The sequence below is a fragment of the Sphingomonas sp. genome (genome assembly GCF_039594485.1).
Classification (GTDB): domain Bacteria; phylum Pseudomonadota; class Alphaproteobacteria; order Sphingomonadales; family Sphingomonadaceae; genus Sphingomonas.
This window is the reverse complement of record NZ_JBCNNI010000002.1, coordinates 115,344-170,769: the sequence shown is the minus strand read 5'-3', so window position 1 is coordinate 170,769 and position 55,426 is coordinate 115,344. Positions and strand designations below refer to the sequence as shown.

The window sequence follows — 55,426 nt, the reverse complement described above, 5'->3', positions numbered from 1 at the left end:
GCCTTCGCTGGCAATTTCACGTTGGAGGATCTGGGCTTCATCTTCGTTCCTTCGTCACTGCGACGAAGCCCAGATCCTCCTCAACTCACAACCTCAAATCTGTGCCAGTGGTGCTGACGGGGGACAGGCGGCGTGACCTGTCGCCGTGGAGCATCAGGACGCGCGGACGATCCTCTGACGCAGTTCGCCGAAGATCGTGCGCCCTTGGCGCCCGGTAACGTTGAGAGACACCTCGTCGCCGAACGAGAGGAAGGGTGTCCTCGGCGATCCGATGGCGACCATCTCGATCGCCCGCCTTTCCGAGAGGCAGGCGGATCCGACGACGTCGGCGTTGCTGTTCGACACGGTTCCCGAGCCGATGATCGTGCCGGCGGGAAGGCTGCGCGTGCGAGCCGCATGGGCGATCAGTTCGTCGAAGCCGAAGGCCATCTCGCGGCCGTTCGGGTTGCCGAACCACGCACCGTTCACTTCGACCCGCAGATCCAGATGGACGCGCGCATCAGACCATGCATCGCCCAGCGAGTCAGGCGTGACGGCGAAGGGCGCGACGCTGCAGGCCGGTTTCGCTTGCACCCAGCCAAAGCCGGTCTTCATTTCGATGGGAGCGAGCGTGCGCAGCGACCAGTCGTTGATCAGGACCACGAGCTTCACATGGGCCAGGGCATCCGCGACCGAGCAGCCCATCGGCACGTCGTCGACGATGACCCCGAATTCCCCCTCGAAGTCGATGCCATCATCTTCCGAGGGCAGGGGGACGTCCTCGCACGGTCCGAGAAACTGGTGCGACAGGCCTTGATACATCAGGGGCCGCGCGGGATCGCTCGGCGGCGAGCCGAACGCGCGCTGCATCAGAACACCGTGATGGGCGAAGGCCGAACCGTCCAGCCACTGCCACGCTCTGGGCAACGGCGCTGCGAAGTCCTTCGCGGTCACCGCCGCGCCGTCTCCCCTCGCGAGGCGGTCGGCCGCCGCCAGGAGGGCGGGGTGGGCCGCGGGCCAGTCCTCCAGCGCCGTCTGCAGCGTCGGCCAATCCTCGACCGCGAGCACGCGTTGGCCATCGTCGGCGACGACCACCAGCGTTCCGTCACGCCCCCCGGCGCGCGTCGTTGCAAGTCGCATGATCAGTCCTCCAGGATCGCGACGGCGCGCGTCCAGCCCGCCGAGGCGCGCTTCATCTTGTAGGGGAAGCAACTGACGATGAAGCCGGTCGGCGGCAGCAGATCGAGGTTCGTCAGCTTTTCCATGTGGCAATAGCCGATCTCGCGTCCGGCCTTGTGCCCCTCCCAGATGAGGGAAAGGTCGCCGGTTTCGGAGACACGCTTCGCGGTGTACGTGAACGGTGCGTCCCAGCTCCAGGCGTCGGTCCCCGTGACGCGCACGCCGCGGGAGGTGAGATACAGGGTCGCCTCATACCCCATGCCGCAACCCGAGCCGAGAAAGGCGGGGGTGCCATAGGCCGCGCCCGCGCGCGTGTTGACGAGCACGATGTCGAGCGGGCGGAGATCGTGGCCGATACGCGCGAGTTCGGTTTCGACATCGGCCGCCGTCGCGACATAGCCATCGTCAAAGTGGCGAAAGTCCAGCCGGACGCCGGGGCGGAAGCACCAGTCCAGCGGCACCTCGTCGATCGTCATCGCAGGCTGCCCGCCGTCCTGCGTCGGGTGGTAGTGCCAGGGGGCATCGAGATGCGTGCCGTTGTGCGTGGTCAGCCAGACATTCTCCGCCGCGGCGAAGCCCGCGCCATCGGGCAGGTCGGCGGCGGTCACGCCGGGGAAGAAGGTCTGTATCTCGGGGACGGTTTCGAGATGCGTCTGGTACTCGATCCTGGGCCGCATGAACGGCGGATCGGCGACCGTCTCGTTGTCCAGCGTGACCGACAGGTCGATGAAGCGTCGGGGCATTAGCGGGCAACCTCCGGCAGGCGGTGGAGCATCGCGGGCGTGACCACCAGCGACAGCGCCACGGAATAGACGATCTTGATGGCCAGCCCCGGCATGAACCCGATCCATGCCGCACCGCTGGCCCAAAGCACGAGCAGCCAGGCCCCGCTGCCCAGCACCAGTGCCGCCACGGCGAATGCCAGCACACGGGCGAGGACGGCGACGACCAAGGGCCTGGCGAGCGCGCCGGCGCGACGCCGGCTCCAGATCATGCCGGGAATGGCCGTCCCCATCAGCGTGACCATGAAGCTCTGCGGCAGGAAATCATAGGCGAAGCCGCCGATCCCCCACACCGGCACGGCGGCAAGTCCGTGGAACATCCCGAAATAGAAGCCGAGCGTGATGACCGCGTTGATCGTGGCGCTGATCGCGGCCTCCTTCGCGAGCTCGCCACGGGTCAGCGCCCGGACGGTCATGCGGTGTGCCCGCCCAGCGTATCGGCGAACCAGTCGGCGATATAGTCGCGACCATAGGACATGTTGTCCGCGCCGACATGCTCCACCCCGCCTTCGCGCGGCGTGAAGATCTTGAGCTCGCGACGCGGACTATTGGTCAGTTGGTCATAGGCCTGGTGGGCATAGTCCAGACTGATCTGGCGATCCTTCTCGCCGTGCGTGACGAGGAAGGGCACCCTGATGCGCTCCATCAGACCGTCCATCGTCATGTCGGCGGACCGGCGATGGAAATCCTCCATGTCGTCGGCGCCGAAAGCCCACATGACATGCGCCCAATAGTGCGGCACCGGGTTCTCGCCCTCGCGCTTGAGCCGCTTCTGCTGGACCTCCGCCCAGTTGTGATTGGCGCCCCACACCGCGCCGCTCGCGAAACGCGGCTCGAAGGCCACCGCGCGCGGCGAGAAATGCCCACCCAGCGAGATACCGGCCATCCCGATGCGCGCGGCGTCGACGTCGTCGCGACCTTCCAGCCAGTCGACCGCGGCGGACGCCCAGTTCTCGCTGTGCGGATCGACGGGCAGCTTCTGAAGCCGCAGCGCCTCGCCGCTGCCAGGCTGGTCGACGCAGAGCGTGGAGATGCCGCGACGGGCCAGCGCCTCGGGGAGGCGGGACCAGAAGAGCAGTTCCTTGCAGCTGTCCAGCCCGTTGCAATAGACGACCGTCGGCTTCGGTCCGTCACCGGGCGCACGCACCCACAGCGCCGGCATCGTCCCCTTGGCCAGTGGCACTTCGACCCGCTCGCGGTTGAGGCGACCCAGCGCCGTCGAGCGGTCGAACACCGCGCGCGCCTTCGCATAGGTTTCCTGGCGCCCCGGATGGCCATGGCCCTGCATCCGCTCGGCGGTGAAGAGGTAGAGCGAGGCGCGTTCCATCTTGTCGGAGGCGGAGAAGGCGCGACCCGCCGCGATGTCCTCCTCTGCCAGGCCGATCAGCCGGTCGGCGACCTCCACCCACCGCTCCATGAACTGCCGGGTGTTGGCGTCCGCGCCGTTCGCCGCCGCATCGCGGATCGGCTGGCACATGTCGATCAGCTCACCGATCCGGCCGCCGCTCTCCATCGCCATCGCGACGGAGAGGTTCCAGATATAATTGGGGAAATACTCGAACAACGCCATGTCAAATCACCGCTGGCTGGAAGAGGCCCGCATCGGGCTTGGGGTGGGGCATCGTCTGCGGGCCGCCGACGCCGATGCCCCACTGGTCCATCGTGGTGGGTGTCGGCTGATGCACCTGTGCCTCGTGCGTCTCGAAGTCGACATGCTCGAGTTCCGAGGTGTACTCGACCGCGAAGCCGTTGGGCGTCGTGAAGTAGCTGAACGTGTTGTTGCCCGCGGTGTGCCGGCCCGGACCCCAGCGGATGTCGGTCCCCGCCTTCTTCAGCCGGGCGATGCCCGCCATCATGTCGTCGATCGTCGGCACGTCATAGGCGACGTGGTTGAGGCACGGCGGTCCGGGCAGGAAGGCGATCCGGTGATGCGCGGTGTTGCAGCGCAGAAAGGCCATGAAGTCGCCAAGCCAGTCCGACAGGCGGAAGCCCAGCACGTCGATGAAGAACTGCACCGCCGCCTTGTGGTCGGGCGAATGAAGGACGATGTGGCTGATCTTCTGCGGCACGCCTTCGAGCCGGCCGAGCTGTCGCGGCTCGCGCGGGGCGACGTCGCTCGACACCTCGATCGGCAGCCCGTCGGGGGAGAAGAAGCGGAAGCCATAGCCCCCGCCCAGCGTCTCGAGCGCGCGCGGGGCGTGGATGACCTTGCAGCCGGCCTGAACCACCTTGTCGTGCAGCGCGTCCACGTCGGCGGCCGTGTCGGCGGCCAGCGCGATCACGTCGATGCGGTTCGACGCGTCCTCGCGCAGCCGCACGACGAAGCGTTCCTCATCGCCCGCCGCCGCGAAGTAGATCAGGCCGTCCTGCTCGCCCGCCTCGACGAGTTTCCAGTCGTCCCGGTAGAAGTCCCGTTCGGCCGCCACGTCGGCGACCCCGTAACCCACATATCGAATGTCGGTGACCCGTGCCATGATCCGTTTCTCCTCGCCGCCGATCAGATCGGCTCTGCAACCCTGATGGACATTTCCCGCGTGGCCGCGGCGTTATCGACCGCCGGACCCAGGCCCAACTGACCGAGGCAGATCGCGCGCGACGCCTCGACGATGTAGCGGCATCGGTCGTAGCGGCGGTCATGGAAGGCGCGCAGCGCCGCCTCGAGGTCGTCATGTGCCGAGAGTTCCTCGGCCAGTACGATCGCGTCCTCGATCGCCATGCCGGCTCCCTGACCCAGATGCGGCGTCGTCGTGTGCACGGCGTCGCCGATCAGGACGGTCCGTCCTCGGTGCCACGCGCCCTCGACGAACAGAGTCTCGAGCGGGCGATAGACGACGGCCGCGTCGTCGGTGATCTGCTCCGCCAGCGCGCGGATGCGGGGTGCCGGCACCCCGGCGAGCCGTTCGCGCATCTGCGCGGCGAGCATTTCGCGGGGAAAGCGTGGGTTGCCCGGCTCGGGCGTCGTGACGAACATGTACATCTGCTCGTTCGACAGCGGCACGAGCCCCAGTCCCGTCGGCCCCTGGAAGGCGCACAGTCCGGTCACATCCTCGTCGCGCGGCAGGTTGTAGCGCCATACGGATTGCCCGGTGAACTCGGGCTCCGGCGCGTCGGGAAGCACCATGCGCCGTGTCGCGGAATACAGACCATCCGCTCCCACGACCAAATCATAGGAACCCTCCGACCCGTCGCTGAAGCGGACGCGGACCCTGTCGCCCTCGTCCTCCATCGCCTGCACGGTGATGCCGAGCCGAACCTCGACGCCCGCGCTGATCGCCTTCTCCCCGAGCACCTTGTGCAATGCCGGACGCCCGATGCCGATATTGGCCGGATAGCCATCGACCAGGCTCATATTGGGAATGCGCGCAACCTGCGTGCCGTCTGGCAGGAAGACCGAGACGTGATCGAAGCCATAGCCTGCGCAGATGTAATCATCGATGATGTCGAGCGCCTTCATCGCGCGCAGGACGTTCGACTGCTGAATGATGCCGACGCCATAGACGGACCAGGACGGGTCCTTTTCGATCATATCGACCGCAAAGCCTGCCCGCCGCAACGCGATGGCGGCCGTGCAGCCGCCGATGCCGGCTCCGATGACGAGGATGTGCAGATCACGCATGGGGGGTGACGGCGAAATGGGTCGCCGCTTCTCCAACGGGGGACAAGAAACACCGCAGCATGCTCCACCACCTCTCCTCATGGCGGACGATTGTTCGTCAGCCTTGCGGAATGTTTGCCATTGGGAATGTATAAATAAAAATACATATTAATGATGAAGATGCATAGGCTTTGGTTATTCGAGGGGTCAGTCAACAGGGGCTATCTGCACCTCAAGAGCGACGGGGCCTTGGGGAACGACCAGCTGACAGGCGAGGCGGGAGCGCAACGTGCGATGCGGCATGTCCTCCAGCATGGAGCGTTCGTCGGCCTCGGCCGGCGGCAAGAGCGGCGCCGAACCGTCCGAAACATAGAGATGGCAGGTGCCGCAAAGCCCTATACCCCCGCAAATGCCGAGGAGGTCGCCGCATCCCGCAAGACGCACGGCTTCGAGCAGCGTCATCCCCGGCGTGACGCACGCTTCATGTCGAACGCCATCGCGGGCGGTGACGCGGACGCGTGGTTGAGCCTCTTCGGTCATGTGCTGACGATTCCTTCATATCCATGATGGATTACGGATACGTGAAACGATAGGATGGTGCGAGAACGAAGTCGGGAGAAAGATCGATGATAGCCACCACCCATGTCGGCAGCCTCCCGCGAGGGGACGAGTTGACGCCTCTTCTACTGGCGCGCGACCGGGGAGAGGCCTATCCGGCCGATACCTTCGACACCCTGGTACGCCGCGCGATCGACGATGCGGTTTCGCGCCAGCGTGCGGCGGGGGTGACGATCATCAGCGACGGGGAACTCGGCAAGGTCGGCTATTCGACCTATATGATCGAACGGCTCGAGGGCTTTGGCGGCCATGTCGAGCGGCGGCCGGCGGCCGATCTCGCCGAGCATCCCGGACTCGCGCGCAAGCTGTCGGCGATGATGGGCAGCCAGGAGTTCACGCGCGCCTCGTGCATCGGCCCGGTCCGTCTGCGCACGCTCGACCCGCTCCACGACGACATCCGCCGGTTCCGTGCCGCGCTCGACGGGGTGGGCGGCGAGGTCCGCGCATTCATGAACGCCGCCTCACCGGGGCTGATCACGGCGTTCCAGGTCAATCGCCACTACCCCTCGCACGACGCGTATCTTGCCGATCTGGTCGACGCCATGCGGCCGGAATATGAGGCGATCGTCGCCGCGGGCTTCGACCTCCAGCTCGACTGCCCGGACCTCGCCATGTCGCGTCATACCGGCTATCAGGATCAGAGCGAGGCCGAGTTCCTGCGCACCGCCGCCGCCAATGTCGAGGCGCTCAACGCGGCGACCGCGGGAATCGCGCCCGAGCGGATGCGGATGCACGTCTGCTGGGGCAATTACGAAGGACCGCACGATCACGACATCGCGCTGGAGAAGGTCATCGACCTCATCATCGCGGCGCGCCCTTCGACCATTTTGTTCGAGGGGGCCAATCCGCGCCACGAGCATGAATGGACGGTGTGGCGCGACGCGACGCTCCCCGAGGACAAGATCCTGGCGCCGGGGTTGATCGATAGCTGTTCGAACTATGTCGAGCATCCCGAGCTGATTGCGCAGCGTATCGAGCGGTTCGCCCGCTTCGTCGGCAAGGACCGGGTGATCGCGAGCACCGACTGCGGCTTCGGGACCTTCGCCGGCTATGGAAAAATCGATCCCGACGTGACATGGAAGAAGCTGAAAGCCCTGCGGGAGGGTGCCGACCTTGCGGACGCGCGACTGTGACCAACGACGAACGCCGGAACATCGAGCATGACTGCGCGCGGCTGGTCGCTGCCTATGCCAATCGCAACGACGCGGCGGATTGGGAGGGGGTGGCCGCCCTGTTCGATGAAGCGGGGCGGTTCGCACGGCCTGCCGCTCCCGACGTCTGGATCGAAGGGCGTGAAGCCATATTGGCCGCCTATCGCTCGCGGCCCGCTCGCGCGACGCGCCACCTGTGCACCAATATCGTGATCGATGTGCTGTCGGCTGACGAGGCGACGGGTGAAAGCGCGATGGCCCTGTATCTCTCCCCTGCCGACGTCAAGCTCGGCACCTTCCACGATCGCTTCGTCCGCACGGTCGAAGGCTGGCGCTTCGCGGAGCGGCGGGGATCGCTGATCTTCTGAGTATTGCCATGTCCACCGCACCGTCCTCCTCCACCGTCAAGTCCGCGATGCGGACTCTCGACCTGCTGGAATATGTCGTGGCCCGACCGGGCGGGGTGGTGGCCCAGGAAATCTCGGCGGCGCTGGCGATCCCGGTCAGCAGCCTGTCCTACCTGCTCGCCACCATGGTCGAGCGCGAGTATCTGCGGCGCGAGGGGCGGAAATACCTGGCCGGCGTCCGGCTTGACCGGCTGCGCGGCCCGCGCCCCGACGAGACGCTGGTCGAGCGTGCGCATCCCTTCGTGACCGCCCTGCGTAACCGGCTGAACGAGACCGCGTCGCTCTTCGAACGCCGGGAGTGGAAGATGGTCGCCATGGTCACCGAGACGGGGGACCAGACGCTGCGCTACTCGATCGAGGTCGGGACGTTCATCCCGCTGCATTGCGTGGCGGCGGGCAAGGCGCTGCTCGCGGAGATGCCGCCGGAGGAGTTCGACCGCTACCTCGCCGAGACCGAGCGGGAGCGCTTCACCCCCCACACGATCACCGATCGCGCGGCGCTGAGCGACGAGATCGCGTCTATCCGGGAAACCGGCATCGCGACGACGCGGGACGAGATGACCCTCGGCATTTCGGGCATCGGCGTCGCCATCGGCGGCTTTGGCGGGACATCGGCGACCATTGGCGTCGCCATCCCCACCCCAAGGCTGTCCGACGCGGTGCTGCAGGACGCCATGGAGCAGGTGATGCGTACGGCGCAGTCGCTTCGCCGCGCGCTCGCGCAGGACTGACCGGACACCGTCGGCGGGCGTGCCGCCGACGGTGCGCCTTGCCGATTACACGCTCTTGGAGCGCCAGCCCTCCGCATAGGAGTCGCGGGCGACCTCCGAATAGGGAACGGGTGCGATCGTCGCCTTGATCTCGGTCTGGACGTGGCGCTCGACGGTCGGCTTGCTGGTGCCGCCATCCGGCTCGCCCCACAGCAGGGACACTTGCGTACCGGGTTCGGCAACATCCTCGTCGACCATCGCGAGCGCCAGGAACCGGCCAGCGTTGACGGTGTAGCCGATCCAGGTGGAGAGGCCGACGGTCTTGCCGTCCTTCAGCACCGCGTCATAGGGGTGCATGGCATAGACCGAACTCGGGAAATCCATGAACTTCGCCCGGTCGCCGGACTGGAGCAGCGAGCTCATCACGCGCAGCACGTCCTCATTGTCGAGCGCCAGCGTCACCTTGCGACGATGCGGCTGGTCCTTCATCCGCTCCAGCGCCTCGCGTCCCACGAAGTCATGATCGAACTTGACCATGATGCCGTAGCCAAGCTCCCAGGGAGTCAGATAGTAATCCTCGATATTGTCGGACACGAAGCTGCCGCCCACCGAAGCCATGCCCGGATAGGCAGTGTCGGGCAGCCACTCGCGGAACGCCTTGGTGCCCTCGCCGGTATAGACGGCGGGGAGCGGGGAGGGGATCCAGCCCGATTCGAGCGTGTTGGAGCTGTAGGTGCGTCCGCCCGACAGCTTGAGGTCGAAGTCCTTGCCAGCCTCGATCAGGGCGTTGCGTACCGTGTCATAATCCTTCCACGGGCCGAACAGTTCATAGCCCGGCTGGCCGGCCATGCCGTGGCGCAGCGCGCGCACGTCGACCCCGGCGATGGCCACCGTCGCCATGTGGAAGAATTTGAGGTCGGGCGGAGTCGCGCCCATCGCCCGCTCGAGCACCTTCATCGCGTTCGGGCCCTGGAGCTGGAAGCGATAATTGCGGCGCGTGTTCTTCTCCGCCTCGGGCCTTGCGGCGGTACGCTCGTCGCGCTCGACCTTGACGTCCCAGCGGCCGGTCGAGGCCCAATACTCGACCCATTCGATCGTCGGCGCGCGGCCGACGAGTTCGAACGTCTCCTCGCCCAGGTAGAAGAGGATCACGTCGCCGATCACATAGCCCTCCGGCGTGACCGGTGCGAACTGCTTGGCGCGATCGGGCACGAAGCCCTTGAAGCTGTTCGGCGCCAGATAGGCGAGCATGTCGAACGCCCCGGGCCCGGTCACCAGCAGGTCGACCATGTGGAAGCTCTGGTTGAACAGGATGGCGGTTTCTGCCCAGGCGCGCTGCTCGTCGCGCCAGTTGGTGTATTCGGCCGGAACGCCCGGATAGACGTTGGGCCCGACCTGCTGGTTGCGGAGGAAGGTGACGACGTCGCCCTGGGCGTCGAGCTTCTGCTGTAGAGAACTCATTATTTCCTCATCCTTTCTGTGCTTCTGCTTCTGTTTCACCGGAGCGCGCCGGCCAGGACAGCCAGTCGCGAACGATCTCGTTGAAGGCTTCGGGCCGTTCGGCCGGCGCCATATGGCCCGCGCCGGCGATGACCCGCAGGTGCCCGTCGGGCAGTAACCGCGTGATCGCCTCATGCTGTTCGGGAGGCGACCACATATCCTCGCTGCCGACCGCAACCAGCGTGGGACCGGCGATCGTCGGCAGCAACTGCTCCACCGCGGGCCGGTGCAGCAGCGCCTCGATCTGCCGGGCGAAGACGGTCGGGCCAGCCGCGATCACCATCTCGCGCAGCGTGTCCATGAGCGCGCCGTCGCGGCGCGAATCCTCGGCCAGCATCGGCGGCAGCCAGGCGTCGGCCAGTGCTGCGGCACCTTGGGCAAAGCCCAGGTCTCGCAGTCGGTAGCGACCGATCTCTTCTCCCGCCCGCACGGGATGGATCCCAGTATCGACCAGCGCGAGCCGCGTCAGGCGATGCGGTGCGCGCCGCACGATCTCCAGCGCCACGCGGGCCCCCATGGAGTGGCCGAGAATGGCGGCGGTGGGCGGCATCCTCGCAAGTGCATAGTCGGCCATGGATTCCAGCCGATCGGCCTTGCCGTAGAAGCCGTCGATCACCGACGCGCCCAGGCGAACCTGTGCGGCGAACATGCGCGAGTCGCACATCAGGCCGGGCAGGATGACCAGCGGGGTCCCGAACGGCTCTGTCACGTACCAGCACCATTTATGTTCACACTCATGATTTATTCGTCTATATGATATTCATAAGAAGCGCTAGGGGGCGCGATAAACATTGGAGAGGTGGCATGAAGAGCGTTCTGCACCCGAACTGGAGTCGGCCGCCGCTTCACATGGTGGACGGCTTTTCCCTGGAGATCACCGCCAAGGATGCCGACGCACTGCGCGCGGCGGCGCCGTTGCTGCCCCCTGACACGCCGGTCGCGGTGACGTTCCTTCCGGGGGAAACGGTGGACCAGCGCCTTGCCGCGACCCGGCTGGTGCGGGACCTCGGCTTCGAGCCGATGCCGCACTTCTCGGCACGGCGAATCGAGTCCCGCTCGGCGTTCCAGGATTATCTGGACCAGGCCGTCGAACAGGCGCGGGTGCGGCGCTGCTTCGTGATCGCGGGCGATCCCGCCGAGGCGGAGGGACCGTTCGCCGACAGTGCGGCCCTGATCGGGACAGGAGCATTCGAACGCGCCGGTATCATGGCGATCGGAGTCGGGGGGCACCCCGAAGGGCATCCCGCGATGTCGCGCGAGGACACATGGCGCGTGCTGGCCGCGAAGTGCGACGACATCGTGGCGCGCGGGATGGCCCCGTTGATCGTGACGCAGTTCGCGTTCGACGCCGACCCGCTGCTCGCCTGGGTGAAGGAGGCGCGTAGGCGGGGCATCGACGCGCCGGTGCGGCTCGGCGTTCCCGGGCCCGCCGGCATCAAGACGCTGGTCCGCTTCGCGGCACGTTGCGGCGTCGGTGCCTCGAGTGCGGTGCTGAGCAAATACGGCATCTCCATCGGCAAGCTGCTGGGCCAGGCCGGACCGGACCGGCTGGTGGAGAATCTCGGGCGTGGCCTGACGCCGGAACACGGCGCGGTGCGCCTCCACTTCTATCCCTTCGGCGGCCTCGAAAAGACGGCCGCATGGATCAACCAATATGCAGCGACGCGGAACTGACGCGCGCCAAGGGGAGACTATTGTGACGGACACTTGCACGCTTCGCCTGCATTGCACCGACAGGCCCGGACTTGTCGCGGCGGTCGCCTCTTTCCTGGCCAAACGCGGCGCCAACATTGTCGAGGCGCAGCAGTTCGACGATGGCGCATCCGGCGAATTCTTCATGCGCGTCGTCTTCCGCCCGTCGCCCGATGACGACCCCGCCGCCCTTCGTGCGGAGTTCGCGCCGGTTGCCGACGCCATCGCCATGACCTGGTCGCTGCGCGAGGCGCGCGTGCCGCAGCGCGTCCTGCTGATGGTTTCCAAATGGGACCATTGCCTCGGCGATCTCCTGTACCGGCATCGGCTGGGGGAACTGCCGATGAAGATCGTGGGGATCGCGTCCAATCACCCGCGCGAGGTGCTTCATACGTCCCTGATCGGCGACATCCCCTATCATTATCTGCCCGTCACGCGGGAGACGAAGGCGACCCAGGAGGCGCAGATCAAGCAGCTGGTAACGGAGACGGGCGCCGATCTCGTCGTGCTCGCGCGCTACATGCAAATCCTGTCGGACGATCTTGCCGGCTTCCTGTCGGGGCGTTGCATCAACATCCACCACAGCTTCCTGCCCGGGTTCAAGGGCGCCAAGCCCTATCATCAGGCGCATGCGCGCGGGGTGAAGATGATCGGCGCCACCGGACACTATGTCACCGCCGACCTCGACGAAGGGCCGATCATCCATCAGGACGTCGAAGCGGTGACACATGCGGACACACCCGATGATCTGGTCCGCAAGGGGCGGGACATCGAGCGGCGCGTGCTGGCGGAGGCGGTGCGGCTGCATCTTGAGGACCGCGTTTTCCAGCATGGCGCCCGAACCGTCGTCTTCAGGAGTTGAACGGCCATGGCACGGATCATCTCTGGCGACGCGATCGCCGCGGATCTGGGACGGCGCACGGCCGAGCGCCGCGCGGCCCGCTGCAAAACACCGTCAAGGCCGCGGAGAACGCCGATGCGAGCATGTGAATCGACGCTGACGATCGGGATAACGGCGCTCGAGGTTCTCGCCGATATCGGTATCGAGCCTGACGAGATCGGCCGACGACAGCCGCTGCGTCTGGACGTTTCGCTGGGCCTGGCGTCGGAGGCGGGGGCGACCCTTGCCAACACCATCGACTATCGCCGCATCGCGGCCCTGGCGGACGAACTTGCGGAGGAACGCGTCGAGCTGATCGAGACGTTCGCCCGCCGTCTGGCGGAAGGCTGCCTCGCCTGGCCGTTCGTCGTCACCGCCACCGTCATGGTGGAAAAGCCTCGCGCCCTGCATCGCGGGATCGCCCGCGCCGAGGTGTCGCTCGTCGCGCGCTGACCGCGCGTCAGCCGGAAAGCATCGTCTCGATCTCGGCGAGCGTCCGGTAGCAGGGCATCACCTCGGCGACCGACGCGATCGGCTGTCGCCCATCCCGGATCGCGTTCAGGAACTCGCGGTCCTGCGCCTCCACCCCGTCCATCGCCCCGTCGACCGGGGCCAGTGCGACCGGGTCGCCCGCGCCGGTCACCAGTTCGTCGTAGCGGGCTATCCATGTCCCCGTGTCGCAGATGTACCGGAAGAAGCTGCCAAGCGGGCCGTCATTGTTGAAGGACAGGCTCAGCGTGCACAGCGCGCCGCTCTCCGCCTTGAGCTGGATCGACATGTCCATCGCGATGCCGAGGTGCGGATCGACGGGGCCGGACATTGCGTGGGCGGTGACGATCGGGCCCGCCTGCCACGCGAACAGGTCCACCGTGTGCGCCGCGTGATGCCATAGGAGATGGTCGGTCCATGACCGGGGCTCACCCTTGGCGTTCGTGTTGGTGCGGCGCAGGAAATGGGTCTGCACGTCGAGCTGCTGGATCCGCGCCGCGCCACTGGCGAACAAGCGGTGCAGGTGGCGGTGGCTGGGATTGAACCGTCGCGTGTGACCGACCATCGCCACGCGCCCCGTCTCGCGCTGGCGACGCAGCACCGCCTCGGCCTGCGCCAGTCCGTCCGCGAGCGGGATTTCCACCATCACGTGCTTGCCCGCGTCGAGACAGGCGAGCGCCTGTTCGGCATGAAGCGGCGTCGGCGTGGCGAGGATCACCGCGTCGACGTCCTGGCGCTCGAGCGTGCGGGCCAGATCATGGTCGGCATGGATCGCCCCATGGCGCTGCGCCAGCGCGTCGACCTGTTTCGCCTCCGGCCCCACGATCGCCGCGAGGGTCGCCCCCCGGATACGGTCGATCGCGGCCAGATGCTTCTCCGCGAACGCTCCCGTGCCCGCGATCGCGACGTTCACCATCAGGTGGTGGCCAGCGCGCGATCGTCGTCGGTCCCCGGCTGCTCGCCATTGTCGGGCAGCAGCACGAGATGGCCGATCGCGGTGTTGGAGCAGGGCACGTGATAATGGCGGTGTAGCGCCCGCGTGCGCGCGCCGAGCGCCCCCCGCATCACCAGCCACATGACCATCTCGATGCCCTCCGTGCCGGTCTCGCGCAGATACTCGATATGCGAGATTTGGCGCGCCTCCTGCCCTTCGCCGATCAGGCTGTCGATGAAGCGGTTGTCCCATTCGCGGTTGATCAGTCCGGCGCGCGGGCTCTGGAGCTGGTGGCTCATGCCGCCGGTTCCCCAGATCTGCACGTTGAGGTCCTCTGGAAAGCTGGCGACGGCGCGCGCGATCGCCTCGCCCAACGCCCAGCAGCGATTGCCCGAGGGCGGCGGATAGGTGACCACGTTGACCGCAAGCGGGATCACCTTCGCCGGCCACGCCTCCGGTTTGCCGAACATCATCGTCAACGGAACGGTCAGACCGTGATCGACCTCCATCTCGTTGATGATGGTCATGTCGAACTCGTCGAGGATCAGGCTCTGCGCAATGTGCCAGGCGAGGTCGGGATGCCCGAGCACCGGCGGCACCGCGCGCGGCCCCCAACCCTCGTCCGCGGGCATGTAGCGCTCGCCGCAGCCAATCGCGAACGTGGGAATGATCTTCATGTCGAACGCGCTGGCATGGTCGTTATAGACCAGGATGACGACGTCCGGCTTCTCTTCGCGCTCCCACGCGCGGGTCCATTCATAGCCCTCGAAGATGGGCCCGAAATAGCTGTCCGCATCCTTGCCCGTGTCCGCGGCGACGCCGAGCAGCGGGACATGACTGGACCCCACGCCGGCAGTGATCCTGGCCATCAACGCTTCTCCCTGATCGAACGCAGGCCGTCGGGGGAACGTCCGCCGGCAATCATCATCGCTGCATAGTCGTCAAAGCCCATGTCGGTCATCGTCGACACCGCCTTGGCGAACGGCACGCCGTCGGTCGAGATGAGCTTGGCGAGGAAATAGATGTTCGCGCCAAGGTCGAGGCAGCGGTTGTAATCGCGTGCGAGCAGCGCCTCCCTCTGCTCGTCGGTGAGCGGCCATTCCGCCATATAGGCACGCTCATCGGCCTTGAACCGTTCGCGATTCTCCGCCTTCATCAGGCTCATGGCGAACTGGTTCATGTGATAGCCTTCCCGCGCGCGCCGCGCGGTGAATACGCGGGTGCCGGGGATATCGTCCAACTCCGCCAGATAGGCGTGGATGTCGCGCGGCGCGCCGGCAGGCGACGGATCGCTCATAAGCCTCTCTCCTTGAGCTTGGTGTCGAGGCGCGGGAAAACCCGGCGCGCATTGCCCTCATAGATCGCATGCCGTTCCGCCTCGGAGATCGGCAGCGCATCGACATAACGCTTCGTGTCGTCGAAATGATGACCCGTTTCCGGGTCGATCCCGCGCACCGCCCCGACCATCTCGCTGCCGAACAGGATGTTCTTGGTCTCGATGACGTCGGCGAGCAGGTCTATCCCCGGCTGATGATAGACGCAGGTGTCGAAGAACACATTTTCCATCAGGTGGGTGGCGAGCGCCGGCTTCTTCAGCATGTCGGCGAGGCCGCGATAGCGTCCCCAGTGATAGGGCACGGCCCCGCCGCCATGCGGGATGATGAAGCGGAGCGTCGGGAAGTCCGCGAACAGGTCGCCTTCCAGTAACTGCATGAAGGCGATGGTGTCGGCGGCGATATAATAGGCGCCGGTGGCATGCATCGCCGGGTTGCAGCAGCCCGACACATGGATCATCGCCGGCACGTCGAGCGCGACCATGGCCTCGTAGAACGGATACCAGTAGCGGTCGGTCAGCGGTGGATGGGCGAAATGGCCGCCGCCGGGATCCGGGTTGAGGTTGCAACCGATAAAGCCGAGCTGCTCGACGCAACGATGCAGCTCCGCGATCGAGCCCGACAGGTCGGCGGCGGGCGATTGCGGTAACATGCAGACCCCGGCGAACGTCTCGGGATACAGGGCGACGCAACGCGCGATCAGGTCGTTGTTGGCGCGCGCCCAGGCGGTCGCGACCGCCTCGTCACCGACATGCGGCGCCATGGCGGAGGCGCGAGGGGAGAAGAGCGTCATGTCGGCATCGCGCTCGCGCAGCAGACGGAGCTGGTTCGCCTCCAGCGTGTCGCGAATCTCGTCGTCGCTGATCGACGGATAGGCGGGAGCGGGCCTTCCCGCCTTCCACGCCGCCACCTGCTCCTCGCGCCAGGCAGTGTGCGCGGCGGGCGCTGTCGTATAGTGTCCGTGGCAATCGATCACCAGGGTCACGCCGCCATCTCCTTCGTGACCGGCGTGAGCTGCGCCAGCTTGGCCACCAGCCCTTCCGCCGGCGCGATCGACAGTTCGCCGACGAGCCGCTGCCGCAACGCCGCCGCCCGGGTGAGGCCATCATGCAGGCCGAGTTCGTTCAGCATGGTCGTCACCTCGTCGAGTTCGGCGGCGCGTCGGCGGCCATGGACCATCATGCGATCCAGATTGTAGTCGAACAGCGTCTCCCAGCCACTGTCCCGGCGGGATGCGTCGAGCGACGCGATCACCTCTTCGCGCACCCCGGCGGCCTCTGCGGCCAGGATGCATTCGGCGGAGAGCGCCTCGATGCCCTTGATCATGATCGAGCGAACCATCTTGACCGCCGCCGCCGCACCGATGGGGCCGTCGATCACCCGCACATTGCCGAAACCTGCATCGACCAGCGTTGCGAGACCCGCCCCGGCGTGCGGCCCCGACAGGAGAAGCGGCACGTCGCGCGCCGCCGGGAGGACCGGCGCCATCACCGCCACGTCGACATATCTGGCGCCGCAGCGCTCGACCGCGGTGGCGGCGGCCCGCTTCGTGCCAGGCGAAACGGAATTGAAATCGAGCCAGAGCGCGCCCGCGCGGAGGAGATCGGCATAGCCGCGCGCCGCCGGAAGCGCCTGGTCGGCGGTGACGACGCTGACGACCGCCTCGGCGTCGCGCAACGCGGCCTCGGCGGTGGCGAACGCCTCCACGTCGAGCGCGGCGGTGCGGCGAAGCGGCGCGGCGGCCGGATCATCGAACAGGCGATCCCAGCACGCGTCCCCCGGCTTCGCCAGCGCGCTACCGGCCTCCCCAAAGCCGACAAAGGTCAAGTATGTCTCCATCCCGTTCCCAGTAGGCTGCCGCGCGGCCGTCGCCCAATCCGAAGCGTGCCGCCATTATTGACTGCTGCTAAGTGTCTGGTCCCGACGCGGCCTCCAGCATGTCGAGCAGGACGCGCTGTTGACGGGTGATGCGCCATCCGCCGCGTGTCGAGACGCCGATGCGGCGGACAGTCCCGTCGAGCAGCGGCCCGACCATCGCGAGCCGTCCGTTTTCCAGATCCTGTTCGACCTGCGCTGGCGACAGGAGCGTCAGGTGATCCGTTTCCAGGAGAACGCCTCGCGCCACCAGCGCCGAACCACATGCGATCGACGCATGAGGTCGCGTCGGTGCCGCAGCGAACAGCGTATGCCACGCCGCGGTGAGGGGGCTGTCCGGTGGCCCGACGATCCATGGATGATCGCACAGCTCTGCGACGGTCGGGAGGTCCGGCCCGGCGAGCGGATGCCCGGCGCGGGCGATGATCGCGAGCCGGTCGGTGAAGAGGTCCCGCTGATCGATGTCGACCGGCGGCGGATCGCGTAACGCGCCGACCATGAGGTCGAGGACGCCGTCCCGAAGCAGCGGCAGCAGTTCGCGCCACGATCCCTCGATGACCTCGACACGCACCCCCGGTATGGCGCGGGTAAAGGCCGCCAGCGCCTTCGGCAGCACCCTGACTCGGCACAGCGGCATCGCGCCGACCAGGATGGGACCGATCGTGCCGGGATCGGTCGAGAGTTCGGCCAGCGCGGCCGCGATCTCGCGTTCGGCAAGCCGGATCGCGCGGGCGATCCGCGTGCCCCGCCGGGTCAGGCCGACCAGTCGTCCGCGTCGTTCGAGGACAGGTGCGCCGACCAGGCGCTCGAACTCTCGCAGGGCGCGGTGCACGGACGGCGACGACATGCCTGCGGAGGCGGCCGCACCCGCGATGCTTCCCGCATTGGCGACGTTCAGCACCGCGCGAAGCTGCGAGGTGGTGACGCGCAGTTCGACCCGCGCGCCGGACGGCGAGCCCTGCGCCGCTCCGAAGGCGGACGCCAGGTGCGCCAGTGCCGCCTCGGTCCGGCGCGCCAGCTCGGCCCCGGCCGTCGTGGCGACCAGCCCCGTGGCGCGCCTTTCGAACAAGCGGGTGGACAGCGCCTGTTCGATCTTGGCGATGCCCTGCGTCAGCGCCGGCTGCGACAGCGCCACGCGCGCCGCCGCCGCGCTGAGGGTGCCTTCCCGCACGATGGCGGCCACGCCGCGCAGGTGGCGAAGGTTGAGATCGAAGGGCAGCATCCAATGCGAGGCTTAGCCAAATCCTATGCAGGTGTCAGCATATCGATTGGGATCGTCGCGCTTCGCGTGGCACCTTTCCTGTCGAGAGGAGTGCCGGATGGTCGCAAGGGTCGTGCAGCATGTGGAGCGTGCTCCAGCCGCTGTGGTGGAGGGGCTCGGTGCACTCGGCGTTGCCACCGTGCACGAGGCGCAGGGGCGCACCGGGTTGCTGGGGAGCCGCCTGCGCCCGATCTATCGTGGGGCCCGGATTGCCGGCTCCGCCGTCACGATCTCCGCGCCGCCGGGCGACAATTGGATGGTGCACGTCGCGATCGAGCAATTGCGTCCCGGTGACATCCTGGTGCTCGCGCCGACCAGCCCGTGCGAGGACGGCTATTTCGGGGATTTGCTGGCGACCAGCGCGATGGCGCGGGGATGTCGCGGGCTTGTCATCGATGCCGGGGTGCGCGACGTGCACGACCTGACGCAGATGGGCTTCCCGGTCTGGTCCAGGGCCATCTTCGCGCAGGGGACCGTGAAGGCGACCCTGGGCAGCGTCAACGTGCCGGTCGTCTGCGCCGGTGCAGTGGTCAATCCCGGTGACGTCATCGTCGCGGATGACGACGGCGTGTGCGTCGTCGCGCGCGATCGTGCTGCGGCGGTGCTGGAGCAGGGGCAGGCGCGCGAGGCCAATGAGGAGGCGAAGCGCCGGCGCCTCGCGGCGGGGGAACTCGGCCTCGACCTTTACGACATGCGCGGGAAGCTCGCCGCGATGGGGCTGCGCTATGAGTGAGGGCGTCCGCTGCATGTGGATGCGCGGCGGCACCTCGAAGGGCGCCTTCTTCCTGGCGGACGACCTGCCGCAACAGGCGGCCGAGCGCGATGCGTTGCTGCTCAGGATCATGGGATCGCCGGACCCCCGACAGATCGACGGCATCGGTGGCGCGGACCCGCTGACCAGCAAGGTCGCGGTCGTTCGCCGCTCCAGTCGGCCCGATGTGGATGTCGACTATCTGTTCCTGCAGGTGTTCGTTGACGAGGCGATCGTCACCGATGGGCAGAATTGCGGTAACATCCTGGCGGGCGTGGGGCCGTTCGCGTTGGAGCGCGGACTGGTCGCGGCGGACGATGGAGAGACGCGCGTCGCCATATTCATGGAGAATACCGGCCAGGTCGCCGTCGCCACGGTGCGCACGCCGGGGCGGATCGTCGACTATGCGGGTGCCGCCTCGATCAGCGGGGTGCCCGGTGCCGCCGCGCCCATCCCCCTGGCCTTCCGCGACACGGCGGGGTCCACCTGCGGATCCCTGCTCCCCACCGGCAACGGCGTCGATGAGATCGACGGGGTCAGGGTCACCCTGATCGACAACGGCATGCCATGCGTGGTGCTCGCGGCCGAGGATGTCGGAATTTCGGGCTATGAGGATCGCGACACGCTCGACGCGGACGCCGCGCTGAAGGCGAGGGTGGAGGCGATCCGGTTGCGTGCGGGGCCGCTCATGAACCTGGGAAATGTCGCGGCGAAGAGTGTCCCCAAGATGATGCTGGTCGCCCCGCCCCGCGCCGGGGGGGCGGTGTCGGTGCGCTCGCTCATCCCGCACCGGGTCCATGCCTCGATCGGAGTGCTGGGCGCGGTGAGCGTCGCCACCGCATGCCTGATCGAAGGATCCCCCGCCAGCCGCGTCGCCGGCGTTCCGGTCGGCCGCCGCAAGTCGCTTGGGATCGAACATCCCTCCGGCGTGACCGAGTGCGTGGTCGATGTGGACGATGCGGGTTCGCCGACAGAGGCGGCGATGCTGCGGACCGCGCGCAAGCTGATGGATGGGACGGTGTTCGCATGAACCGGCACCCGCATCCCGGCGACGAATATGATTGCCCGATGACCGTGTGGCTGGTGGCCATCGCCTTCAGCCTGTTGCTGCTCGCTCTGGGCTTCTGGGGCATCTAGGTGCGCACCACCCCGAGGCACATCGACATTCATTGTCATCTCGGCATCCCCGAGGCCGACGCCATCGTGCAGCAGGTCCATCCCGGTCCTCCGCCCGGCATCAACGATTTCGCCTGTCCGCTGACGCTCGAGGTAAGCCGACGGTCGCTTGGCGGCATCGCGTCGCGACTCAACGGGCTGGAAGAGCGGCTGGCCGACATGGAGCGGCTCGGCATCGACGTGCAGGTTGTTTCCCCGAGTCCGGGCCAGTTCTACTATCATGTCGAGCCCGATCTCGGCCGGGAGGCGGCGCGAACCGTCAATGACGGTATCGCGGCCGCCATTGCCGAGCATCCCGACCGCTTCGCCGGCATGGGAACGGTGCCCCTGCAGGACACGCAGATGGCGGTGGCGGAGATGCGGCGCTGCCGACACGAACTCGGCCTGCGCGGTATCGAAATCTCCTCCAACGTGCGCGGCCGCGATCTTCACGCCGAGGAATTGCGCCCGTTCTTCGCGGCGGCAGAGGAGATGGACATGCCGCTGTTCCTGCATCCGCTCGGATTCACCCATGGGGAGCGGATGAGGGACTATTACTTCAACAATCTCATCGGCAACCCGCTCGAGTCCGCTCTGGCGGTCGGCCATCTGATCTTTGGCGGCGTGCTGCACCAGCACCCGCATTTGCGGATTTGCGTCGCGCATGGCGGTGGCTTCCTCGCCAGCTATTGGGGCCGCCTTGACCATGGCTGGCACGCGCGCGAGGATTGCCGCGTCGATTGTCCCCGGCCTCCTTCGAGCTATCTCAGGCAGCTCTGGTTCGACACGCTGGTATTCGACCCGCAGGAACTCGACGCGCTGATCCGCTCTCATGGTATCGACCGTCTCTGTCTCGGGACCGATTATCCGTTCGACATGGCCGAACCCGATCCGGTCGGCTTCCTGGCGCATCTGCCGGAGCCGGCACGCTCGCGCCTGGCGGGTGGTAATGCCGCCGACCTTTTCGGAATCCCGCAGGCATGACCGACGCCGATCCAGGTCGAGCGGCGCGTATGGCCGTCCAACCCCATGACCCGAAGGGTGGCGAGTTCGCCCGGGGGTGGCCGGTCGTTCTTGTCGCCGCGACCGGGACCGGCCTTGGGATCGCGGGTCTTCTGACCTACACCGCCGGGATCTTCGCCAAGGATCTCGGGCCGGCGATCGGGCTGACGCGGACGGCGCTCGGCCTTGCCTTCTTCCTGTCCACCGTGATGCTGGCGGTCGCGATGCCGGTCGTCGGGCGACTCGTGGATCGGCGCGGCCCGCGCGGCGTCGCGGTCGTCGGCTCGCTCGCACTGTCGGTCGGCTTCCTCGCGCTCGGCACCGTCGTCCGATCGAGCGGCGGGTTCATCGCGACCATGGCGCTCATCGGCCTGTTCGCCGCCGGATCGGCACCGGTCGGTTATACGCGGGCGGTGAATGCCTGGTTCGATCGCTCGCGCGGGCTGGCGCTGGGCCTCACCCAGCTCGGGATCGGACTGGCGGGCACGATCATGCCGCCGGTCGTGGCCCTGGTGGTCACGGCCTCGGGTTGGCGCACGGGCTATCTGGTACTGAGCGTCGTTGCCCTGGTCGGCGTCGTCCCCGCGCTTGCGCTCCCCGCCGCGGGGACGGACCGCTCGGCGGTGACCTCGGCCGTGGACGGCCCGCCGACCGATGGTCGCCTGTTCGTGGCGCTGCTCCTCGCCTTCGGCGCCATGGCGCTGTCTTTCGCAGGACTGCTGCCGCACTTCGTGCCGATGCTGCGCGATGCGGGCATGAGCGGGCCCGATGCGGGATTCGTCGCCGCCCTGGTCGGCGTGTCGGTGATCGTCAGCCGCGTGGTCGTCGGGTGGCTGGCCGACCGGATCAGCGCGCCGCGCATAGCGGCCGCATGCTGTCTGTTGTGCGCGGTGGGCTGTGCGGCGCTGGCGTGGCAAGGGGTGGCGCTGGCATGGGCGGGTGCGGTCGCGCTCGGCAGTGCAATGGGCGCGGAAGCGGACCTGATCGGGTATCTGACGGTCCGCTATTTCGGAATCGCGCGCTATGGCCGGCTGTACGCCTTGCAATATGCCAGCTTCATGCTGATGGCGGGCCTCAGCCCGTTGTGGATCGGTGTGGTTGCGGACCGTAGCGGAAGCTACGCCCCACCGCTCGTCATCGCAGCCTGCGGCCTTGTGGTCGCGGCGATCCTGTTCATGCGATTGCCGTCCCCGCCCCCGTCACCTCGCGCATCCGCCTGACCAGCCATTCGATCCCGGGATCGCTGCCTCTCGTCGGATGATACTGGACCAGTTCGTTCAACAGCGGGATGTCGAAGGGCAGGGGCTGGCTGACCAAGGGTAGCGATGCGGAGAAGACGGCGACCAGCCGCTCCTGCAGGACCGCGATGCGGTGCGTGCCGACCAGCATATGTGGCACCGAAGAGAAGTTGGTCGTCGTGACCTCTACGCGTCGCCGCTCGGCATAAGCCTCCAGGTGGCGCTCGGCGAACGAATATTGGCGGTCCATTCCGATACGGACCGCGACGTGACCGGCCGCCAGGAAGTCATCGAGCGTCATGGTTCTCGCGAAGAGCGGGTTGTGGCGCCAGCCCAAGAGCACGTGCCGTTCGACGAACAGCGCCCGCCTCGGCAGACCCGGTGCGAGGAAGACCTCCGGTCCGACGATGAGGTCCAGTTCTCCCCTGTTCAGTCGCTCATGGACTTCCGGGCCGGTGGGGAAGACGTCGATCTTAACGCCGGGCGCCTCTTGCTCCAGGCGGGCGAGCAGGGGAGCGATGACGACCACCATGATATAGTCGGACGTCGCTATCCTGAACCGACGCTCGGATATTGCCGGTTCGAAACCCGTCGTTGATCCGACGAAGCGGTCCGCCTCGCGCACCAGCGCCTCCATGCGGGATCGCAGTTCCTCGGCAAATGGGGTGGGGATCATGCGCCGTCCCACCAGGACGACCAGATCATCGCCGAAATAGACGCGAAGCCGGGCCAGTGCGGCGCTCATCGCCGGCTGCGTGATGTGCAGCCGCTCCGCCGCCGCCGACACGCTGCGCAACTCCAGCAGGGCGTGAAGTGCCACGACGAGGTTCAGGTCCAGTCCCTTGAAACGCATCCGCCACTCCAAGACTTCGTGCCATCAATACTGGTTATCTAAAAAGATAAGATCAATCTATTTTTGTTTATACACGGCGCGGCCTACCTTGTATCCAATAAACAAAAAGGGAGAGGATAGCATGAGAAGGGGCCTTCTGTGCGGCGTGGCGACATTCGCCTTCGTCGGAGCGCCGGGAACCGCGCTCGCGCAGTCTCAGGACGGCCATCCGGCGGCTTCCAAGGCCGCCATCGCCGAGGCGGATGCCGCCACGCCGGGGCAGGATGGGGTAGGGATCCAGGACATCATCGTCACGGCGCAGCGTCGGGCAGAGACGCTGCAGCGCGCCGCGATCGCGGCCACCGCGGTCGGTGGAGAGGCGCTGATCAATGCGGGCGTCAGCGAACCGGCGCAGCTTACCAAGCTGGTGCCCGCGCTGACCGTCCAGCCCGCGGGCGTATCTTCAAGCTTCTTCATCCGTGGCGTCGGCTCGACGGCGATCAACTCGTTTCAGGAAAATGCGATCGCCTTCTCCGTCGGTGGCGTCTTCTTCGCCCGCCCGACCGCGCCGTCCGGCACCTTCTATGATCTGGACCGGATCGAGGTGCTGAAGGGCCCTCAGGGTACGCTCTATGGCCGCAATGCGACCGGCGGCGCCATCAACCTGATCCCGCGCCGACCCGAGCTTGGGCATTTCGCCGCCGATGTCACGGCGGAATACGGCAATTACGACTCCAAGAAGATCCAGGGCGGCATCAACATCCCGCTCGGGTCGATGGCTGCACTACGGATCGCCGGGCAGGTGGTCGATCGCAATGGCTATCTCTCGGACGGATATGATGACGAGAAGACGCAGGCGGTGCGCGCCACGCTGCTCCTTGAGCCTGATGATCGCTTCTCCTTCCTGTTCTCGGCCGACTATGCCCATTTGGGCGGCAAGGGGGTGGGGACCGTGCTCGTTCCCTCGCCCTCGACCCCGAACGTGCCGGATATTTCCCAACGGATCGGTTCGGCCGATCCGCGCATCACGACGATCCTTGAGCAGACGACCTTCAACCAGTTCCGCAACGTCCCACCCTTCTCCTTTCTGCCGCCTGCGGCGATCCGCGCCAGCGTCACCAACCCGGCGCGGGACGGGTTCCAGGACAGTGAGTTCTGGGGCGTCTCCGCGACGGCGAACGGCGACATGGGCTTTGCGGACCTGACCACCACACTCGCCTATCGCAAGTCCAAGCCCGATCTCCTCTCATACGCCCCCGGTTTCCCGAGTCGTTTCACCGAAACGGACGACCAGATGACGGCGGAGGTCCGGCTGTCGTCAAAGAGCGGCTTGCCGCTTCAGTACGTCCTTGGCGCATTCTATTTCTATGAGCAGCAGGACGGATATAACAACTACAACCAGGGCCTGCTGGCCAACACCGAATATCTCCCACGCCTCAAGACGCAGAGCAGGGCGGTGTTCGGACAGCTCACCTACTCCATCGCGCCGTCGTTCCGGCTGGTCGCCGGTGGTCGGTATACGGATGAGGACAAGACGCTGCAGGGCACGGCACGCACGCGGAGCTTCTTCAATCCGAATGCGGCCTTCACGCCCATCAGCGGCAAGCTGAACTTCGGCAAGTTCACCTGGAAGGCGGGCTTCGAATTCGATGCCGCGGAGCGCTCGCTGATCTACGGCAACGTCGCGACGGGCTTCAAGGCCGGCGGTTTCTTTCCGTCTGCGGGCAACAACACCTATCGTCCCGAGACGCTCACCGCCTATACCCTCGGCTCGAAGAACCGCTTTCTCGACAACAAGCTTCAGGTCAATCTCGAGGCGTTCTACTGGCGCTATCGCGACCAGCAGATCAGCTATGTCGGGCCGATCGAGTCGACGCCGGGGAATTTCGCTCAGGCGGGTGTCACGGTGAACGCCGGAAGGGCGCGCATGTACGGCGCGGAGCTTGAACTCCTCGCCCGGCCGACCGGCCGCGACACGCTCGGCGCGACCGTCCAGTATCTGGATTCGAAATATCAGAGCCTGATCTACAACGGTATTTCGAGCAGCGGCGCGCCCTTGCTGACGAACTGCTCGGTCGCGAACGATACCAGGGTGACGACGCCACCGACGCGGCTGTTCATCGTGAACTGCTCCGGGCGACCGGCCGTCAACTCGCCCAAATGGACCCTGAACCTCAATTACGAGCATCGGTTCGACCTTGGTGATTACGAGCTGACCGCCGGTGCCCGCTCGCGCATCGAGAGCGGAAGCTGGTTGAACATCGACTATCTCGACTTCCAGTATCGCGACAGTTCGACGACGAGCGATCTCTATCTGACCCTCAGCTCGCCGGGCAGGCGCTGGTCCCTGACCGGCTTCGTCAACAATGTCGAGAACAGCACGGTGTTCGCCGGCGGGTTGACCCGTCCGATTGTCAACACGTCGCTGCTGACCTTGCGTCCCCCCCGCACCTATGGCGCGCGCCTCAGTATTCGATACTGACGGACACCGGTTCCTTGGGGGGGAGGAACCGGCGAGGTCGGCGGGCCCGAGGGCTCGCCGACCTCACACATTCATGTACGACCAGCGCGGTTTCCCGCATGATCCGAAACTTGTCCTCGGGCGGGAAATATGGACGGATCTGCCGTCGGATGTCGTCATCCCAGGCTTCCGCGGGGCCTTCGGCGACTTCGAACAGGAGGATCGGGCCTTCATATTCGCCGCTTCGTCCACTGCGAAAAAACCAAATCCTCCTTACATCACAAGCTCCAAGCTGTGCCATCAGCGATGACGGCCGACAGCCTCGTACCAGGCGATAATCTCGACGGCGGCATCAGGCGTCTTGAAGTTCAACGCTGTTGACGATGTGCGCCTGGGTATATTCGAGAAGACCCGCCTCGCCGAGTTCGGCGCCGAGGCCGGATTGCTTCACGCCGCGGAACGGAATGCTGGCGTCGATGGCGAGGTGCTGATTGACCCAAACGGTGCCACTGTCGATCTTCATCGCCACATCGGTAGCGCGGGTGAGATCCTTGCCCCAGACGGAACCGCCAAGGCCGTATTCGCCGGCATTGGCACGCGCGATGACGTCGTCGATTTCGTCATATTTCAGGACCGGCAGGACGGGGCCGAACTGCTCCTCGCGGACGAGCGGCGCATCGTCGTCGAGGTCCCGGACGATCGTGGGTGGCATGAAATAGCCCGGCCGGTCGAGCGGCTCACCGCCCGCCAGCACCGTACCGCGCTGCCTGGCGTCCTCGACCAGCGCCTTGACCTTGTCGAACTGCATCTTGTTCTGGATCGGGCCGATGGTGGTGCCCTGCTTCGATCCGTCGTCGACAATCGCCTGCCTGGCCAGCGTCGCAAGCTCGTCACAGAAGTCGTCGTACATGGGGGCTGGCACATAGGCGCGCTTGATCGCGACGCAGATCTGGCCGGCGTTCGTCATCGCGCCCTGATAGATGCGGTGCGCTATCCTGCGCGGATCGACATCGTCGAGGACGATCGCGGCATCGTTTCCGCCCAGTTCCAGCGTGACGCGCTTCACCGTGTCGGCACCCGAGGCCATGACCTTCTTGCCGGTGGCGGTGGAGCCGGTGAAGGCGACCTTGGCAATGTCGGGATGTGCGGTCAGGCGCGGGCCGAGTTCGTTCTGGTCGCACAGAATGTTCAAGACGCCACGCGGCAGGATGGCCTGTGCCAACTCGCCGAACAGCAGCGTGGTCAGCGGCGTCGTCGGCGCGGGCTTGGAGATCAGCGTGTTGCCGGTGAGGAGGGCGGGCCCCAACTTGTTCATCAAGAGAATCAGCGGGAAATTCCACGGCGTGATCGCCGCGACGACGCCCAGGGGTGTGCGATGCTCGACAACGCGGTTGCCGCCCTCGTCGCGCAGCACTTTGGGTTCGACCCGCATCGCCGCGAATGCGCGCAATGTGAAGACGCTGCCCATGACCTCGTACATCGCCTGGTCCAGCGGCTTGCCCTGTTCGGCGGTCAACAGACTGGCGAACTCGCTCGCGCGCGCCTCCAACGCATCGGACAGCCGGTCGATCAGCGCGGCGCGATCGGCCATCGCCATCGCCGACCAGGCGGGCAGGGCCGCCCTGGCCGCCGCGACCGCGCGTTCCAGCATCGCCGCGTCCGCCTTGGGACAGGGCGCCAGACTCGCTCCGGTGGCCGGGTTCACGACGTCGAACGTCTCCGTACCGGGAACCAGTTCCCCGTCGATCAACATGCGATACAGGTGGCTCAAGTTCGTTCTCCTCGGATGGTGTCGGTCGTGTTGAAGATCGGTTCGTATCTCCGGCCCTGAAGGCGACGCTGCGAGCGCCGTGCGACAATGATCTATGGTGCGATCAACACCTTGCACTGGTCCGTCCGTCGCTTCAGGGATTCGAAGATTGTCGGGGTGTCCGCAAGGTTGATCGTGCTGCTCACCAATTTGCGCGGCGCCGCTGCGCCTTGTTCGAGCGCCGCCAGCGAGGCTTCATATTCGGGCACCGTAAAGAATGCGGATGTCACCAGCTTCGCCTCCTTGCCCAGCATTGCGAAGGGGCTGAAGGTATCGGGCTGCGTGCACAGACCGAGCAGTACGATCGTGCCGCGCGGCTTCACCTGATCCACGGCCTGTGCGATCAGGCCCGGTCGGCCGACGCATTCGAACACGATGTCTGCGCCGCCGCCGAGTGCGCGTCCGGCGCTTCCCACCGGATCCTGTGGATCGACGACGAACAGGTCGGCGCCCATCTCGAGCGAGCGCTGCTCCTGAAATGTCGTGATGTCCTGAACCGCGACCGTCGCCGCACCGAAGCGCTTGGCCCAGAATGCCACCCCGAGTCCGATCGGGCCAGCGCCCAGGACAAGCACCTTGTCGCCGGTCTTGAGCCCTGATCGGTTGACGCCGTGCAGCGCCACCGCAAGAGGTTCGATGATTGCCCCGTCCGACAGGCTGAGGTCGAGCGGCAGTGCGACGCACTGGTTGGCGCGCGTTACGGCATATTCGGCATAGCCCCCGCCTTGCAGCCCGAATCCGCTGCACCATTGCACCTCGCCCTTGCGGCAATGGTCGCACGTGCCACAGCTTTTTAGGGGGATCACACTGACCAGATCGCCGACGCGCACGCCGCTCGTATCCTTGCCCAGCGCCACGACCTCGCCCGCGAATTCGTGGCCCAGGACATCGCCATGCCGGCAGCCATAGGTCGGGTCTTCGGTCATGTGCAGGTCGCTGCCGCAGATGCCGCACCGGCCCACCTTTATGACCAGTTCGCCTTCGCCGGGTGTCGGGTCGGGTACCTCCTCTACCGTCAGCGGCGTATGCAGGGCCTGGAAGGTAACAGCTTTCATCGTGACATATCCCAATTGCTGCCCGGACTGATCGATGGATCAGCCCACGGTCACGCCCCCATCGACGACCATCGCATGGCCCGTCATGTAACTGCTGTCGTCCGAGGCGAGGAACGCGACGGCGCGGGCGACTTCGTCCACTGTCGCCAGCCGCTTCAGCGGCACGGCATCGGCGAATGAGCTTGTGTCCGCTGCGCCGAGCCGGTGGACGATGTCGGTCAGCATCCGGCTGTCGACAAAGCCGGGGTGGACGGAATTGACCCGGACGCCGAAGGGCGCCGCCTCCAGCGCAGCGGTCCGGCTGAGGCCAAGGACAGCGTGTTTGGACATGATATAGCCCGACATGTTCGCCGCGCCGACCAAACCGGCAATCGATGCGGTGTTGATGATCGACCCGCTGCGCTGCCGCTGCATCACCGGCAGCACATATTTGAGCCCCAGGAAGACGCCGAGGACATTCACCGCGAAGATGCGTTTGAAATCCGCGGTGGGATAATCCGGGATCGATGCCTGCGCGCCCTCGATCCCCGCATTATTGAAGAAGATATCGATTTGCCCAGAGACCTGCATGGCGGCCTCCACATAACCGCGGACCTGATCCTCCTCGCAAACGTCCGCGCTGAGCAGCGTGACGTCGATGCCTTCGGAAACGGCGGCGGCGTCGACAGCGGGATGGTCGACGCCGATGATCCGTGCGCCGCGGGCGGCCAGCAATCGGGCGGTGGCGCGACCGATATGACCCGCGAAACCCGTGATCAGCGCGACCCGCCCGGCAAGGGGCTTTGCCGTCTCGAACATCGTGCGATCATCGCTGATGTCGGATCGACCGGAGGTCATCGGCGGATCATGCCGCTCATTGAAACGCGCCGAGCAGCACGCCGCCATCGATCGGCAACTCCGCCCCGGTCATGAAGTCCGATGCATCGGACGCGAGATAGAGGGCCAGCGGTTTGATCTGGTGTACATCCGCCATGTCGCCCATCGGGACGAAGCCCGCCATCGCCTTGCGCGCCGCCGGGTCGGCGAGATAGCCGCCGCCGATGTTCGTGACGAACATGCCCGGCGAGATGGCGTTCACACGGATACGGAACTCCGCAAGTTCAAGCGCCACCTGGCGGACAAAATGCGAGATCGCGGCTTTCGATACCATGTAGGCAGTCGGCAGCGTCGGGAACACCTTTGTCGATGCGACGGATGATGTCACGATGATCGATCCGGGGCGGCCCAGGGCCTTCATCGCGCGGGCGGCCTGGGACACGGTATGCGCCGTGCCGTTCAGGTTGATGGCGATGATGTCGGACCAGCCTGATTGCTCAAGATTCTCGATCTCGCCGGTGGGGTTTCTTCGGCGATGGGCGGCGTCCCAGAAGCCGGGGCCATCCCCGATTCCGGCGTTGGCAAATACCGCATCAAGACTGCCGAAGCGCGCGACATGCTCGTCGATCGCGGCGGCGATGTCGGCAGGATCGCCTATGTCCAGACGGCGCGCCACGACCGACCAGCCTTGGGCTCGCATCCGTTCCGCCTGCGTTTCAATGTTGGCGCCGCTGCGGCCGGACAGGGTCACGCTTGCACCGGATTCGGCAAGAGCTTCCGCATATGCGAGGCCGAGTCCGGCGCCACCACCCGTGACGAACACGGATCGGCCTTTGACGTCGAACTTGCTGAGGACGGAGTTCAATTTTCCTCTCCCGCTTCGTGTGGCGATATGATCGTGCACGGGCTGCGTCGATTGCTATTCCGGATGCTCAAGCGGACGTCGCAACACGTGGCCGCCCACGCGTCTGTCTGGGAATAATATGACGGGGCCACCGAGCGATTGGCAAGTATTGGCGGTGGCACGGGGGCACGCGCCCGGTGCATCGCTCGCCAAAGTTGAATTTTATCATCTTCATGAAAAGAAACGATAAAATATCTTTCTGCTACGCCCATCCAGACGCCTGAGAGCGGGGATCGACAGCGGCACTGCACTCGCAGCACGAACTTTGTTCCTCGTGGGACGCACGCGTTTGCGGATCAGTCGATACATCGTCGGTTACGAACTCAAACCCGAGTCCTTTCGGGATGCGGCCCCCGGCGATGGCGGCGGTGCGCCTGCATCTCGTGACTGGCGAAATCGGGTTGTAACGCAAGGAGAGTAGCCTTGAGCGACCTGCCGAACGTGGACAAGACGCGGCGAGCGGACTGGCTCGCGCTTTATGAGCGGATGCTGCTCATCCGTCGCGCCGAAGAGCGGCTTGCCAGAGACGCGATGGCGGGGAACCTGCCCGGTGGTGTTCACCTCTGTATCGGACAGGAGGCTTCTGCGGTCGGCGTCTGCTCGATGCTGGAGGACCGCGACTTCATCACCAGCACGCACCGCGGGCACGGGCACTTCCTGGCAAAGGGCGGCGACGTGAAGGCGATGTTCGCGGAACTGTGGGGCAAGCGCACGGGCATCTGTCGCGGCATGGGCGGCTCGATGCATGTCGCGGACGTCAGCAAGGGCATCCTCGGTGCCAATGGCATCGTCGGCGGCGGCATCGCCATCGCAGCAGGCGCAGGCATGGGCATCAAGGTCGCCAAGGACACGGCGGTCTCGGTGTGCCTGTTTGGCGACGGCGCGGCCAACCAGGGCGTGCTGATGGAAAGCCTGAACATGAGCGCCGTCTGGGATTTCCCGGTCGTCTGGGTGCTGGAGAACAATGGCGTATCGGAATTCACGATCACCGACCGCGTGACCGCCGGCGCGTTCACCGATCGGGCGCGCGCCGTCGGCATGCCCGCATTCACCGTTGACGGCAACGACGTGCTGGCGGTGCAGGCGGCGGTAGCGACCGCTGTCGACCGCGCGCGATCGGGCGGGGGGCCCAGCTTCATCGAGGCCAAGACCTATCGCATCCGCGGCCACCTGGAGGCGGAGGATGCGTTCCTCGGCGGCTATTCCTATCGCACCGCGGACGAGATCGCGGCGTGGCAGGCGCCCGACAAGGATCCGATCCTCCGCTTCGCATCCCGCCTTCTGGCGGAAGGCGGCGCGGCGCAGGCCGATCTTGACGAGATCGAGGCCCGGGTCGCCGCGCAGATCGAAGAGGCGGTGCAATATGCCCAGGACAGCGAGGATGCCGATCCCGAGCTGATCTTCGAAATCACCTTTTCCGACCAGCGACCCTGAGGACGGAGCACCATGGCAAAGCAACGTTATATCCAGGCCATCAACCAGGTCTTTCTCGACGAGATGGCCCGTGACGAGAACATCATCCTGTTCGGAGAGGATGTCGAACTGGCGATCTTCGGCGACACGCGCGAGGTCTATCGGACGTTTGGTCCCGACCGCGTGTACAACACGCCGATCTGCGAAGCGTCGCTGACCGGAATGGCGGTGGGGGCCGCGGCGGCCGGGCGACGGGTGATCCTGCACCTGATGTTCGGCAACTTCATCTACACCGGCATGGACGCCATCGCGCACCAGATGGCCAAGCTGCGCATGATGACCGGCGGTCAGATGAACCTGCCGATCACGGTGATCGCGGGCTATGGCGGTGGCCGCTCGCTGGCGGCGCAGCATTCGGATACGCCCTATCCGACACTGATGAACATCGGCGGCGTCAATGTCGCCACGCCGGCAACGCCAGCCGATGCGAAGGGGCTGCTGACCACCGCGATCCGCGGCAACAATCCGACGTTCTTCCTCGAGGCGAGTGGCCGGGGCGGCGACAGCGGCGAGGTGCCTGACGGCGAGTATCTTGTCCCGTTCGGCAAGGCCACCGTCCATCGCGAAGGGACGGACGTCACCATCTGCGCGATCGGCACGATGGTCCGCCCCGCATTGCGTGCCGCCCGCGATTTGGAAGAGCATGGCATCTCGGCAGAGGTCGTCGACCCACGCACGCTCGTCCCGTTGGACGAAGCGGGGATCGCCGCCTCGGTGCGCAAGACCGGGCGGCTGGTGCTGGTTGATGAAGCGAAGGACCGTTGCAGCGCCGCCTCTCACATCGCTGCGGTGATGGCCGACACCTGTTTTTCGTCGCTCAAGGCGCCGATCAAGCGCGTCACCGTGCCCAATGTCTCGATGCCTTATTCGGGCGTCGCGGAGACCGCGATCTTCCCAAATCCCGAAAAGATCGTGGCAGCGGCGCTGTCGATCACCAATGAACTGCACAGGGTGCCCGCATGAAGATCAAACTCAAGCTCCCGCGCTTTGGAATGAACATGGAAGAGGCGACGATCGTGAAATGGCACAAACAGCCGGGCGATCCGATCAAGGAGGGGGACGGCCTCTACGAAATCGAAACCGAGAAGGTGACGCAGGTCGTCGAGGCGACAGGCGACGGCGTGCTGGTTGAGATCCTCGTCGGAGAGGACGAGATTGCCGAGGTTGGTCAAGCCGTTTGCGTGGTCGAGGCCGATTGAGGCGGTCGGTTGGCCAAGGCCGGGGAAGGGATCGACGGTCATGATCGAAGTCAACCAGCCTGCTCTCGGAGCCGTTCGGGAGGATCCGGGTCCAGCGGTTGCAGACCCCCATTCAAGGAGGCAGCAGATCGCCTGGGCGCTTTACGAATGCGCGCGCAATCCCTTCTACGTCCTTATCAATATCTATGTTTTTTCCGCTTACTTCACCAATGAGGTCGTCGGCGACCCTGTCTGGGGGCAGGCCCTTTGGGGCTATATCCTGTCGACCGCCGCGATTTTCATCGCGGTCGCCGCGCCGTTGTTGGGAACGATCGCCGATGCCGGTGGACGGCGGAAGCCGTTCCTGATCGCGTGCATTCTGGTCGCGGTGCCGGCCACCGCCGTCCTGAGTTTCGCGGTGCCGGACATGGGGCATGGACTGTTCGCCATCGTGGCGGCGCTGGTGCTGGTGAACATCTGCTATGAGCTCTCTTCGATCTTCTACAACGCGCTGCTGCCACAGGTTGCGCCCGTGCATCGCTACGGCTCGGTCAGCGGCCTTGCCTATGCCCTTGCCAATGGGGCGGGGATCATCCTCTTCGGCGCTTATCTCCTTGCCGACTGGGGCTTGGCGCCGGGCGCAGAGGGTGGCGTCGTGCAACGCATCGTGCCGCTGGTCGTCGCGATATGGTGGCTGGTCTTCTCGCTGCCGCTCCTTCTCCGCGTGCCCGATCCCGCGCCCAGCCGACTTCCGCTCGGCATGGTGGTCAGCAGCGGTCTGAAGCGGCTCGGCCAATCCGTCGGCCGGCTTAGAGCGTTGCCTGACGTCCTCTCCTATCTGCTCGCCCGCATGGTCTTCAACGAGGGCTTCATCATCCTGATGATGTTCATGGGCGTTGTCGGTGCCGGTGTTCTCGGATGGAGCGGCGCGCAGCTTTCGGTGATGGGCCTGGTGCTCAGTTTCGTCGCGCTGGCGGGATCGCTCTTCGGCGGCAGACTGGACGATCGGTTGGGTTCGAAGGCGGCGCTTCAGGTCTGCATCCTCGGCTGTGTCGTGGCCAATCTGCTGCTGATTACAATTGCCCCTGGCACCGTGCTGTTCATGACCACCGACCCGCACGTGACCGGCGGCCTGTTTCCTCGCACTGCGGACAAGGCATTTTTTCTGGCCGAAGGGCTTGCTGCCTTCTTCGTGACCGCAGGACTGGTGTCGAGCCGTGCGATGCTGGCCAAGATCGCGCCACCCGCGTCACTCAACGAGATGTTCGGTATCTACGCGCTGTCGGGCACGGCGACATCGTTCTTGGGGCCGCTGTCCATCGCCATCCTGACGCAGGTCTTCGCAAGTCAGCGGGCCGGGCTGAGCGCCGGCCTGATCTTTCTGCTCGGCGGCCTGGTCCTGCTGCGACGGGTCGGTACCGATCATGTGGGTGCGAACAGCGCCCGATTTTGACTCTTAGGAGGGCATCATGAGTTTCAAATCTCTTCAGGACAAGATCGATCAACTTGGCAATCCCGCCAAATGGCTGCGCGAGGTGCAGGTCGGCGCTTACCAATATCCGGTCAAATCCGAATATACCAATTGGCGGGACGAGCAGCGCTCGTGGCACGACACCGTGGGTTTGCTCGACCAGTCGCTGCACATGACAGACCTGTATGTCGAAGGGCCGGACACGATCCGCCTGCTGTCGGAAGTCGGGGTCAATTCCTTCAAGAACTATGGCCGCAACAAGGGAAAGCAGCTGATCTGCTGTAATCAGGACGGCTATCTGATCGGCGACATGGTGCTGTTCGGGTTGGAAGACGACAAGGTGAACATCGTCGGCCGACCTGCCGTCGCCAACTGGATCGAGTTCATCACGTCGACCGGGAATTACGACGTGCGAACCGAACGTGACGAGCGTTCGGTCTCCAACCCGCAACAGCGCAAGACCTATCGCTTCGAACTGCAGGGGCCGAATGCCTGGCGGCTCCTGGAGAAGCTGAACGGTGGACCGATCGACCGACCGAAATTCTTTCACATGACGGAGATCAACCTCGCGGGCCATCGGGCGCGTGCGCTGGCCCATTCCTTCGCCGGTGCACCAGGTCTCGAATTCTGGGGGCCGTGGGAGGAAGGCGACGAAGTTCGCGCCAAGATCGTCGAAGCTGGCGCCGAATTCGGCCTGAAACTGGTCGGTGGCCGGGCCTATGGCACCTGTGCGGTGGAGGCGGGCTGGATCCCCTCGCCCCTACAGGCGATCTATTCGGGCGAAGGGATGCGCGCCTATCGCGAATGGCTGCCGGGCAACGGATTCGAGGCGAATGCCTCGCTCGGTGGCAGCTTCGTGTCGGACAGGATCGACGATTATTATCTGACGCCGTGGGACCTCGACTATGGACGGCTCATCAAGTTCGATCACGACTTCATCGGACGCAGCGCGTTGATGCAGATGGCCGATCGCCCCCATCGTCGTAAGGTCACGCTGGAATGGAACGCGGACGACGCGATCGCCATCTATGCCAGCCAGTTGCACGATGGCGAGAACGGCAAGTTCATGGAGATGCCGAGCGCTCATTATGCCGCGCATCCCTACGACTCGGTCATGCAGGGTGGGCGGCACATCGGTCTGTCCACCTATCCCTGCTATCTTTCGGTGCAGCGCAAATGGATTTCGCTGGCGACGATCGCCGAGGCGGAAATGGGTGAAGAGGTTTCGATCATCTGGGGCGAACCCGATGGCGGCTCGTCGAAGCCGGGCGTTGAGCGCCATGTCCAGCGAGAGGTGCGGGCGACCGTTATGGGGTGGCCCTATTCATCGGCGGCGCAAGATTATCGGTCGCGCTGATACGACGTGACCGAACCCGTGGCGTCGACCTGGATGGGTGACGCCATGGGGGCCGAACGACCCGCCATTGCCGACGCGCTCGATCGAACTTGCCGCCTGCAATGTCGTGCTCTCTGAGACGAAGTTTTGTGCGCCTGTAACCGCGCGCCGCGCACCGTGATCGCATACCATAAGCAACAATAAAAATGAGTCCGGCAGGACTATTGGGGAGGGATTAGTGAGATGGCGAAGACTCGCATCGGCCTCGCATTGATGGCGTCGCTATTTTGTGGCGTATCGACCGGCGCGCTGGCGCAGACGGCGACGACCGCGGGCCAGGCGAATGACAGCACCGCGGATACCCATAACACCGACATCGTCGTGACCGCGCAGCGCCGCGAAGAGCGGCTGCAGGACGTGCCCATCGCGGTGCAGGCACCGACCGCAGAACAGCTAGAGGCGCGTGGCATCGAGAATGTCCAGGCACTGGGCGATGTCGTGCCGAGCCTCAGCGTGTCGAGCGCGGTGGGCTTTGCCATCACCTATCTGCGCGGCGTCGGCAGCACGGCGATCGGGCCGGGTATCGAGACGCCGGTTTCAATCTATGTTGACGGCATCTATTATGCCTCCTCGACCTCGGCGCTGTTCGATTTCAATAACATCAGCCGTATCGAAGTGCTCAAGGGGCCGCAGGGCACGCTGTTCGGGCGCAACGCGACCGGCGGCCTGATACAGGTCGTGACCGGTGATCCGACGAGCAAGCTCGATGTCCGGGCCGGGCTCTCCGTGGATAATTATCTCGCCACCAAGGGCGACGTCTATGTCGGTGGCGGTGTCGCGAATGGCGTCGCTGCAGACCTGTCCGTGTCCGCCAGTACACAGGCCAATGGCTGGGGCAAGAACATCCCGACCGGAGACGACGTCAACCGGAACATCCATAATATCAGTTTGCGATCGAAATGGGTGCTCGACCTGGGCGATACGACCAAGATACGCCTGATCGGCGACTTCACCGACATGGCCAATTCGTTCAACGGCCAGCGCGTTTTCCCCGGTACGAATCTTCCGGCGTCGTACGGCAATATTCGTGATGCCGGGGATGCCTGGGATCTGAACGGTGATGTCGTGCCCCGGCTCGACAACCGGAACTGGGGCGTCAGCATGCGGATCGATCAGGAGATCGGCGATGTGACGCTGAGTTCGATCACGGCCTATCGCGATGCCAGGACCCGTCTGCGGTGGGACGTCGATTTCACACCTGTTCCTCACTTCGAAGGCGACCTGATCGACCTCGAAAATCAGCTGAGTCAGGAACTGCAACTGGCATCGGGCGGCTCGGGCCCTTTTGTCTGGACCGCCGGTGTGTTCTATTTTCGCGCGCGGGGCATGTATGACCCATCCAAAGTCATCTCGCGCAACGTCCCCAATAATCTGTTCGGTCCGTTCGAGTCGGTTCTCCTGTTCGGTGACCAACTGACCGAATCCATCGCCGGCTATGGTCAGGGAACCCTCAAGCTCGGATCGAATACCAATCTGACGCTCGGTGCACGCTACACACGCGAAAAGCGGGAGATTGACGGCCGGACCGACGGGATCGCGTTCGGTAGTACGACGCCGGTTCCGATCGGGACGACGCCGCACGCCGAGATCACGTTCAAGAAACCGACCTTCCGGGTGTCACTGGATCACCGATTTTCGCCCGAAGTGCTTGCCTATGCCTCGTTCAATACCGGCTTCAAGAGTGGTGGTTTCAACACCCAATTTTCATCCGATCCTGCGTTTCTGCCGGAAACGATCAACGCTTACGAAGCCGGGCTGAAGACGAATCTGCTCGGCAATACGGTCAGGATGAATTTTGCCGGATATTATTACGATTATAAGAATATTCAGGTTCAGAAAGTCGGCCTGGCCACAACGGGCATCGTCAACGGCGCATCCGCACGGATCTTCGGCCTGGAAACCGATTTCGATGCCAAGCTTTCCCGCGCATTCGCGCTGGCCGGCGGCATGGCGTACACCAATGCCCAGTTCAGGGATTTCCAGAACGCCCCGTTTACCGGACCGAATGGCGGCATCGCATCGTTCCCCGGCGATGCAAGCGGCAATCGCATACCGAAGGCGCCGCGCCTGCAGGGCAATCTGTCGGCGACATACACGCTGGACATGGCGGACGCATCCAAGTTGGCGTTCAACGCAACCGGCGTCTATTCATCTCGCTATTTCTTCGAGGCCAACAATATTGCCGCGCAGCGTGCTTTCGGGAAACTGAACGCATCGATCGCATGGACATCACCGGACGATCGATACACCGTTCGCGTCTTCGGCAACAACCTCACGAACAAGGCCATCGTGACCTATAGTTCGACCCTGTCCGATGGCACGATCAACGCGGCCTATGAGCCGCCGCGCATCTACGGCATCGCATTCAACTACCGCTATTGATCTTTGCGGCCGAGGAGTTTGGCATGATTGGGGACATTGGTATTCACGGATCATACTGGACGTTGGCGTCGGGCACTGCGCCGCTCATCCAGGAGGTTTGCAGTCATGACATCCGCGAACGGATCGAAAGCGCCGCGCGGGCCGGGTACACCGGAATGGGTTTCTGGCATTCCGATCTTGAGGTTCTGCGTGAAACTATCGGCTTTGCGGAGTTGAAGAGGCTACTCGATGCGCATGGCATTCGACATGTCGAGGTCGAATGGCTGAACGACTGGTATTGTACCGACGAGCGCCGCCGCGCATCCGATCGGAACCGGGCATTGCTGCTCGAAGCGGCGGAGGCACTGGGCGCCAATCATATCAAGATCGCGGACCTTGGGAACGACGGTGTTCCTCTGGACCGGATGACCGCCGAATTCGCCAAATTGTGTGACGAGGCCGCTGAACGCGGCACCAGAATCCTCTTCGAAATGCTGCCTGCCGACTTCTCCGCGCTCCCCAGTCTTGATCTTGTCCTGTCACTGACGCGGGGGGCGGGCGCGCGGAACGGTGGGATCATGCTCGACAACCTCCATATGCTCCGAACCGGCACATCGAACGCGGACATCGCGGCGAAACTGTCGCGCGACGACGTGATCGGTGTCGAGATCAACGACGGTGCGCTGGCGCGGCCCGTCAACTTCATGGATTCGATCATCAATCGGCGGCTTCTGCCGGGCGATGGCGAATTCGATATCGCTGGCTTCCTGCAGGCGGTCTGGAGCCTTGGATATGATGGGTGGATCGGCGTCGAAGTCATAAACGAATATTTCCGCGAATGGCCGCTCGCGGCGATGGCGGAGGTGAGTTTCGCCAAGACATCCAAGGTCGTGGCCGACGCCCTGCACGCGGGCTGAGCGTCACCCACGGTACCAACGCATATCGGGACATTGACAATGACTCTTTTCGATCAATTCTCGCTTGCCGGTCGATCCGCACTGGTGACCGGTGGGGCATCGGGGCTTGGACTGGCCTATGTCGAGGCTGTCGCCGAAGGCGGAGCGGCGGTCACGATCGCCGATATCGACGGTGGCGCAGCCGCGGCCGAAGCGGAGCGATTGCGCAACGCGGGCTTCGATGTGCGACATTGCCAGGTGGATGTTGCTGATGACGATGCCGTGCGTCGGGCATTCGACGATCACGAAGCGGCGTTCGGTGCCATCGATGTCGTGTTCGCCAATGCCGGCATGGCGGCGGGCGAAGGCTATCTGGGTTTCGACGGCCGGCGCACGGTATCGGGGCAGATCGATGTCTACGCCGTGGACGATTGGCGCAAGACGTTGGCGATCGACCTCGATGGTGTCTTCTTCACCTTCCGCCACGCGGTCCGGCTGATGAAGAAGCATGGTCGCAAGGGGTCACTGATCGCAACGACGTCGAACGCGTCCGAAATAACCTGCCCGATCGTGCCGACGCCCTACATGCCCGCCAAGGCGGGGGTGAGGCATTTCGTCCGGCAGCTCGCGCGGGAACTTGCCGGTTATGGTATCCGCGTCAACGCCATCGCACCGGGCTCGGTCGTCACCAATATCGGCGGCGGCGTTTTGCACGACCCGGCGGTCCGCGCCGTCTGGGACCAGGGGGTTCCGCTAGGCCGGATGGGCGAGCCGCGTCAGTTCAAGGCGCTGGCCCTGTATCTTGCGTCCGACGCATCCGACTTCATGACCGGCGCCGAACTGCTCGTCGATGGCGGCGTCTCGCTGCGCGGGATCGATGGATAAACAGGGGCGGCGGTCAGTGCCGTTTGCGGATCTGTTGCGGGGACATTCCGAACTTCTCACGAAAGCGCCGGGCAAAATGGCTCGAATCCGAGAATCCGCACGCAAAGGCCACATCGTTGATCCGATACGCGTCATAGTGAGCGTTATTCAGCATATCGGCGGCCCGGCATAAGCGAAGTTCCAGCAATGCAGCGCCGAAGGTCGTATTGTTACCCGCGAAGATCTTGTGGACATAGCGTTTCGAGATATTGAGTTCGGCCGCGACGGCACAGGGATCGAGGTCGACATCGTCATACCGGTCGCGAAGGAATTGGATTGCGCGATTGAACATACGGCTCTGGTGAAGCGACTCGCACGGGCTGTCGTTGCCGTTCATAAGCGCCAGGAAGCCGCCGAGCTGGTCCGCGATCAATGATCGGGAAACGGCGGCATCCTTCAGGCCGCCCTGGTCGATCGCGGACAACATTGCGGCGAGCGCCGTGCCCCAAGGCGTGGGGTCGTACGTGCGCGCCAGCATGACCTCGGGCTGCGGCACCCAGCGGCGGAGCCAGGATGTCGGCATGTGTGCGGTCAGCGCGACGGCGCCGCATGGAAACTGGAAACTGTAGGGCGAGGCATGGCTGACCAGAACAAAGCAGCCCTCGGGAACGAAGACCTCGATCCCAGCATGGCGGACGGCCGCCGTCCCCTGCTGCATGTAGGAAAGCGCATAAACCTCATGGGCAGACCGACGCGCCATCGAAAGGCTTCGCGTGATCGTTTGTTCGGCCGTTCGGAAATTATGGATTTCGATGGGGCCCAGTCCGAAACGGGCCCATTGTGCATGGAAAACCTCGCGATGATCGCTGTCAATGCGCATCTCCGCGACCTTGGTCGACATGATTTCGTTCCAGGCCGACAGCGCCGCCGTGTCAGACAGGCCGTCGCTCGACCAGCGATCGTCGCAGGTCGATCCACTCACCTCGTGAAAAGGCGTCATGTTCCTCTCCTCGGCATTCGTCGGCGTGGTTCACACGCTCATTCTGTTGTCAGAGTGCCGCTCGTTCGCGTCTGTCGATCCGGGTTTCCGGTACCGTCAGAAGCTATCTCCGATCAATCTGACATTGCAAATTGACATGTCAACTTGATTCGGCTGTCTTGCCGGGATGACCGGTGAGCCCTTTGATCTGGAGGCCTATTTCCCGTTTTTCCTCGGCACGATCGCCAACCGTTGGACCACGACATCTTCGAAAATTTACCTGACCGAGTTCGGCATCGGAATTGGCGAATGGCGCGTGCTGGCCTCGGTGAGGGCGCAGGGCGTTGCGAGCGCGCAGATGGTCGTGAACCTGATCGCCATGGATGCAGGCGCAGTCAGCCGGTCGATGGCCAAGCTGGTCGAGGAGGGGCTGGTCGAGCCGTTGAGTGGCCGCTTCGCCGGACGCACGAAGCCCTATCACCTGACGGATAAGGGGCATGAACTCTACCCTCGTATCCTGCGTACCGCACGAGAGCGTGAACAGATATTGCTGGGGGCACTTACGGATGCCGAGAAACGACAGTTGATCGCCCTGATGCGCAAGATCATGACAAGGGTCGACGCGTTGTAAGCCCAGCGCGGCCCGGCGAATCTCGCGGGGACAAAAGCAGACGAGAGAGCGTCATCAGATGGATCGATGGGGCCGTGGCGTATGATATGAGAGGTGAGCCTGCCCCGCATAAGTGGAGAGGCATGGCTCAAGCGCTTCGGCCGGTGTTCGGAACCCAGGAGTCTTTCGCCGCTGGGCATTGGGCGTCGCAGCTTTCTGGGCAAGGCGGCTATGACGTTGGCGAGAACCGCTTCGCCCCTATTGCCTTCACGCAAGCCGGGCGCTGAGGCGAAGTCGCGTCGCCTGCCGCGACGTGATGCCTGACCGAATAGCGCGACCGAACATGGCAGCGAGCATGGGGATTATGGTGGATAGTCAGTCCCCCCCCCTTTCGCCGACGCCGGCCCACACTTCCTGCACCCTCCGCACTTATATTGCTGATATATCATATAATAATAATATTGAGAATCATTATCAATCAATGCATAAGGCGCGGCTTCGGTGGGGATATCGATATTGGGCCGGACGTGATCACATGAAAGACAGCTTTCGTCAGTCGATGGCGCTTTTCCATAGCTGGGTGGGCTTGCTGCCGGGGTGGTTGCTGTTCGTCATTTTCCTGTTCGGGACGACGGCGTTTTTCCAGCATGAGATCAATGCATGGATGCGGCCCGAACTCCTTCCCGGTCGCGTATCGCGCCAGGGGCTCGAGGCTGCGGACAGGATTTTGCGGGAGCGTGGGGCGGGTGCGCAAAGCTGGTCGCTGACCTTTCCCGAGATGCGCGGGGGGGATGGCCTGACGGTTGAGTGGCTGCCGCAGGGGGCGGGGCGGCGCGGCGGGATGGATGTTGTGCTCGACCCCGCGACCGGTCGTGAGGTGACGGTCCGCGAGACGAGGGGCGGCTATTTCCTCTACCGCTTCCATTTCGACCTTCACTACATGCCGGTCGCCTGGGCGCGCTATATCGTCAGCGTTGCGGCACTGGCGATGCTGGTCGCCATCCTGTCGGGCGTCGTGACGCACAAGAAGATCTTCGCCGATTTCTTCCTGCTGCGGTTCGGCAAAGGGCAACGGAGTTGGCTGGACGCTCATAACGTGACGGGTGTGCTGGCCCTGCCGTTCTTCCTGATGATCACCTATACCGGGCTTGTGACGCTGATGTTCATGCTGATGCCATGGGCCATCAGTGCGACATTCCCCAGCGAGGACGCCTTCTACGAAGCGGCCTATCCCGAACCGAAGGCATCGCCGGACGACACCGCCCATGCCGCGGTTCTGCCCGTGCCGCGGCTTGTATCGATCGCCGAGCGTCACTGGCAGGGGCGCGCGCCCTCCTATATCTCGGTCGAGCGTCCGGGCATGATGTCGGCGACGGCCACCCTCTATCCGTCGCGCCGCGAATGGCGGGATCCGGCGACGCCGCTGCATCTGAATGCCGTCACGGGTGCCGTCTCGCCCGTTGCCGAGAATCAGGGATCGGCATCCGCGACGCGCGAGGTGATGGTGGATCTGCACCGTGGCTGGTTCGCGCGACCGATCTTGCGATGGTTCTATTTCCTCTCAGGCATCGGCGGCACCGTCATCGTGGCGACCGGGCTGGTCCTCTGGACGGTCAAGCGCCGCGTGAAGCTGGCCGATCCGACCAGGCCGCATTTCGGCTTTCGGCTGGTCGAGCGGCTGAACATCGGGGTGATTGTGGGTAGCGCGATTGGGATTGCCGTCTATTTCCTCGCCAATCGCCTGCTCCCGGTCGGGATGCCCCACCGCGCGGATTGGGAGGTGAATGCGCTGTTCGTCGCATGGGGGGCGGCAGCCATTTGGGCGACGGCGCGTCCGACGCGTCGTGCGTGGATCGAAACCCTGCTGATCGGCGCGGCGCTTTACGCGCTGATACCCGTGGTCAACGCGGTCGCGACGGAACGCGGCACCTTTGCCAGCCTGCTGGCAGGAGACTGGGTGTTCGTCGGTTTCGACCTGGTCGTGATCGCAACGTCCGGGGCCTGCGCGCTCGCCGCCTATCGTGTCGCGCATCACAAGGCCCGTACGCCAACGCGCCGCCGACAAATGGCCAGCTTTGGGGCCACGGCATGATCGAGCTGTTCACGGCGCTTGTCCTGATCGGCGGTTTCGGTTGCCTGTTCCTGTCGATGCCCCGGCATCATCAGGATTGGCTGGGTCGCAAGGCTGCCCCTGCCACCGAAAGGGCGCTCCGTCTCGCGGGCTTCGGCGCCTTGTTGGCAGGATTTCTGCTGCTCGGTGTGGAACATGGCTGGGCCTATGGCGCGGTCGCATGGGCGGGCTGGCTGACGCTGACCGCCGCCATTGTCGTCACCGTGAATGTCCATCGTGATCGCGTGCTGCGGCGCGTGAAGGGAGGGCGGGGATGATGCCGTACGCCATGCGCAGCATAGCGCGCATATTGGCCGTGACGCTGGGTACATATGCCGTCACCGCGCTGTGGACCGCAGCGGTTTCGCGGCTTCTCGTTCGAACGGGTGTTCCGCCGGTCGAAGCGGTCCTGGCCGCCACGCTGCCCAGCTTCGCGCTTTTCGCGGTCATTACCATGAGCGCCTTTCATGCGCGCAGCGTGGCCCGCGCGTGGATGCACCTGCTCGCGGCGGCGGCCATTCCCGCCCTATTGTTCCTCGTCTGATCGGGACCGAGCATGACATTCTGGATCCATCGCCATCGGCGTCATGCCGGTTCGGACGCTGTGGTATCATGTCCGGCCCCGTCATCGCAGTGCCTGTCTTCATGGTGGTCATGATCGTTCCGACATTGATGGCCATCCTGTCGGCAAGCGGCGCAGCGTCCGGGCAAGTGGCGGTTGCCCAGGCACAGGCCGGGGCGAAGGAAGAGGGCGGGCGGGTCGCGTATCCCGCCGCCTTCTACGCGGCGTTTCAGCCACAGACCGTCATCGACATGCTGAAACGGACGCCGGGTTTTACCCTGGAGTCCGATGACGACACGCGGGGGTTCGGTGCGAATGCGGGCAATGTCCTGATCGACGGTCAACGGCCGAGCGTGAAGACGGGCGGGCTGGCCCCGACATTGGGGCGCATCGCGGCGTCGCGGGTCGAACGGATCGAATTGATCCGCAGTGGCGGTACGGCCGACACGATGGGACGGGCCGTGGTCGCCAACGTCGTGCTGCTCCCCACGACCAGCGGTTCGGGAAACGGCTCGATCGAGCTGCGTCGCGGGTTCAGCGATGATGCGATCACGCCCAGGGTCGAACTCAGCTATGCCTTGCCGGTCGCAGGATGGCAGACATCGGCCAGCGCCCTGGCCTGGTATGAGAATAATCCCTTGCGCGGCGTGTATCGGCGCGAAGAGCCGGTCGGCGGCCAGGTGCAGATCGCCGACGAACGCCTCGCGATCCATACCCGCGGCGCGACGTTCACGCTGGGCACCATCGGCGATGTCGGGGGCGGTACGCTCAGCCTCAATGCACGGATCGGTCATGAGCGCGAAGCCTATGGGCAGACGCTGCACGAACGCGGTGCGACCGGAACCGATGGCGGCATCGATGGGCTTTACGGCGAATGGAATGGCGAACTGGGCGGTGACTGGTCGCGCACGCTGGGAAACGGCTGGTCGACCAAGCTGGTGGCGCTGGGACGGGCGGAGACGAGCCATTTTTCCGAAAAGTCCCGGTCCGATCCCACGGACCGCTTTGCAAGCGATGCTCGCACCAGCGAGCTGGTTGCGCGCGTGACGGTGCAGCGGAAGGGCGAGTACCGGCTCCTTCCCGAACTGGGGGCCGAAATGGCCTGGAACGACCTGGATAATCAGTTTCGGCCGGGAGTCGGGGGCGAGCAGCGGCGGACATTTGTTGCCGAAGTGCGGAGCGAGGTGTTCGCCAACGCCGTGCTTACCCTGAACGCCGCCATGCGGGTCGAAACCGGGCTGGCGTTCGAGCGATCGCGGATCGGCGTCAGGTCGGGCGGCATTCCAGATCGGCGACTGCAATATTGGAAGCCGAACCTTTCGATGATCTGGGATGCCGGGAAACGGACCCAGTTGCGGTTCGGCGTTCGCCGGTCGGTCGGCCAGCTCGATTTCGAGGGTTTCGCCGCGTCGGGCGATCTGATCAACGATCGACCGATCGCGGGCAATGCCGAACTGCGCCCGGAGCGGATGACCGTCTGGTCTGGAACGATCGATCACCGGTTCGGAAATGGAGGTGCCGTGTCATTGACGGCATCGCGCGAAACCATCGACGACGCATTGGCCTATGTCCCGTTGGCGCAAGGCGGCCAGGCGCTGGCGAATTTCGGCACGGTGCGGCTGTGGCGGATCAAGGGCAAGGCGACCGTGCCGATGGACGGCCTGGTGTCCGGTGGCCGCATCAGCATGGATGCCGACATCGCCCGAACGCGTCGGGCCGATCCCCTGACCGGCATGATGCGCGCCGACGCCCGCGAACGCGACAATATCGTCAACATCGCCTGGCGCCAGGATGTGTCGCGCATCCGGTCGGCCTGGGGCCTGTCCGCGAAGATCGAGCTTCCCCAACGGCAATGGTTTGTGGACCAGTATCAACGCGAATGGGAACGGCCGGAGATATCCCTCTATGCGGAAACCATGCTGCCACGGGGGATCAAGGCGACGCTTACGGGATCGGGCCTGTCCGGCTATGTCGAGCGGCGGCATCGCGCCTTCTACCAGCCAGACAGAAACGGAAAGCTCGGCGCGGTCGAACATCGTGTGCGGCGCTATGGGGCCTATGTGACGCTCCTGCTCGCCCGGCAATTTTGATTAATAATGCTAGTGATTATCATTATTGACTCATGATAACATGACGAATTAATGACTCCCCTGTCATCATAGGGGGATATAAAATGTCATTGGGATCTCTCGCCCTTGCCGGGGCGTCGTTTGTCGTGATCGCGACCGCAAGCGCACAGGCTCAGGAACGTCCGACGGACGATGTCGTGGTCGTCGGACAAAGGATCACGATCGGCGCGAAGGACCCGCGACCCGTCAAGGACGTCCCGCAAACCATCACCGTGGTGACGCAGGAGGAGATCCAGCTCCGCAACCTGTTCACGCTGGAGGACGTGATGCTCGCGACGCCGGGCGTGACGGTCTTGGGCATCTCGTCCGAAGGGCAGAACTATATCTCGCGCGGCTTCTCGCTGGATGCCTATCTCATCGACGGCGTGCCGCTGATCAGCTATCCGGGAACGCGCCCCGATATGACGGTGTATGAACGGGCCGAGATCCTGCGCGGGCCGTCCAGCCTCTTCTCGGGCGCCGCGCAGCCGGGTGGCGCGATCAATCTGGTTCGCAAGCGGCCGACGTCCACGTTCGCGGTCAGCGGTACAGCCCTGGCGGGGAGCTGGAATAATTTCCGCGGCGAATTCGATATCGGCGGTCCCGTTACCGCGGATGGCACGGTGAAGGCGCGATTTGCGGCCTCGGCCCAGGATTCCGACATGTTCTACGACTATGGCAAGCGGCGGCGTTATGTCGCCTATGGTATCGTGACATTCGACCTCGATCCCGCCGTCACCCTTTCGATCGGTGCCCATCATCAGATCTACTATGCGCCCATTCAGACCGGGCTGCCGGGCTATGTCGGCGGTGGCCTGCTGTCGGTCAGGCGTTCGGTCTATGTCGGCGCGAACTGGAACCGGATGCGCGATTCCGACACGCTGGCCTTCACCGAACTCGCCTGGAACATCAACGATGACTGGCGCTTCAAGGCGACGGCGCAGCGCGCCAAGCAGGACAGCTATTCCAACTATGCGTATCTCGGAAATGGTGCCGTGCGGCGCGGCACTGGCTCGACGAGCATGGTCGGCTATTATGGCCAGTATGACAGCGACTGGACGAGTTTCGACGCGCATGTGGCGGGCAAGATCAGGATGTTCGGTCGCGATCACAGCGTATTGCTAGGGGCGGATCATCAACGCCTCGATAACGATGGCAAGGAATGGCGGGACCGGGCATTCGCGCGGATCGACGTATTCAACCCCGACAACGCCGTCCCGCGCCCGGCGTACAAACCGAATAGCGGCAGCCTGACCCGCACGCGCCAGACCGGCATCTATGGCAATATCGACCTGTCATTGACGTCCCGGCTTGATGTCATCGGCGGTGCGCGGCTGTCCTGGTGGGAGCAGCATGAGCGGGACGGATTCACGCGGGTCACGCCCAGCCTGACCAATCCGCAGCCGATCCGGCTTGGTCCCTGGACCGAGGTGCGGATGAAGCCGTCCTTCCGTCCGTTCGGTGCTGTCACCTACGACGTGACGAAGGACTGGAAGGCCTATGTGAGCTATGCTGACAGTCTGTCGCCGCAGACCGAGCGTACCGTCGATGGCGACATGCTGTCGCCGACCAGCGGCCAGCAGTGGGAGGCCGGGTTGAAGGGGCAGATCCTCGACGATCGCCTGCTGCTGACGACCGCGATCTATCGCATCAAGCAGATCGGTCGCGCACTCGCCGATCCGTTGAACGAAGGTTTCTACGTCGCAGAGGGCGAGGTCGTGTCGCGCGGTGCCGAGCTTGAGGTTCGCGGGCGGATCACCAAGGGGTGGCTGGTCACCGGCGGCTATGCCTATAATACCAATAAATATGCTCGCGATCCCGCCAATCAGGATTTGGCCTTCACCCGGATTTCGCCGAAACACAGCGTGAAGCTCTTCACGAATTATGTGGTCGAGGACGGTGCCCTGTCAGGCGTCGAGCTTGGCGGCGGCCTGAACTTCAGTTCGCCTACCCAGGCCGGAAACGCGCGTGCGACCGTTTCGACGCTGGTGACGCAGGGTAGTGTTCTGACGCTGGACGGCTTGGTCGGATATCAGTTGAGCGACCGTCTTACCGTGCGCCTGAACGTCAACAACCTGCTCGACAGAACCTATTATTCCCGGATCAGCGGCACGGGGCGAGGCAATTACTTTGGCGAACCGCGAAGCTTCGCCGTGTCGCTGCGCGCGCGCTGGTAGGTCGGCTTCGGGCAAGGGCGGCAGGTGGTCAAGACGCCTGCCGTCCGCCATCCGGGCCGTCCCGGTTCGTCGTCAAGCCATCATGAGGAGGCCCCGATCGGGTGATCCGGGGCCCCCCGGACCGAAATCGCCGCCGTCACGCATGATCTTCATAGACGGCCAGCGTTCTGGCGCGCGCGGCCTGATCGAGCATCACGCGCTCGACATTCTGCTTCAACTCGCTGGCCAGTGCGCGTGTCGTCGCGAGGGCGTGAGGCAGCGTTTCGCCCAGGGCATGAAGCACCTTGAAGGTTCGAATGGCCACTTCCTCCTCGCTCGCCCCCTCGCGCACGATCGGGGTGAAACCGGCGCGTATCAGGTCGTCCACGGACGGGCGCGGCACATGGACGGGCGGCAGATCGTCATCGAGGGAAGGCCCCTGCGCCGGCAATTCGCTCAAGGTACGCAGTAAGGCGTTCAGCACCTCGATCGCCGTGCCGGGATCGTTGGTCGCGGGGGCCAGCGCCCGACCGGCGATCTCGCCAAGGGCGATCTGTCCCAGCCGGGGATCATGATCGAAATCGCGGTGCCGCTCGATCACGAAGGCCTGCGACAATGCGTCGTCCTGTTCCGCCTTGCCCCCGACCACGCCGAGCAGCGGACGACCCTTGTGCACCAATGTACCGGGGATCGCCTTCACATGCACGATGATGTCATGCTCTCGTGCCAGCGCGGCGAGGCGACCGACATCGACATGCGTCACATAGCCGATGGTCTGTGACGGCACCGATCGCGCATTGCCGGGAACCGGGATGGCCGGTCTTCCCCCTTGATAAGGGTCGGCCGCGAATGCCTGCATGGCGGATCGTGCGGCATTCTCGACCCGGTCGATCACATCCGACATGCGCCCGAACGCGGCGAGATGCGCGATCCAGCGCAAAAGGGTCACGACCACCAGCGCGACGAGCATGACCGTGGCGATCAGGAGCAGCACGCGCCCCTGTCCGCCATAAAGGCGCGTTTGCAGCCCGATGATGCCAACGACGGCGAAGATGAAGGCCCCGAGGAACGTCGACAGCGCATTTTGCGACATGCGGTCCGAGATCAGCAATTGCGTCGCGCGCGGGGTCGCCAACTGGGTGGCGGACGAATAGGCGCTGACCATCGCAGTCAACGAGAAGGTGGTCACCGCCAGCATCGACGAGGCGATGATCTCCAACACCGTTCCCACCGCGTCCTGCCCGATATCGCCGGTAAAGTGATACGGGACCGTTCGCGCCACGATGCCTGCGAACGCGGCGACCACCACGCTGGCGGCGCTGATCAGCGCCGCCCGGAACCAGATCTTACGGGCGATACGATGGAGGAGCCATCCGATACGGGCCTTCGAGATCATCTGGTGCCTTCGTCCCCTTGCGCGACCTTTGCCATCTCGATCGACGATGATCGCTTATACGCAGAGAGACGATATTCGACGCACGAATGGTCTTTTTTTGCCAAGGCGCGCGGTACGCCTCCATCCGCCTGTCGGCTTCGAGAAGCGGAGCCGCGGGTCTTCGAGACAAGGGGTTATGCCATTGGGGGGCAAGGGACCGACGCGCGGCCCCTTGCCCGGGGGCGTCAGAAGCGGATGGTGCCTTCCACGCCAAAGGTTCTGGGCAGGGCCCGGACCAGATAGCCCGCTCCGGTGATCCCTTCATTGGGATAGCCGCCCGGAAAATAGAGCTTGTTGGACAGGTTCTTGCCCCACACCGAGAGGGTATAGCGATCCGTCACATAGCTGATGCGGCTGTTGAACACCCAGTAATCGCCCTCGCCGTTCGTATATCGGCCGGTGGCGAGGTTCTTCAGGACACCGCGACTGTAATCCTTGAACGAGTCGTAATAGAAGCGCCCCGAATAGGCGGTGTCGCCATGGACCTTGATCTTGCCGTCGCCGATATACGCCGCATCCCAGTCGAAGCCGAGATTGATCGAGGATGTCGGCGCATAGGGGAAGGGGTTGCCGCCGACGCTGACGCTGCCCGCGCCCGACTGGACGCAGGAACCCTTCTGGGCCGGATATAGCCCGCTGAGGTTCAGGGCCGCGCAGGTCGCCTGATCGAAGTCCTTATACTTGCTGTCGAGCAGGCCCAGCGACGCGTTCAGTGTCAGGCGGTCGGTCGCGGCGAATTCGATGTCGAGTTCGAGCCCCTTCATCTTGCCGTCGAGCGTGATGATGTTCGCGGTCACGCTCTGGTCGACGACCTGGCTCTGCTGGTTCTTGTAGTCATAATAGAAGAAGCTGCCGTTGACCTGCAACCGGTTGTCGAGGAAGCGGGTCTTGAACCCGACTTCATAGGCGTTCACCTCTTCCGGCTTGACGAAATAGACCTGCGGCGAACTGATATAGGCCAGGCCGTTGAACGTACCCGCGCGATAGCCGCGACTATAGCTGGCATAGAGCATGACGCCGTCCACCGGCTTCCAGTCCAGGATGGCACGTCCCGATATGCGGCTGGTCTTGCCATCCTTGTTGACGCCGCCGGGCACGGTTCCGCCGCTGGCCGGGATCGCCACGGCCCCGGCCTCGTTATAGACCGGGGACAGGAAATAGGGCGCGCCATAGGCCGACACGGCGAGCATCCGTGGGTTGCCCGCATCGTCATAATAGGTGGTGATACCATCGCGATATTTGGTGGTGTCGGTGGTGTAGCGCAGGCCTGCGGTGAATTTCACCGTCGGCGTGATTTCATAGCTGCCTTCGCCGTAAATCGCCCAGCTTTCGCGGTCCTGCCGGAAATGCTGCTTGCCGAGGATGCCGGTGGGCACCGAACCGGCGGACAGCGCCTTTCCGTTGAAGCCGCCCGCCGGGTTGAACCATGTCGCGGGCAGGCCGACGGCCGCGCGCACATCGCTCAGCAGGTTGAAGATGTCGATGTCATTGTTCGACGTCACCGAATCCCAGCCATAATAGGCACCGCCGATCATCTTGAACGGGCCGCTGCTGTAATCGAGCCGCAGATCCTGGTTGAAGGCCTTGAAATCGGACCGATAGCCATTCGAGCAGAGGCGCAGCGGGCTGCTGTCGCAATCGGTCTGCGTCTGGAGATAGAGGCCGGAATCATAGCCGGTGATCGAGGTGAGGTTGAGCCGGTCGGCAAGGTCGGCCTTGATGGTCAGAACGGCGCCTTCCGTGCGCGTGACGGCGCGGCCGACCGTATCCTGTTCGATCTCGGTGTCCGACAGGCCCGCCCGGCTGTAACTGCTCGGCAGCAGGCCCGCACCGCTGGAGCCGAGCGCCCGGAACAGGGGCGAGAGGATGAAATTGGGATTTTCATAATCGAACAGGCCCGGGTTGGACTTGTACGGACCCGCGCCCAGCGAGGCCGCCGCGCCCCCGATCGATTTCGACGCATAGCCCTTCAGCGTGACATCGAGGGTATCGACAGGCTTGAACCGCATCGTGCCCCGGAACGCATAGCTTTCGTCGCCACCGGGATCGCGCCCCGTCGCGAAATTGCGACCCGATGCGCCCCCGGCCGCCGTCTTGTTGAGCCCGGCCGGCATCAGATTGTGGATATAGGGATCCATCTTGACATAGGTGCCGGCGATACGGATGCCGAGCCGGTCCTCGATGGGCGTCAGTTCGATCGCGCCTTCGAAATTGCGCCGGTCGTAGTTGGCATAGCCCGCCGTCAGATAGCCATTTTCGCCCTTCAGGGCGGGCTTGCGGGTGATGAAGTTGATCGCGCCGCCCGTGGTGTTGCGGCCATAGAGCGTGCCCTGGGGCCCGCGTACCACCTCGACCTGGGCCAGGTCATAGAGTTGCTGGCCCTGGCTGGCGCGGAAGGTCTGATAGACCTCGTCGACATAGACGCCGACCGGGGATGCCGCACTGGCGCTGAGTTCGGTGCCGACGCCGACACCGCGCAGGGTGAAATTGGGCTGTTGCGAACCATAGGCCGACGACACCTGGAGATTGGGCATCGAGCCGTTGAGGTCCGACGTGTCGAACACGCCCTGGTTGGAGAGTTGCGAAGACGAAATGGCCGACACGGCGACGGGAACGTCCTGAAGATTCTCCGATCGCTTGGTGGCGGTGACGACGATATCCTCCAGTCCTCCCGCCTGCGCCTGCGCCTGCGCCTGCGCCTGCCCGCCGCTCGCATCCTGTGCGAATGCCGGCATCGCCATGCATGTCGCGATGGCGAGAATGCTGATGCCCCCAATCCTTTTCATACAAAGCTCCCTGATACGGTCACTGCATCTCGGTGCATTCGTGACCTGTTGCGCTTGGGCACCAGCAGTCAGGGACAGAGGTGTGTTGATATGGTTTTAAGAGCCCCGAACGCTGGTGCCGATGTTCAAAGTGCAGGATATCTGTCCCTCTTCTTAGGGCCTGTTCGCCGCTTTTTGATGGAGCCAGATCAGCTTTTGCCCTGATCCATTGTGCGCAGCATGAAGCGTTGGATCTTGCCGCTCGGGGTTTTGGGCAGTTCCGACAGGAACGCGATCAGCCGGGGATAGGCATGGGCGGACAGCCGGGTCTTGACGTGCGCCTTCAGGGCATCGGCCAGCGCCGGCGTCGGTGCGAAGCCCGCGTTCAGCACGATGAACGCCTTGACCAGTTCTGTGCGTTCCGGGTCGGGCACGCCGATGACGGCGGCCTCCATCACGGCGGGATGTTCGATCAACGCGCTTTCGACATCGAAGGGACCGATGCGATAGCCCGATGAGGTGATGATATCGTCGGCGCGGGCGATGAAGCTGACACTCCCGTCCGGTCCTAGTTCCACCGTGTCTCCCGTCCGGTAATAGCCGTCACGGATGGCGGGGGTGTTCTGGTGCCAGTATCCGCCGAACCAGAAGAGCGGCGATCGGGCGATGTCGATGGCCAGTTCACCCGGCTCGTTGATGTCCCGTTCATGGCCGTTCTCATCCAGTACCGCGACGCGGTAGCCCGGCATCGCAACCCCGGCTGAGCCGATGCGGACGGGGTGCGACAGGCCGTGATGGTTGTTCACGACCATGCCGGTTTCCGTCTGGCCGTAATGGTCGTGCACCGGCACGGCGAACTGGGCATCGAACCAGCGGATGACCTCGGGGTTCAGCGGTTCGCCCGCACTGCTGACGACGCGCAGCGTGCCCCTTGCCCGCGCCGCCGCCGCGCCGCCTTCCGCCATCAGCAGGCGGTAAGCGGTCGGCGAACCGGCGAGGTTCGTGACGCCGAGCCGCGCGATGAGATCGAAGGCGGCCTCGGCGGAGAAGACGCCGTCATACAGGATGGTCGCCCGGCCCAGCAGCAGCGGCCCGGTGATCCCGTAATAAAGGCCATAGGCCCAGCCCGGATCCGCGATGTTCCAGAATCGGTCCTCCGCGCGCAGGTCTATCGCCCAGCGCATATAGGCGCCGATCGAGACCAGCGCGTTCAGCGGCACCCCGACGCCCTTGGGCAGGCCCGTGGAGCCGGATGTCGACATCATCAGGAAAAGATCGTCGCCCGTGCGCAGGACCGGCACGAAATCGGCCGGCATCCCGTCAATCTCGGCGCGGAAGTCGATGTCGCCGGCCATGAGCGGCGCGTCCGGCGCGCGGACGACCGCGACCGGAGGGCAGGGCGCAATATCGGTCAGCTTCGCGCGATTGTCGCTGTCGGTCACGACCAGCACGGCATTGCTGATGCCCAGCCGGTGTGCGATCGCCTTGGGGCCGAAGGCGGTGAACAGCGGCTGATAGGTCGCCCCCATCCGCCAGACGCCCAGGATCGTCGCGATCAGCTCGATCCTGCGAGGCAGCAGCCCCGCCACGACATCGCCGGGCCGGACGCCGTTCGCCACCAGCATGTGCGCCACCTGCGCCGACAGGTCGCGCAACGCCGCGAAGCTGTGATCATGGCGTGTGCCATCCGCCGCGATCGTGACAAGGGCCAGGTCGTCGCCATCGGCGTAGCGGTCGCAGCATTCGACACAGGCGTTGATGTCGTCCGATAACCGTCCCGAAAGCCGCGCTCGCTCCCGTTCGGTGGAAAACTCCTCGACCGCCTTCCTATAGTCGGGAACGGCGGCCGATGCCGGTATGCCGGTCATGCGTTCGATCCTCTCCACGATCATGCCGCATTGGTGCGGTCTCTCGGTTTTCCCGCCACTATTCTGGACGATGCCGCTTCGCCGGGCGGGTGACGGCGGCTTGGATCAGGGATGAAGGGGACGTCCCTGCGGACGGAGTCAGTCGGACCGGAGTGGCGGCCCCTGGGGGGGAGCCGCCACCCGTCACCGCGATCCCGGCATTATTCGGGCAGCACGTCCCGCGTGATGACCCACAGCTTCTTCGAGAAGGGGCCCTTGGACGTCCATGTGATGTGCATGCCGGAAGACAGGCCGATCGTATCGCCCGCCTTGAAGTTGTGGACCTTGCCGGTGTCGGTTTCCACCACCTCCACCTCGCCTTCGAGCAGCAGGATGGTTTCGTCACCCAGCACGCCGGTATAGGGGGTTTTGAGCGCACCCTTTTCGTCGACATCGCTCCCGGCGATGCCCTTGCCCGAGCGCCACACGCCGCTCATCATCGTGCCCGTCGAACCACCCGGGCGCAGGAAATAGAGTTCGCCCGCGACCAGCGGCCCCTCGGCCGGTTCGACGAAATGATATTCCAGCCAATCGGCGGGATTGTCGCTGGTGTGCGCGATCAGCAGATCCTGCGGCGGGTTGTCCGTCGGTTCGCTGCCGTTCCAGATGCACCACCATTTCTTGAACGACGGTCCCTCGATCTCCCATTGCACCTCGAGCCCCTTGGGCGAGTTGATGATCGAACCGGGTCCGACCTTGTAGCGCTTGCCGGTGGAGATGACGGTCAGCACGGCCGTACCGTCGA

Annotated in this window: 50 protein-coding genes (1 of these 50 running past the window's edge); 25 read left to right on the top strand and 25 right to left on the bottom strand. The window is 64.7% G+C overall.

The window, feature by feature from the left end; all coding sequences use genetic code 11:
- Window positions 1-153: 153 nt before the first annotated feature.
- The 7 genes from ABDV78_RS01800 to ABDV78_RS01770 all read right to left on the bottom strand — a co-directional run bounded on the left by ABDV78_RS01800 (window position 154) and on the right by ABDV78_RS01770 (window position 6,075).
- Complete coding sequence (locus tag ABDV78_RS01800; RefSeq protein WP_343525464.1) at window positions 154-1,119, bottom strand: fumarylacetoacetate hydrolase family protein; 966 nt, start codon at window positions 1,117-1,119, stop codon at window positions 154-156.
- 2 nt (window positions 1,120-1,121) lie between these two features.
- On the bottom strand, window positions 1,122-1,901 hold the full coding sequence (locus ABDV78_RS01795; protein WP_343525463.1) for a cyclase family protein: 780 nt from the start codon (window positions 1,899-1,901) through the stop codon (window positions 1,122-1,124).
- Complete coding sequence (locus ABDV78_RS01790; RefSeq protein ID WP_343525462.1) at window positions 1,901-2,356, bottom strand: hypothetical protein; 456 nt, start codon at window positions 2,354-2,356, stop codon at window positions 1,901-1,903. Before ABDV78_RS01790 ends, ABDV78_RS01795 begins: the two co-directional genes overlap by 1 nt.
- The gene (locus ABDV78_RS01785; RefSeq protein WP_343525461.1) at window positions 2,353-3,510 is read right to left on the bottom strand and encodes an alpha/beta fold hydrolase; all 1,158 of its coding nucleotides are present in this window, start codon (window positions 3,508-3,510) and stop codon (window positions 2,353-2,355) included. Before ABDV78_RS01785 ends, ABDV78_RS01790 begins: the two co-directional genes overlap by 4 nt.
- 1 nt (window position 3,511) lies before the next feature.
- Entirely contained in the window at window positions 3,512-4,414 is a 903-nt protein-coding gene (locus tag ABDV78_RS01780) for a VOC family protein (RefSeq protein WP_343525460.1), read from the bottom strand.
- A 23-nt stretch (window positions 4,415-4,437) separates the two neighbouring features.
- Window positions 4,438-5,556, bottom strand: a complete 1,119-nt coding sequence (locus ABDV78_RS01775; RefSeq protein WP_343525459.1) for an FAD-dependent oxidoreductase — start codon at window positions 5,554-5,556, stop codon at window positions 4,438-4,440.
- A gap of 186 nt (window positions 5,557-5,742) precedes the next feature.
- Window positions 5,743-6,075 (bottom strand): 2Fe-2S iron-sulfur cluster-binding protein, encoded by a 333-nt coding sequence (locus ABDV78_RS01770; RefSeq protein ID WP_343525458.1) that lies wholly within the window; start codon window positions 6,073-6,075, stop codon window positions 5,743-5,745.
- Between the two features lie 86 nt (window positions 6,076-6,161).
- Between ABDV78_RS01770 and ABDV78_RS01765 the strand changes: the two genes are divergently transcribed.
- From ABDV78_RS01765 to ABDV78_RS01755, 3 genes are read left to right on the top strand one after another with little or no spacing between them, the layout of a single operon-like run.
- Complete coding sequence (locus ABDV78_RS01765) at window positions 6,162-7,286, top strand: cobalamin-independent methionine synthase II family protein (protein ID WP_343525457.1); 1,125 nt, start codon at window positions 6,162-6,164, stop codon at window positions 7,284-7,286.
- Window positions 7,283-7,672: a nuclear transport factor 2 family protein gene (locus ABDV78_RS01760; RefSeq protein WP_343525456.1), complete on the top strand. Its 390-nt coding sequence runs from the start codon at window positions 7,283-7,285 to the stop codon at window positions 7,670-7,672. Before ABDV78_RS01765 ends, ABDV78_RS01760 begins: the two co-directional genes overlap by 4 nt.
- 8 nt (window positions 7,673-7,680) lie before the next feature.
- Window positions 7,681-8,442 (top strand): IclR family transcriptional regulator, encoded by a 762-nt coding sequence (locus ABDV78_RS01755; protein ID WP_343525455.1) that lies wholly within the window; start codon window positions 7,681-7,683, stop codon window positions 8,440-8,442.
- A 45-nt stretch (window positions 8,443-8,487) separates the two neighbouring features.
- Here ABDV78_RS01755 and ABDV78_RS01750 read toward each other — a convergent pair whose 3' ends face one another.
- Together ABDV78_RS01750 and ABDV78_RS01745 are read right to left on the bottom strand one after the other, a co-directional pair.
- Window positions 8,488-9,882, bottom strand: coding sequence for an aminomethyl transferase family protein (locus tag ABDV78_RS01750; protein WP_343525454.1), 1,395 nt, complete (start codon window positions 9,880-9,882; stop codon window positions 8,488-8,490).
- A 7-nt stretch (window positions 9,883-9,889) separates the two neighbouring features.
- Window positions 9,890-10,570, bottom strand: coding sequence for an alpha/beta hydrolase (locus ABDV78_RS01745; protein ID WP_343525453.1), 681 nt, complete (start codon window positions 10,568-10,570; stop codon window positions 9,890-9,892).
- A gap of 155 nt (window positions 10,571-10,725) precedes the next feature.
- Between ABDV78_RS01745 and ABDV78_RS01740 the strand changes: the two genes are divergently transcribed.
- The 3 genes from ABDV78_RS01740 to ABDV78_RS01730 are packed head-to-tail and all read left to right on the top strand — an operon-like array spanning window position 10,726 to window position 12,946.
- Window positions 10,726-11,595 carry a methylenetetrahydrofolate reductase gene (locus ABDV78_RS01740; RefSeq protein WP_343525452.1) on the top strand — a complete coding sequence of 290 codons (870 nt, stop codon included), beginning with the start codon at window positions 10,726-10,728 and terminating at the stop codon, window positions 11,593-11,595.
- Window positions 11,596-11,617: 22 nt separating this feature from the next.
- Complete coding sequence (purU, locus tag ABDV78_RS01735; protein WP_343525451.1) at window positions 11,618-12,475, top strand: formyltetrahydrofolate deformylase; 858 nt, start codon at window positions 11,618-11,620, stop codon at window positions 12,473-12,475.
- Between the two features lie 6 nt (window positions 12,476-12,481).
- Window positions 12,482-12,946, top strand: coding sequence for a dihydroneopterin aldolase (locus ABDV78_RS01730; RefSeq protein ID WP_343525449.1), 465 nt, complete (start codon window positions 12,482-12,484; stop codon window positions 12,944-12,946).
- 7 nt (window positions 12,947-12,953) lie between these two features.
- Here ABDV78_RS01730 and ABDV78_RS01725 read toward each other — a convergent pair whose 3' ends face one another.
- From ABDV78_RS01725 to ABDV78_RS01700, 6 genes are all read right to left on the bottom strand, one after another.
- Complete coding sequence (locus ABDV78_RS01725) at window positions 12,954-13,895, bottom strand: Gfo/Idh/MocA family oxidoreductase (protein ID WP_343525469.1); 942 nt, start codon at window positions 13,893-13,895, stop codon at window positions 12,954-12,956.
- A 2-nt stretch (window positions 13,896-13,897) separates the two neighbouring features.
- Window positions 13,898-14,785: a class III extradiol dioxygenase subunit beta gene (locus tag ABDV78_RS01720; protein WP_343525448.1), complete on the bottom strand. Its 888-nt coding sequence runs from the start codon at window positions 14,783-14,785 to the stop codon at window positions 13,898-13,900.
- Window positions 14,785-15,213, bottom strand: coding sequence for a protocatechuate 4,5-dioxygenase subunit alpha (gene ligA / locus ABDV78_RS01715; RefSeq protein ID WP_343525447.1), 429 nt, complete (start codon window positions 15,211-15,213; stop codon window positions 14,785-14,787). Before ligA ends, ABDV78_RS01720 begins: the two co-directional genes overlap by 1 nt.
- Window positions 15,210-16,235: an amidohydrolase family protein gene (locus tag ABDV78_RS01710; RefSeq protein ID WP_343525446.1), complete on the bottom strand. Its 1,026-nt coding sequence runs from the start codon at window positions 16,233-16,235 to the stop codon at window positions 15,210-15,212. The genes ligA and ABDV78_RS01710 overlap by 4 nt, the downstream gene beginning before the upstream one ends.
- A complete protein-coding gene (locus ABDV78_RS01705) occupies window positions 16,232-17,077 on the bottom strand; it encodes a DUF1932 domain-containing protein (protein WP_343525445.1) in 846 nt (281 codons plus the stop codon). The genes ABDV78_RS01710 and ABDV78_RS01705 overlap by 4 nt, the downstream gene beginning before the upstream one ends.
- A 79-nt stretch (window positions 17,078-17,156) precedes the next feature.
- Entirely contained in the window at window positions 17,157-18,347 is a 1,191-nt protein-coding gene (locus ABDV78_RS01700; RefSeq protein ID WP_343525444.1) for a LysR substrate-binding domain-containing protein, read from the bottom strand.
- Between the two features lie 97 nt (window positions 18,348-18,444).
- On the opposite strand from ABDV78_RS01700, the gene ABDV78_RS01695 reads away from it, so the two are divergent.
- The 4 genes from ABDV78_RS01695 to ABDV78_RS01680 all read left to right on the top strand — a co-directional run bounded on the left by ABDV78_RS01695 (window position 18,445) and on the right by ABDV78_RS01680 (window position 22,514).
- A complete protein-coding gene (locus ABDV78_RS01695; protein WP_343525443.1) occupies window positions 18,445-19,119 on the top strand; it encodes a 4-carboxy-4-hydroxy-2-oxoadipate aldolase/oxaloacetate decarboxylase in 675 nt (224 codons plus the stop codon).
- The gene (locus ABDV78_RS01690) at window positions 19,112-20,167 is read left to right on the top strand and encodes a 4-oxalomesaconate tautomerase (protein ID WP_343525442.1); all 1,056 of its coding nucleotides are present in this window, start codon (window positions 19,112-19,114) and stop codon (window positions 20,165-20,167) included. The genes ABDV78_RS01695 and ABDV78_RS01690 overlap by 8 nt, the downstream gene beginning before the upstream one ends.
- Before the next feature lie 107 nt (window positions 20,168-20,274).
- Window positions 20,275-21,276 carry an amidohydrolase family protein gene (locus tag ABDV78_RS01685; RefSeq protein WP_343525441.1) on the top strand — a complete coding sequence of 334 codons (1,002 nt, stop codon included), beginning with the start codon at window positions 20,275-20,277 and terminating at the stop codon, window positions 21,274-21,276.
- 29 nt (window positions 21,277-21,305) lie between these two features.
- Window positions 21,306-22,514: an MFS transporter gene (locus ABDV78_RS01680; RefSeq protein WP_343525440.1), complete on the top strand. Its 1,209-nt coding sequence runs from the start codon at window positions 21,306-21,308 to the stop codon at window positions 22,512-22,514.
- Here the strand turns inward: ABDV78_RS01680 and ABDV78_RS01675 are convergent.
- Complete coding sequence (locus tag ABDV78_RS01675) at window positions 22,468-23,385, bottom strand: LysR family transcriptional regulator (protein ID WP_343525439.1); 918 nt, start codon at window positions 23,383-23,385, stop codon at window positions 22,468-22,470. The two genes, ABDV78_RS01680 and ABDV78_RS01675, sit on opposite strands and share 47 nt — an antisense overlap.
- Window positions 23,386-23,506: 121 nt before the next feature.
- Here ABDV78_RS01675 and ABDV78_RS01670 point away from each other — a divergent pair, with 121 nt between their 5' ends.
- Window positions 23,507-25,846 (top strand): TonB-dependent receptor, encoded by a 2,340-nt coding sequence (locus ABDV78_RS01670; protein WP_343525438.1) that lies wholly within the window; start codon window positions 23,507-23,509, stop codon window positions 25,844-25,846.
- A 331-nt stretch (window positions 25,847-26,177) separates the two neighbouring features.
- On the opposite strand, the gene ABDV78_RS01665 is transcribed toward ABDV78_RS01670, so the two are convergent.
- The 4 genes from ABDV78_RS01665 to ABDV78_RS01650 form a co-directional block, all read right to left on the bottom strand.
- Window positions 26,178-27,596 (bottom strand): aldehyde dehydrogenase family protein, encoded by a 1,419-nt coding sequence (locus ABDV78_RS01665; RefSeq protein WP_343525437.1) that lies wholly within the window; start codon window positions 27,594-27,596, stop codon window positions 26,178-26,180.
- 92 nt (window positions 27,597-27,688) lie between these two features.
- Window positions 27,689-28,690: an alcohol dehydrogenase catalytic domain-containing protein gene (locus ABDV78_RS01660; RefSeq protein WP_343525435.1), complete on the bottom strand. Its 1,002-nt coding sequence runs from the start codon at window positions 28,688-28,690 to the stop codon at window positions 27,689-27,691.
- Between the two features lie 39 nt (window positions 28,691-28,729).
- Window positions 28,730-29,527: an SDR family NAD(P)-dependent oxidoreductase gene (locus ABDV78_RS01655; protein WP_343525434.1), complete on the bottom strand. Its 798-nt coding sequence runs from the start codon at window positions 29,525-29,527 to the stop codon at window positions 28,730-28,732.
- A 16-nt stretch (window positions 29,528-29,543) separates the two neighbouring features.
- A complete protein-coding gene (locus ABDV78_RS01650) occupies window positions 29,544-30,371 on the bottom strand; it encodes an SDR family oxidoreductase (protein ID WP_343525433.1) in 828 nt (275 codons plus the stop codon).
- A 462-nt stretch (window positions 30,372-30,833) separates the two neighbouring features.
- On the opposite strand from ABDV78_RS01650, the gene ABDV78_RS01645 reads away from it, so the two are divergent.
- The 8 genes from ABDV78_RS01645 (at window position 30,834) to ABDV78_RS01610 (ending at window position 40,070) form a co-directional block, all read left to right on the top strand.
- Window positions 30,834-31,844, top strand: coding sequence for a thiamine pyrophosphate-dependent dehydrogenase E1 component subunit alpha (locus ABDV78_RS01645; protein WP_343525432.1), 1,011 nt, complete (start codon window positions 30,834-30,836; stop codon window positions 31,842-31,844).
- A gap of 12 nt (window positions 31,845-31,856) precedes the next feature.
- Complete coding sequence (locus ABDV78_RS01640) at window positions 31,857-32,846, top strand: transketolase C-terminal domain-containing protein (protein ID WP_343525431.1); 990 nt, start codon at window positions 31,857-31,859, stop codon at window positions 32,844-32,846.
- Window positions 32,843-33,082 (top strand): lipoyl domain-containing protein, encoded by a 240-nt coding sequence (locus ABDV78_RS01635; RefSeq protein WP_343525430.1) that lies wholly within the window; start codon window positions 32,843-32,845, stop codon window positions 33,080-33,082. The genes ABDV78_RS01640 and ABDV78_RS01635 overlap by 4 nt, the downstream gene beginning before the upstream one ends.
- A 40-nt stretch (window positions 33,083-33,122) precedes the next feature.
- Window positions 33,123-34,514: an MFS transporter gene (locus ABDV78_RS01630; RefSeq protein WP_343525429.1), complete on the top strand. Its 1,392-nt coding sequence runs from the start codon at window positions 33,123-33,125 to the stop codon at window positions 34,512-34,514.
- 16 nt (window positions 34,515-34,530) lie between these two features.
- Complete coding sequence (locus ABDV78_RS01625) at window positions 34,531-35,889, top strand: aminomethyl transferase family protein (RefSeq protein WP_343525428.1); 1,359 nt, start codon at window positions 34,531-34,533, stop codon at window positions 35,887-35,889.
- A gap of 222 nt (window positions 35,890-36,111) precedes the next feature.
- Complete coding sequence (locus ABDV78_RS01620; protein ID WP_343525427.1) at window positions 36,112-38,310, top strand: TonB-dependent receptor; 2,199 nt, start codon at window positions 36,112-36,114, stop codon at window positions 38,308-38,310.
- Window positions 38,307-39,206 (top strand): sugar phosphate isomerase/epimerase, encoded by a 900-nt coding sequence (locus ABDV78_RS01615; protein WP_343525426.1) that lies wholly within the window; start codon window positions 38,307-38,309, stop codon window positions 39,204-39,206. The genes ABDV78_RS01620 and ABDV78_RS01615 overlap by 4 nt, the downstream gene beginning before the upstream one ends.
- A gap of 39 nt (window positions 39,207-39,245) precedes the next feature.
- Window positions 39,246-40,070: an SDR family oxidoreductase gene (locus ABDV78_RS01610; protein ID WP_343525425.1), complete on the top strand. Its 825-nt coding sequence runs from the start codon at window positions 39,246-39,248 to the stop codon at window positions 40,068-40,070.
- A gap of 13 nt (window positions 40,071-40,083) precedes the next feature.
- Here ABDV78_RS01610 and ABDV78_RS01605 read toward each other — a convergent pair whose 3' ends face one another.
- Window positions 40,084-40,950 carry a helix-turn-helix domain-containing protein gene (locus ABDV78_RS01605; protein WP_343525424.1) on the bottom strand — a complete coding sequence of 289 codons (867 nt, stop codon included), beginning with the start codon at window positions 40,948-40,950 and terminating at the stop codon, window positions 40,084-40,086.
- A gap of 265 nt (window positions 40,951-41,215) precedes the next feature.
- On the opposite strand from ABDV78_RS01605, the gene ABDV78_RS01600 reads away from it, so the two are divergent.
- From ABDV78_RS01600 to ABDV78_RS01575, 6 genes are all read left to right on the top strand, one after another.
- Entirely contained in the window at window positions 41,216-41,659 is a 444-nt protein-coding gene (locus ABDV78_RS01600) for a MarR family winged helix-turn-helix transcriptional regulator (protein WP_343525423.1), read from the top strand.
- A gap of 514 nt (window positions 41,660-42,173) precedes the next feature.
- Window positions 42,174-43,730, top strand: a complete 1,557-nt coding sequence (locus ABDV78_RS01595; protein WP_343525422.1) for a PepSY-associated TM helix domain-containing protein — start codon at window positions 42,174-42,176, stop codon at window positions 43,728-43,730.
- Complete coding sequence (locus tag ABDV78_RS01590) at window positions 43,727-44,026, top strand: DUF3325 domain-containing protein (protein ID WP_343525421.1); 300 nt, start codon at window positions 43,727-43,729, stop codon at window positions 44,024-44,026. Before ABDV78_RS01595 ends, ABDV78_RS01590 begins: the two co-directional genes overlap by 4 nt.
- Entirely contained in the window at window positions 44,023-44,292 is a 270-nt protein-coding gene (locus ABDV78_RS01585; protein ID WP_343525420.1) for a hypothetical protein, read from the top strand. Before ABDV78_RS01590 ends, ABDV78_RS01585 begins: the two co-directional genes overlap by 4 nt.
- 101 nt (window positions 44,293-44,393) lie before the next feature.
- Complete coding sequence (locus ABDV78_RS01580; protein WP_343525419.1) at window positions 44,394-46,400, top strand: TonB-dependent receptor; 2,007 nt, start codon at window positions 44,394-44,396, stop codon at window positions 46,398-46,400.
- Between the two features lie 125 nt (window positions 46,401-46,525).
- A complete protein-coding gene (locus tag ABDV78_RS01575) occupies window positions 46,526-48,595 on the top strand; it encodes a TonB-dependent siderophore receptor (protein WP_343525418.1) in 2,070 nt (689 codons plus the stop codon).
- A gap of 136 nt (window positions 48,596-48,731) precedes the next feature.
- On the opposite strand, the gene ABDV78_RS01570 is transcribed toward ABDV78_RS01575, so the two are convergent.
- The 4 genes from ABDV78_RS01570 to ABDV78_RS01555 form a co-directional block, all read right to left on the bottom strand.
- Window positions 48,732-49,970, bottom strand: coding sequence for a DUF2254 domain-containing protein (locus ABDV78_RS01570; RefSeq protein WP_343525417.1), 1,239 nt, complete (start codon window positions 49,968-49,970; stop codon window positions 48,732-48,734).
- A gap of 224 nt (window positions 49,971-50,194) precedes the next feature.
- On the bottom strand, window positions 50,195-52,750 hold the full coding sequence (locus ABDV78_RS01565; RefSeq protein ID WP_343525416.1) for a TonB-dependent receptor: 2,556 nt from the start codon (window positions 52,748-52,750) through the stop codon (window positions 50,195-50,197).
- Between the two features lie 233 nt (window positions 52,751-52,983).
- A complete protein-coding gene (locus tag ABDV78_RS01560; protein WP_343525415.1) occupies window positions 52,984-54,642 on the bottom strand; it encodes an AMP-binding protein in 1,659 nt (552 codons plus the stop codon).
- 200 nt (window positions 54,643-54,842) lie between these two features.
- Window positions 54,843-55,426 carry the 3' portion of a cupin domain-containing protein gene (locus ABDV78_RS01555; protein WP_343525414.1) on the bottom strand. Its footprint extends 283 nt past the window's final position, so 584 of the gene's 867 nt are visible here — the last part of the coding sequence; its start codon lies off the right edge, out of view — the gene reads right to left on this strand; the stop codon is at window positions 54,843-54,845.

Coding starts and splice junctions, on each gene's coding strand:
- ABDV78_RS01570 (WP_343525417.1), bottom strand. CDS start 49,970: ATGATCTCGAAGGCCCGTATCGGATGGCTCCTCCATCGTATCGCCCGT.
- ligA (WP_343525447.1), bottom strand. CDS start 15,213: ATGAGCGATCCGTCGCCTGCCGGCGCGCCGCGCGACATCCACGCCTAT.
- ABDV78_RS01580 (WP_343525419.1), top strand. CDS start 44,394: ATGGTGGTCATGATCGTTCCGACATTGATGGCCATCCTGTCGGCAAGC.
- ABDV78_RS01795 (WP_343525463.1), bottom strand. CDS start 1,901: ATGCCCCGACGCTTCATCGACCTGTCGGTCACGCTGGACAACGAGACG.
- ABDV78_RS01770 (WP_343525458.1), bottom strand. CDS start 6,075: ATGACCGAAGAGGCTCAACCACGCGTCCGCGTCACCGCCCGCGATGGC.
- ABDV78_RS01740 (WP_343525452.1), top strand. CDS start 10,726: ATGAAGAGCGTTCTGCACCCGAACTGGAGTCGGCCGCCGCTTCACATG.
- ABDV78_RS01595 (WP_343525422.1), top strand. CDS start 42,174: ATGAAAGACAGCTTTCGTCAGTCGATGGCGCTTTTCCATAGCTGGGTG.
- ABDV78_RS01660 (WP_343525435.1), bottom strand. CDS start 28,690: ATGAAAGCTGTTACCTTCCAGGCCCTGCATACGCCGCTGACGGTAGAG.
- ABDV78_RS01565 (WP_343525416.1), bottom strand. CDS start 52,750: ATGGCGATGCCGGCATTCGCACAGGATGCGAGCGGCGGGCAGGCGCAG.
- ABDV78_RS01590 (WP_343525421.1), top strand. CDS start 43,727: ATGATCGAGCTGTTCACGGCGCTTGTCCTGATCGGCGGTTTCGGTTGC.
- ABDV78_RS01675 (WP_343525439.1), bottom strand. CDS start 23,385: ATGCGTTTCAAGGGACTGGACCTGAACCTCGTCGTGGCACTTCACGCC.
- ABDV78_RS01785 (WP_343525461.1), bottom strand. CDS start 3,510: ATGGCGTTGTTCGAGTATTTCCCCAATTATATCTGGAACCTCTCCGTC.
- ABDV78_RS01560 (WP_343525415.1), bottom strand. CDS start 54,642: ATGACCGGCATACCGGCATCGGCCGCCGTTCCCGACTATAGGAAGGCG.
- ABDV78_RS01610 (WP_343525425.1), top strand. CDS start 39,246: ATGACTCTTTTCGATCAATTCTCGCTTGCCGGTCGATCCGCACTGGTG.
- ABDV78_RS01620 (WP_343525427.1), top strand. CDS start 36,112: ATGGCGAAGACTCGCATCGGCCTCGCATTGATGGCGTCGCTATTTTGT.
- ABDV78_RS01635 (WP_343525430.1), top strand. CDS start 32,843: ATGAAGATCAAACTCAAGCTCCCGCGCTTTGGAATGAACATGGAAGAG.
- ABDV78_RS01600 (WP_343525423.1), top strand. CDS start 41,216: ATGACCGGTGAGCCCTTTGATCTGGAGGCCTATTTCCCGTTTTTCCTC.
- ABDV78_RS01720 (WP_343525448.1), bottom strand. CDS start 14,785: ATGGCCAGGATCACTGCCGGCGTGGGGTCCAGTCATGTCCCGCTGCTC.
- ABDV78_RS01790 (WP_343525462.1), bottom strand. CDS start 2,356: ATGACCGTCCGGGCGCTGACCCGTGGCGAGCTCGCGAAGGAGGCCGCG.
- ABDV78_RS01625 (WP_343525428.1), top strand. CDS start 34,531: ATGAGTTTCAAATCTCTTCAGGACAAGATCGATCAACTTGGCAATCCC.
- ABDV78_RS01585 (WP_343525420.1), top strand. CDS start 44,023: ATGATGCCGTACGCCATGCGCAGCATAGCGCGCATATTGGCCGTGACG.
- ABDV78_RS01765 (WP_343525457.1), top strand. CDS start 6,162: ATGATAGCCACCACCCATGTCGGCAGCCTCCCGCGAGGGGACGAGTTG.
- ABDV78_RS01800 (WP_343525464.1), bottom strand. CDS start 1,119: ATGCGACTTGCAACGACGCGCGCCGGGGGGCGTGACGGAACGCTGGTG.
- ABDV78_RS01755 (WP_343525455.1), top strand. CDS start 7,681: ATGTCCACCGCACCGTCCTCCTCCACCGTCAAGTCCGCGATGCGGACT.
- ABDV78_RS01730 (WP_343525449.1), top strand. CDS start 12,482: ATGGCACGGATCATCTCTGGCGACGCGATCGCCGCGGATCTGGGACGG.
- ABDV78_RS01700 (WP_343525444.1), bottom strand. CDS start 18,347: ATGCTGCCCTTCGATCTCAACCTTCGCCACCTGCGCGGCGTGGCCGCC.
- ABDV78_RS01670 (WP_343525438.1), top strand. CDS start 23,507: ATGAGAAGGGGCCTTCTGTGCGGCGTGGCGACATTCGCCTTCGTCGGA.
- ABDV78_RS01750 (WP_343525454.1), bottom strand. CDS start 9,882: ATGAGTTCTCTACAGCAGAAGCTCGACGCCCAGGGCGACGTCGTCACC.
- ABDV78_RS01605 (WP_343525424.1), bottom strand. CDS start 40,950: ATGTCGACCAAGGTCGCGGAGATGCGCATTGACAGCGATCATCGCGAG.
- ABDV78_RS01780 (WP_343525460.1), bottom strand. CDS start 4,414: ATGGCACGGGTCACCGACATTCGATATGTGGGTTACGGGGTCGCCGAC.
- ABDV78_RS01640 (WP_343525431.1), top strand. CDS start 31,857: ATGGCAAAGCAACGTTATATCCAGGCCATCAACCAGGTCTTTCTCGAC.
- ABDV78_RS01745 (WP_343525453.1), bottom strand. CDS start 10,570: ATGTTCGCCGCACAGGTTCGCCTGGGCGCGTCGGTGATCGACGGCTTC.
- ABDV78_RS01695 (WP_343525443.1), top strand. CDS start 18,445: ATGGTCGCAAGGGTCGTGCAGCATGTGGAGCGTGCTCCAGCCGCTGTG.
- ABDV78_RS01655 (WP_343525434.1), bottom strand. CDS start 29,527: ATGACCTCCGGTCGATCCGACATCAGCGATGATCGCACGATGTTCGAG.
- ABDV78_RS01775 (WP_343525459.1), bottom strand. CDS start 5,556: ATGCGTGATCTGCACATCCTCGTCATCGGAGCCGGCATCGGCGGCTGC.
- ABDV78_RS01690 (WP_343525442.1), top strand. CDS start 19,112: ATGAGTGAGGGCGTCCGCTGCATGTGGATGCGCGGCGGCACCTCGAAG.
- ABDV78_RS01630 (WP_343525429.1), top strand. CDS start 33,123: ATGATCGAAGTCAACCAGCCTGCTCTCGGAGCCGTTCGGGAGGATCCG.
- ABDV78_RS01680 (WP_343525440.1), top strand. CDS start 21,306: ATGGCCGTCCAACCCCATGACCCGAAGGGTGGCGAGTTCGCCCGGGGG.